This is a genomic window from Arthrobacter sp. ZGTC131 (assembly GCF_002929275.1).
In the GTDB taxonomy this organism is placed as follows: domain Bacteria; phylum Actinomycetota; class Actinomycetes; order Actinomycetales; family Micrococcaceae; genus Arthrobacter.
Window position 1 is genome coordinate 1 of sequence record NZ_PJIK01000020.1, and the last position, 53,599, is coordinate 53,599.

The 53,599-nt window shown below is 66.0% G+C and carries 61 protein-coding genes (1 of these 61 cut by a window edge); 25 read left to right on the forward strand and 36 right to left on the reverse strand.

Annotated features, from left to right (window positions below; genetic code table 11):
- Positions 1 to 173 precede the first annotated feature (173 nt).
- From CXQ90_RS19190 to CXQ90_RS19215, 6 genes are all read right to left on the reverse strand, one after another.
- A complete protein-coding gene (locus CXQ90_RS19190; protein WP_258064606.1) occupies positions 174 to 1,190 on the reverse strand; it encodes a sugar kinase in 1,017 nt (338 codons plus the stop codon).
- Positions 1,187 to 1,903 (reverse strand): bifunctional 4-hydroxy-2-oxoglutarate aldolase/2-dehydro-3-deoxy-phosphogluconate aldolase, encoded by a 717-nt coding sequence (locus tag CXQ90_RS19195; protein ID WP_258064607.1) that lies wholly within the window; start codon positions 1,901 to 1,903, stop codon positions 1,187 to 1,189. Before CXQ90_RS19195 ends, CXQ90_RS19190 begins: the two co-directional genes overlap by 4 nt.
- A gap of 11 nt (positions 1,904 to 1,914) precedes the next feature.
- Positions 1,915 to 3,063 carry a galactonate dehydratase gene (dgoD, locus tag CXQ90_RS19200; RefSeq protein ID WP_104140950.1) on the reverse strand — a complete coding sequence of 383 codons (1,149 nt, stop codon included), beginning with the start codon at positions 3,061 to 3,063 and terminating at the stop codon, positions 1,915 to 1,917.
- A gap of 4 nt (positions 3,064 to 3,067) precedes the next feature.
- Positions 3,068 to 3,949, reverse strand: coding sequence for a carbohydrate ABC transporter permease (locus tag CXQ90_RS19205; RefSeq protein WP_104140951.1), 882 nt, complete (start codon positions 3,947 to 3,949; stop codon positions 3,068 to 3,070).
- A complete protein-coding gene (locus CXQ90_RS19210; protein WP_258064608.1) occupies positions 3,946 to 4,884 on the reverse strand; it encodes a carbohydrate ABC transporter permease in 939 nt (312 codons plus the stop codon). Before CXQ90_RS19210 ends, CXQ90_RS19205 begins: the two co-directional genes overlap by 4 nt.
- A gap of 89 nt (positions 4,885 to 4,973) precedes the next feature.
- A complete protein-coding gene (locus tag CXQ90_RS19215; protein ID WP_104140953.1) occupies positions 4,974 to 6,254 on the reverse strand; it encodes an ABC transporter substrate-binding protein in 1,281 nt (426 codons plus the stop codon).
- A 133-nt stretch (positions 6,255 to 6,387) separates the two neighbouring features.
- Between CXQ90_RS19215 and CXQ90_RS19220 the strand changes: the two genes are divergently transcribed.
- Positions 6,388 to 7,137: a FadR/GntR family transcriptional regulator gene (locus CXQ90_RS19220; RefSeq protein WP_104140954.1), complete on the forward strand. Its 750-nt coding sequence runs from the start codon at positions 6,388 to 6,390 to the stop codon at positions 7,135 to 7,137.
- Between the two features lie 69 nt (positions 7,138 to 7,206).
- Here CXQ90_RS19220 and CXQ90_RS19225 read toward each other — a convergent pair whose 3' ends face one another.
- Both CXQ90_RS19225 and CXQ90_RS19230 read right to left on the reverse strand, forming a co-directional pair.
- Complete coding sequence (locus tag CXQ90_RS19225; RefSeq protein ID WP_104140955.1) at positions 7,207 to 8,238, reverse strand: aldo/keto reductase; 1,032 nt, start codon at positions 8,236 to 8,238, stop codon at positions 7,207 to 7,209.
- A 63-nt stretch (positions 8,239 to 8,301) separates the two neighbouring features.
- A complete protein-coding gene (locus CXQ90_RS19230; protein WP_104140956.1) occupies positions 8,302 to 9,174 on the reverse strand; it encodes an NAD(P)-dependent oxidoreductase in 873 nt (290 codons plus the stop codon).
- A gap of 382 nt (positions 9,175 to 9,556) precedes the next feature.
- Here CXQ90_RS19230 and CXQ90_RS19235 point away from each other — a divergent pair, with 382 nt between their 5' ends.
- The gene (locus CXQ90_RS19235) at positions 9,557 to 10,300 is read left to right on the forward strand and encodes a GAF and ANTAR domain-containing protein (RefSeq protein ID WP_104141003.1); all 744 of its coding nucleotides are present in this window, start codon (positions 9,557 to 9,559) and stop codon (positions 10,298 to 10,300) included.
- A 64-nt stretch (positions 10,301 to 10,364) separates the two neighbouring features.
- Here the strand turns inward: CXQ90_RS19235 and CXQ90_RS19240 are convergent, their stop codons facing one another.
- On the reverse strand, positions 10,365 to 10,874 hold the full coding sequence (locus CXQ90_RS19240) for an Hsp20/alpha crystallin family protein (protein ID WP_104140957.1): 510 nt from the start codon (positions 10,872 to 10,874) through the stop codon (positions 10,365 to 10,367).
- A 336-nt stretch (positions 10,875 to 11,210) separates the two neighbouring features.
- On the opposite strand from CXQ90_RS19240, the gene CXQ90_RS19245 reads away from it, so the two are divergent.
- The 3 genes from CXQ90_RS19245 (at position 11,211) to CXQ90_RS19255 (ending at position 12,853) form a co-directional block, all read left to right on the forward strand.
- Entirely contained in the window at positions 11,211 to 11,702 is a 492-nt protein-coding gene (locus CXQ90_RS19245; RefSeq protein WP_104140958.1) for a hypothetical protein, read from the forward strand.
- Positions 11,692 to 12,177, forward strand: coding sequence for a hypothetical protein (locus CXQ90_RS19250; protein WP_104140959.1), 486 nt, complete (start codon positions 11,692 to 11,694; stop codon positions 12,175 to 12,177). Before CXQ90_RS19245 ends, CXQ90_RS19250 begins: the two co-directional genes overlap by 11 nt.
- A 103-nt stretch (positions 12,178 to 12,280) precedes the next feature.
- Positions 12,281 to 12,853 carry a mucin-associated surface protein gene (locus CXQ90_RS19255; RefSeq protein ID WP_258064609.1) on the forward strand — a complete coding sequence of 191 codons (573 nt, stop codon included), beginning with the start codon at positions 12,281 to 12,283 and terminating at the stop codon, positions 12,851 to 12,853.
- Between the two features lie 33 nt (positions 12,854 to 12,886).
- On the opposite strand, the gene CXQ90_RS19260 is transcribed toward CXQ90_RS19255, so the two are convergent.
- The gene (locus CXQ90_RS19260) at positions 12,887 to 13,501 is read right to left on the reverse strand and encodes a TetR/AcrR family transcriptional regulator (protein ID WP_104140961.1); all 615 of its coding nucleotides are present in this window, start codon (positions 13,499 to 13,501) and stop codon (positions 12,887 to 12,889) included.
- Between the two features lie 142 nt (positions 13,502 to 13,643).
- Here CXQ90_RS19260 and CXQ90_RS19265 point away from each other — a divergent pair, with 142 nt between their 5' ends.
- The 3 genes from CXQ90_RS19265 (at position 13,644) to CXQ90_RS19275 (ending at position 15,286) form a co-directional block, all read left to right on the forward strand.
- Positions 13,644 to 13,880, forward strand: a complete 237-nt coding sequence (locus CXQ90_RS19265) for a hypothetical protein (protein ID WP_104140962.1) — start codon at positions 13,644 to 13,646, stop codon at positions 13,878 to 13,880.
- A 175-nt stretch (positions 13,881 to 14,055) separates the two neighbouring features.
- Entirely contained in the window at positions 14,056 to 14,559 is a 504-nt protein-coding gene (locus CXQ90_RS19270) for a sensor histidine kinase (protein WP_104140963.1), read from the forward strand.
- A gap of 61 nt (positions 14,560 to 14,620) precedes the next feature.
- Positions 14,621 to 15,286: a nucleoside/nucleotide kinase family protein gene (locus CXQ90_RS19275; RefSeq protein WP_104140964.1), complete on the forward strand. Its 666-nt coding sequence runs from the start codon at positions 14,621 to 14,623 to the stop codon at positions 15,284 to 15,286.
- A gap of 38 nt (positions 15,287 to 15,324) precedes the next feature.
- Here CXQ90_RS19275 and CXQ90_RS19280 read toward each other — a convergent pair whose 3' ends face one another.
- Both CXQ90_RS19280 and CXQ90_RS19285 read right to left on the reverse strand, forming a co-directional pair.
- Positions 15,325 to 15,570, reverse strand: coding sequence for a hypothetical protein (locus CXQ90_RS19280; protein WP_104140965.1), 246 nt, complete (start codon positions 15,568 to 15,570; stop codon positions 15,325 to 15,327).
- 153 nt (positions 15,571 to 15,723) lie between these two features.
- Positions 15,724 to 16,779 carry an LLM class flavin-dependent oxidoreductase gene (locus CXQ90_RS19285; RefSeq protein WP_104141004.1) on the reverse strand — a complete coding sequence of 352 codons (1,056 nt, stop codon included), beginning with the start codon at positions 16,777 to 16,779 and terminating at the stop codon, positions 15,724 to 15,726.
- Between the two features lie 350 nt (positions 16,780 to 17,129).
- Between CXQ90_RS19285 and CXQ90_RS19290 the strand changes: the two genes are divergently transcribed.
- The gene (locus CXQ90_RS19290) at positions 17,130 to 17,612 is read left to right on the forward strand and encodes a hypothetical protein (RefSeq protein WP_146068939.1); all 483 of its coding nucleotides are present in this window, start codon (positions 17,130 to 17,132) and stop codon (positions 17,610 to 17,612) included.
- A 119-nt stretch (positions 17,613 to 17,731) separates the two neighbouring features.
- Here the strand turns inward: CXQ90_RS19290 and CXQ90_RS19295 are convergent, their stop codons facing one another.
- The 5 genes from CXQ90_RS19295 to CXQ90_RS19315 form a co-directional block, all read right to left on the reverse strand.
- Positions 17,732 to 19,834, reverse strand: a complete 2,103-nt coding sequence (locus tag CXQ90_RS19295; protein WP_258064610.1) for an Ig-like domain-containing protein — start codon at positions 19,832 to 19,834, stop codon at positions 17,732 to 17,734.
- A 222-nt stretch (positions 19,835 to 20,056) separates the two neighbouring features.
- Positions 20,057 to 21,619: a multicopper oxidase family protein gene (locus tag CXQ90_RS19300; RefSeq protein WP_258064611.1), complete on the reverse strand. Its 1,563-nt coding sequence runs from the start codon at positions 21,617 to 21,619 to the stop codon at positions 20,057 to 20,059.
- Positions 21,620 to 22,026: 407 nt separating this feature from the next.
- The gene (locus tag CXQ90_RS19305) at positions 22,027 to 23,043 is read right to left on the reverse strand and encodes a magnesium and cobalt transport protein CorA (RefSeq protein ID WP_104140968.1); all 1,017 of its coding nucleotides are present in this window, start codon (positions 23,041 to 23,043) and stop codon (positions 22,027 to 22,029) included.
- A 294-nt stretch (positions 23,044 to 23,337) separates the two neighbouring features.
- Positions 23,338 to 23,724 (reverse strand): iron chaperone, encoded by a 387-nt coding sequence (locus CXQ90_RS19310; protein WP_258064613.1) that lies wholly within the window; start codon positions 23,722 to 23,724, stop codon positions 23,338 to 23,340.
- A 274-nt stretch (positions 23,725 to 23,998) separates the two neighbouring features.
- A complete protein-coding gene (locus CXQ90_RS19315) occupies positions 23,999 to 24,397 on the reverse strand; it encodes a cupin domain-containing protein (RefSeq protein ID WP_104140969.1) in 399 nt (132 codons plus the stop codon).
- Positions 24,398 to 24,739: 342 nt separating this feature from the next.
- Here CXQ90_RS19315 and CXQ90_RS19320 point away from each other — a divergent pair, with 342 nt between their 5' ends.
- Entirely contained in the window at positions 24,740 to 25,744 is a 1,005-nt protein-coding gene (locus CXQ90_RS19320) for a DUF6454 family protein (RefSeq protein ID WP_104140970.1), read from the forward strand.
- Here CXQ90_RS19320 and CXQ90_RS19325 read toward each other — a convergent pair.
- The 3 genes from CXQ90_RS19325 to CXQ90_RS19335 all read right to left on the reverse strand — a co-directional run bounded on the left by CXQ90_RS19325 (position 25,741) and on the right by CXQ90_RS19335 (position 28,399).
- The gene (locus CXQ90_RS19325; protein ID WP_104140971.1) at positions 25,741 to 26,814 is read right to left on the reverse strand and encodes a TRAP transporter substrate-binding protein; all 1,074 of its coding nucleotides are present in this window, start codon (positions 26,812 to 26,814) and stop codon (positions 25,741 to 25,743) included. The genes CXQ90_RS19320 and CXQ90_RS19325 overlap by 4 nt on opposite strands.
- A 147-nt stretch (positions 26,815 to 26,961) precedes the next feature.
- Positions 26,962 to 27,693, reverse strand: a complete 732-nt coding sequence (locus tag CXQ90_RS19330) for a glutamine amidotransferase (RefSeq protein ID WP_104140972.1) — start codon at positions 27,691 to 27,693, stop codon at positions 26,962 to 26,964.
- Positions 27,694 to 27,697: 4 nt separating this feature from the next.
- Positions 27,698 to 28,399, reverse strand: a complete 702-nt coding sequence (locus tag CXQ90_RS19335) for a FadR/GntR family transcriptional regulator (RefSeq protein WP_104140973.1) — start codon at positions 28,397 to 28,399, stop codon at positions 27,698 to 27,700.
- 133 nt (positions 28,400 to 28,532) lie between these two features.
- Here CXQ90_RS19335 and CXQ90_RS19340 point away from each other — a divergent pair, with 133 nt between their 5' ends.
- From CXQ90_RS19340 to CXQ90_RS19350, 3 genes are all read left to right on the forward strand, one after another.
- On the forward strand, positions 28,533 to 29,924 hold the full coding sequence (locus CXQ90_RS19340; RefSeq protein ID WP_104140974.1) for an SLC13 family permease: 1,392 nt from the start codon (positions 28,533 to 28,535) through the stop codon (positions 29,922 to 29,924).
- 103 nt (positions 29,925 to 30,027) lie between these two features.
- Positions 30,028 to 31,284: a CaiB/BaiF CoA-transferase family protein gene (locus CXQ90_RS19345; protein WP_104140975.1), complete on the forward strand. Its 1,257-nt coding sequence runs from the start codon at positions 30,028 to 30,030 to the stop codon at positions 31,282 to 31,284.
- Positions 31,285 to 31,286: 2 nt separating this feature from the next.
- A complete protein-coding gene (locus CXQ90_RS19350; RefSeq protein WP_104140976.1) occupies positions 31,287 to 32,822 on the forward strand; it encodes a carboxyl transferase domain-containing protein in 1,536 nt (511 codons plus the stop codon).
- Between the two features lie 62 nt (positions 32,823 to 32,884).
- Here CXQ90_RS19350 and CXQ90_RS19355 read toward each other — a convergent pair whose 3' ends face one another.
- On the reverse strand, positions 32,885 to 33,496 hold the full coding sequence (locus CXQ90_RS19355) for an NADPH-dependent FMN reductase (protein WP_104140977.1): 612 nt from the start codon (positions 33,494 to 33,496) through the stop codon (positions 32,885 to 32,887).
- Positions 33,497 to 33,712: 216 nt separating this feature from the next.
- Here CXQ90_RS19355 and CXQ90_RS22500 point away from each other — a divergent pair, with 216 nt between their 5' ends.
- Positions 33,713 to 33,856 (forward strand): hypothetical protein, encoded by a 144-nt coding sequence (locus CXQ90_RS22500; RefSeq protein WP_181038632.1) that lies wholly within the window; start codon positions 33,713 to 33,715, stop codon positions 33,854 to 33,856.
- A gap of 209 nt (positions 33,857 to 34,065) precedes the next feature.
- Positions 34,066 to 34,287 (forward strand): hypothetical protein, encoded by a 222-nt coding sequence (locus CXQ90_RS19360; protein WP_104140978.1) that lies wholly within the window; start codon positions 34,066 to 34,068, stop codon positions 34,285 to 34,287.
- A gap of 22 nt (positions 34,288 to 34,309) precedes the next feature.
- On the opposite strand, the gene CXQ90_RS19365 is transcribed toward CXQ90_RS19360, so the two are convergent.
- Positions 34,310 to 35,347, reverse strand: a complete 1,038-nt coding sequence (locus tag CXQ90_RS19365) for an LLM class flavin-dependent oxidoreductase (RefSeq protein WP_104140979.1) — start codon at positions 35,345 to 35,347, stop codon at positions 34,310 to 34,312.
- Between the two features lie 3 nt (positions 35,348 to 35,350).
- Positions 35,351 to 35,785 (reverse strand): helix-turn-helix domain-containing protein, encoded by a 435-nt coding sequence (locus CXQ90_RS19370; RefSeq protein WP_104140980.1) that lies wholly within the window; start codon positions 35,783 to 35,785, stop codon positions 35,351 to 35,353.
- Between the two features lie 178 nt (positions 35,786 to 35,963).
- On the opposite strand from CXQ90_RS19370, the gene CXQ90_RS19375 reads away from it, so the two are divergent.
- Positions 35,964 to 36,662: an FMN-dependent NADH-azoreductase gene (locus CXQ90_RS19375; RefSeq protein ID WP_258064615.1), complete on the forward strand. Its 699-nt coding sequence runs from the start codon at positions 35,964 to 35,966 to the stop codon at positions 36,660 to 36,662.
- Between the two features lie 158 nt (positions 36,663 to 36,820).
- On the opposite strand, the gene CXQ90_RS19380 is transcribed toward CXQ90_RS19375, so the two are convergent.
- Entirely contained in the window at positions 36,821 to 37,156 is a 336-nt protein-coding gene (locus tag CXQ90_RS19380) for a hypothetical protein (protein ID WP_104140982.1), read from the reverse strand.
- A 130-nt stretch (positions 37,157 to 37,286) separates the two neighbouring features.
- Between CXQ90_RS19380 and CXQ90_RS19385 the strand changes: the two genes are divergently transcribed.
- Positions 37,287 to 37,610, forward strand: a complete 324-nt coding sequence (locus CXQ90_RS19385) for a DUF6221 family protein (RefSeq protein ID WP_104140983.1) — start codon at positions 37,287 to 37,289, stop codon at positions 37,608 to 37,610.
- Positions 37,611 to 37,664: 54 nt separating this feature from the next.
- Here the strand turns inward: CXQ90_RS19385 and CXQ90_RS19390 are convergent, their stop codons facing one another.
- The 6 genes from CXQ90_RS19390 to CXQ90_RS19415 form a co-directional block, all read right to left on the reverse strand.
- On the reverse strand, positions 37,665 to 38,525 hold the full coding sequence (locus CXQ90_RS19390; protein WP_104140984.1) for an HNH endonuclease: 861 nt from the start codon (positions 38,523 to 38,525) through the stop codon (positions 37,665 to 37,667).
- Positions 38,526 to 38,581: 56 nt separating this feature from the next.
- Positions 38,582 to 39,184, reverse strand: a complete 603-nt coding sequence (locus CXQ90_RS19395; RefSeq protein WP_104140985.1) for a DUF1992 domain-containing protein — start codon at positions 39,182 to 39,184, stop codon at positions 38,582 to 38,584.
- 875 nt (positions 39,185 to 40,059) lie between these two features.
- Positions 40,060 to 40,320 (reverse strand): hypothetical protein, encoded by a 261-nt coding sequence (locus CXQ90_RS19400; protein WP_104140986.1) that lies wholly within the window; start codon positions 40,318 to 40,320, stop codon positions 40,060 to 40,062.
- A gap of 430 nt (positions 40,321 to 40,750) precedes the next feature.
- Positions 40,751 to 40,966: a hypothetical protein gene (locus CXQ90_RS19405; protein ID WP_104140987.1), complete on the reverse strand. Its 216-nt coding sequence runs from the start codon at positions 40,964 to 40,966 to the stop codon at positions 40,751 to 40,753.
- Between the two features lie 81 nt (positions 40,967 to 41,047).
- Complete coding sequence (locus tag CXQ90_RS19410) at positions 41,048 to 41,320, reverse strand: hypothetical protein (protein WP_104140988.1); 273 nt, start codon at positions 41,318 to 41,320, stop codon at positions 41,048 to 41,050.
- 4 nt (positions 41,321 to 41,324) lie between these two features.
- Complete coding sequence (locus CXQ90_RS19415) at positions 41,325 to 41,582, reverse strand: hypothetical protein (RefSeq protein ID WP_104140989.1); 258 nt, start codon at positions 41,580 to 41,582, stop codon at positions 41,325 to 41,327.
- A gap of 312 nt (positions 41,583 to 41,894) precedes the next feature.
- Between CXQ90_RS19415 and CXQ90_RS19420 the strand changes: the two genes are divergently transcribed.
- From CXQ90_RS19420 to CXQ90_RS19435, 4 genes are all read left to right on the forward strand, one after another.
- A complete protein-coding gene (locus tag CXQ90_RS19420) occupies positions 41,895 to 42,608 on the forward strand; it encodes a TetR/AcrR family transcriptional regulator C-terminal domain-containing protein (RefSeq protein WP_258064617.1) in 714 nt (237 codons plus the stop codon).
- Positions 42,609 to 42,630: 22 nt separating this feature from the next.
- Positions 42,631 to 42,861: a zinc-ribbon domain-containing protein gene (locus tag CXQ90_RS19425; protein ID WP_104140990.1), complete on the forward strand. Its 231-nt coding sequence runs from the start codon at positions 42,631 to 42,633 to the stop codon at positions 42,859 to 42,861.
- A gap of 174 nt (positions 42,862 to 43,035) precedes the next feature.
- Positions 43,036 to 44,061, forward strand: a complete 1,026-nt coding sequence (locus tag CXQ90_RS19430) for a matrixin family metalloprotease (RefSeq protein ID WP_258064618.1) — start codon at positions 43,036 to 43,038, stop codon at positions 44,059 to 44,061.
- A gap of 49 nt (positions 44,062 to 44,110) precedes the next feature.
- Complete coding sequence (locus CXQ90_RS19435; protein ID WP_104140991.1) at positions 44,111 to 45,373, forward strand: pyridoxal phosphate-dependent aminotransferase; 1,263 nt, start codon at positions 44,111 to 44,113, stop codon at positions 45,371 to 45,373.
- 28 nt (positions 45,374 to 45,401) lie between these two features.
- Here the strand turns inward: CXQ90_RS19435 and CXQ90_RS19440 are convergent, their stop codons facing one another.
- Together CXQ90_RS19440 and CXQ90_RS19445 are read right to left on the reverse strand one after the other, a co-directional pair.
- A complete protein-coding gene (locus CXQ90_RS19440) occupies positions 45,402 to 45,770 on the reverse strand; it encodes a hypothetical protein (RefSeq protein ID WP_258064619.1) in 369 nt (122 codons plus the stop codon).
- A 132-nt stretch (positions 45,771 to 45,902) separates the two neighbouring features.
- On the reverse strand, positions 45,903 to 46,589 hold the full coding sequence (locus CXQ90_RS19445) for a DUF2848 domain-containing protein (protein ID WP_104140993.1): 687 nt from the start codon (positions 46,587 to 46,589) through the stop codon (positions 45,903 to 45,905).
- 139 nt (positions 46,590 to 46,728) lie between these two features.
- Here CXQ90_RS19445 and CXQ90_RS19450 point away from each other — a divergent pair, with 139 nt between their 5' ends.
- A complete protein-coding gene (locus tag CXQ90_RS19450) occupies positions 46,729 to 48,120 on the forward strand; it encodes an MFS transporter (RefSeq protein ID WP_181038633.1) in 1,392 nt (463 codons plus the stop codon).
- 7 nt (positions 48,121 to 48,127) lie between these two features.
- Here CXQ90_RS19450 and CXQ90_RS19455 read toward each other — a convergent pair whose 3' ends face one another.
- Positions 48,128 to 48,784, reverse strand: a complete 657-nt coding sequence (locus tag CXQ90_RS19455) for a GntR family transcriptional regulator (protein WP_104140994.1) — start codon at positions 48,782 to 48,784, stop codon at positions 48,128 to 48,130.
- 32 nt (positions 48,785 to 48,816) lie between these two features.
- On the opposite strand from CXQ90_RS19455, the gene CXQ90_RS19460 reads away from it, so the two are divergent.
- Positions 48,817 to 49,611 (forward strand): carbon-nitrogen hydrolase family protein, encoded by a 795-nt coding sequence (locus CXQ90_RS19460; RefSeq protein WP_104140995.1) that lies wholly within the window; start codon positions 48,817 to 48,819, stop codon positions 49,609 to 49,611.
- An 8-nt stretch (positions 49,612 to 49,619) separates the two neighbouring features.
- On the opposite strand, the gene CXQ90_RS19465 is transcribed toward CXQ90_RS19460, so the two are convergent.
- The 3 genes from CXQ90_RS19465 to CXQ90_RS19475 all read right to left on the reverse strand — a co-directional run bounded on the left by CXQ90_RS19465 (position 49,620) and on the right by CXQ90_RS19475 (position 51,409).
- Positions 49,620 to 50,411 (reverse strand): ZIP family metal transporter, encoded by a 792-nt coding sequence (locus CXQ90_RS19465; protein WP_104140996.1) that lies wholly within the window; start codon positions 50,409 to 50,411, stop codon positions 49,620 to 49,622.
- A 154-nt stretch (positions 50,412 to 50,565) separates the two neighbouring features.
- Positions 50,566 to 51,063 (reverse strand): SRPBCC domain-containing protein, encoded by a 498-nt coding sequence (locus CXQ90_RS19470; protein WP_104140997.1) that lies wholly within the window; start codon positions 51,061 to 51,063, stop codon positions 50,566 to 50,568.
- A 13-nt stretch (positions 51,064 to 51,076) separates the two neighbouring features.
- Positions 51,077 to 51,409: a helix-turn-helix transcriptional regulator gene (locus CXQ90_RS19475; protein ID WP_104140998.1), complete on the reverse strand. Its 333-nt coding sequence runs from the start codon at positions 51,407 to 51,409 to the stop codon at positions 51,077 to 51,079.
- A gap of 190 nt (positions 51,410 to 51,599) precedes the next feature.
- On the opposite strand from CXQ90_RS19475, the gene CXQ90_RS19480 reads away from it, so the two are divergent.
- Positions 51,600 to 53,198, forward strand: coding sequence for a CdaR family transcriptional regulator (locus CXQ90_RS19480; RefSeq protein ID WP_104140999.1), 1,599 nt, complete (start codon positions 51,600 to 51,602; stop codon positions 53,196 to 53,198).
- Positions 53,195 to 53,599, forward strand: partial view of a glutaminase gene (locus tag CXQ90_RS19485; protein ID WP_104141000.1) — the 5' portion only. It continues 528 nt past the right edge of the window; only the first 405 of its 933 coding nucleotides appear in the window; its start codon is at positions 53,195 to 53,197; its stop codon lies off the right edge, out of view. The genes CXQ90_RS19480 and CXQ90_RS19485 overlap by 4 nt, the downstream gene beginning before the upstream one ends.

The following is a 53,599-nucleotide window of genomic DNA, read 5'->3' on the forward strand; positions in this document are numbered from 1 at the left end:
GTCACCCCGTCCTCGGTGGTGATCCGGAGGGTCACGAAGTTACGGGACGGGCTCGTCACGAACACTTCCGCAGCAATAATTTTCACAACAGGTCCAAGCTTTCTTTCGGTCGACAATGAACGTTTCCGGCCTCCCGGCCGGCACGGAAGCGTAGGGGCGCTCCCTGTGTGTGGCTAGCGCTGGGTGCTGCCGGCAACGTGGTTGCCCAACAGCGCGAGTTCCCCGGTGTGCGGGAGTCCTTCCCAGTCACCGGCTGTGCTGACGGCGAAGGCTCCCGCGAGGGCGCCGCGCCGCAGCCGCCCGGCGACGTCTTCGCCGTCGAGCAGCGCAGAGAGGTAGCCGGCGCTGAAGGCGTCACCGGCGCCGACGGTGTCGATACTGGTCACCGGCATGGCCGGCACGTCCCACCGTCCGTCGGCGGTGTAGGCGCCGGCGCCGGCGGCACCGCGCTTGACCACCACCTCCCGCACGCCCTGCGCCAGGAGTCGCTTCGCGAGAAGGGACTCGTCGGCATCGGAAAGGCCCGCGGCCGGATCCGCGCCAGGTTCCCTACCGAAGTCCGCCCCTGAGTCAAGAGTCGGAGGCGCCACGAGGTCCAGTTCGTCCTCCGAGGCAATGATGATCGTGGCGTGCAGGGCGATCGGGGCGAGGGCGGCGCGCGCCTCGTCCCGTGACCAGAGCTTGGCTCGGTAGTTGACGTCCAGCGAAACCAGCATGCCTTCTCCGACCGCCCGCTCGGCGGCGTACTCCACTGCCCGCCGCGCCTCGAGGCTCAAGGCGGCGGTGATTCCGGTCAGGTGGACCACCCTGGCGCCGCCCCGCAGCGCGGCGTCCACATCCGGAATGCTGAGCGTGGATCCGGCCGATCCCGAGCGGTAATAGTAAGCCCGGCTGACATCCGCGGTCCGCTGCTCTAGGAACATCACCCCGGTACTGCGCGACGCATCTTCGCGGTGATGCAGTCCGATTCCTTCGGAACGCAGCTGGCGCACGATGAACTGCCCGTGCGGGTCAGCTCCCACCACGCCGGCCCACGACACTCCGTGGCCGAGGCGGGCCACACCCACTGCGACGTTGGATTCGGCCCCGGCCACGTGCATCGACAGGCTGCCGCCGGCGGACAGCGGGCCGCCCGATCTCAGCGACACCATGGACTCTCCCAGGGTCAGGAGGTCGACGACGGCCGTCACCGGGAGCCTGCCTGAGCGGTCCGGCGGCCGAAACCGGCGGCCAGATCCACGAAACTGCGGGCACGCTCCCGCACCGGGGCCAGGTCCCCGCCCGAACCGGCGTCGCCGAACAGCGGACCGCCCAGACCGACGGCGATTGCGCCGGCTTCCCAGTAGCCCGCCGCTTCGTCGAGCCCCACGCCGCCCACTGCGATGAACGGGATGTCGGGAAACGGATCACGGAGCGCCTTGAGGTAGCGCGGTCCGCCGATGGAGGCCGGGAAGAGCTTGACGGCCGTGGCCCCGCGGTTCATTGCCTCATAGGCCTCGGTGGGGGTCAGCGCCCCGGCCAGGAGGGGAATGCCCCGCCGGGCCGACTCATCAATGGACTCCGCCAGCGCCGGCGTCACCAGGAACTGGCCGCCGGCTTCGGCGACGCGCTCCACGTGCTGCACGGTGAGGACGGTCCCGGCCCCGACGAAACAGCCTGCGGGCGCCGCCGCACGCACCTCGCGGATTGCCGCCAGGGCGCCGGGCGTGGTCAGGGCAATTTCAACGAACCGGAAGCCCTCCTCCATGGCGGCGAGGGCCGCCATCGCGGCCGCCGCGCCGTCCGTGCCGCGCACGATCGCCACCAGCCGGGTGTCCCTAATGCCGGCGAGCAGCAGCTCGGGGGTCAGGTTGTTCTCCATGTCAGGCTTCTCCTTCGTCGGGGCGATCAGGTCGGTGCTCACCACTCCGGTGCTCACCACTCGGCGAACGAGCCGTCGGGGTGCCGCCACACGGGTCCGCGCCACGCGTGTCCCTGCTTGTCCGCGGCACGGACCACCGCTTCGTCGATCTCGATGCCCAGGCCGGGCCCGGTCAGCCGCTCGATGTGCCCGTCCACGAACTTCAGGGGTGACTTGTCCACGACGTAGTCGAGCACTTCCGCGCCCCGGTTGTAGTGGATGCCGATGCTCTGTTCCTGGATGAGGAAGTTGGGCGTCGCGAAGCCAACCTGAAGGCAGGCGGCCAAAGCCAGCGGGCCGAGCGGACAATGCGGCGCCAGCTGGACCTCGTAGATCTCGGCCAGGGAGGCAATCTTGCGGACCTCGGTGATGCCGCCGGCGTGCGAGAGGTCAGGCTGTGCCACCGCGATTCCGGCCTGCAGCGCGGGCAGGAACTCCTGCCGGCTGTAAAGCCGCTCCCCGGTGGACACCGGCGTGGTGGTGGATGCGGTGAATTCGCGCAGCAGGTGCGTGTTTTCCGGAACCACGGGTTCCTCGAGGAAGAACGGCCGGTACGGTTCCAGGAGCGGCGCCACACGGCGTGCGTTGGCGAGGCTGAAGCGGCCGTGGAAGTCGACAGCCACGTCCCGGTGGTCCCCCAGGACTTCGCGGGCGGCGGCCACCCGGCGGACCACGCCGTCGAGCTCTGCCACCGAAGCCACCGGGCTCATCCGGCCGCTGGCGTTCATCTTCACCGCAGTGAGTCCGACTTCCAGCTGCGCGCTGATCTGGTCGGCCACCTCGTTGGGTTCGTCGCCGCCCACCCAGCCGTACATCCGGATCCGGTCGCGGACCGGGCCGCCGAGCAGCTGGTGGACCGGGGTGTTGAAGTGCTTTCCGGCGATGTCCCACAGCGCCTGGTCCAGCCCGGACACGGCGCTGGCCAGGATGGGGCCGCCGCGGTAAAAGGAGCCCTTGGTCATGACCTGCCAGTGGTCCTCGATCCGCAGGGCGTCCTGGCCGATCAGCAGCTCGGAGAGCTGGTCGACGGCGGTGCGCACGGTTTCACTGCGGCCTTCGCACGTCGCCTCGCCCCAGCCGACGATCCCGCTCTCGGTTTCGATCCGGACGAAGAGCCACCGCGGCGCGACGAGGAAGGTTTCAATCCTGCTGATGAGTGTCATGTACCTAGCCCTTCGTGGCGCCGGCGGTCATGCCGGACACGATGTATTTCTGTGTGAAGAGCGCGATGATCATGATCGGAATGGTCACCACGGTGGCGGCCGCCATCAGTCCGCCCCAGTCGATGCTGGCGTAGGAGACGAAATCGAAGATCGCGACCGGGAGGGTCTTCGTCTTCGAACCGGACAGGACCAGGGCGAACATGAAGTTGTTCCACGAGAAGATGAAGGACAGGATCCCGGCGGTGGCCATGCCGGCAACGGACAGCGGCAGGGTGATGCGGCGGAACGCGCCGATTGGCGTAAGCCCGTCCACCTGGGCCGATTCCTCGAGTTCCATCGGCAGGGAATCAAAGTAGCTCATCATGATGTACACGATCAGCGGCAGGGCGACGAACATGTGGCTGAGGATCAGCACCTCAAATCCGCCCACCATCTTCAGGTTGGAGAAGACGTAGTACCAGGGCACCAGCAGGGAGACGCCCGGGATGACGCGGGCCATCAGGACCACCAGTGCCGAGCGGTGCATGGTGAACCGGCTCATGGCGTAGGCGGCGGGGACGCCCAGGACCAGCGACAGGGCCGTGGACACGAAGGCCACCCAGAAGCTGTTGAAGATGAAGACGAAGTAGTTGTTGCGCTGCAGCACGTTGGCGTAGTTCTCGCCGGTGGGCGTGAACAGGAAGGACTTGCCGGCGTCGTAGATGTCCACATTGGTCTTGAAGGAGGCCATCAGCATCCAGAACAGCGGCGCGACGAGGAACAGCACCACAGCGATCAGGGCCACCACGCGGAACGTCTTGTAGGCCCGGCTGCGGAGCGGCTTCCTGCGGCGTGCCACGTGCGGGCGTTGCCGCACCGGTGCCTGGGGTTCAGTCAGGAGGGTCATTTGCTTACCGCTTTCTTGCGCATGGTCAGCAGCCACATGGAGCCAATGATGATCATGAAGAACAGGATCAACACGGCCGAGGACAGCCCGTACTGGTTGTAATCGAAGCTCAGTCCGTAGGCGTAGACGTTCAGGGTCTCCACTTCGTGGAAGGAGCCGCCGCCCTTGCCTTTGGTGGCGTAGAGGATGTCGAAGGTCTTCAGGGCGTCGATGCCGCGAAGCAGGATGGCCACGATGACCGTGGGCATCATGAGCGGCAGGGTGACGTAGAAGAAGCGCTGGAACGCGTTGGCGCCATCCATCCGGGCGGCCTCGTCCGGCTCGTCGGAGAGGGCGGTCAGGCCGGCCAGGAGGATGAGGACCACCATGGGGGTCCACTGCCAGACGTCCATGAAGATAGTGGTGGGCAGGGCGGAATCCTGCCCGGAGAGCCACGGCTGCGGCGGAATGCCCACGAGGCCCAGCAGCTGGTTGGCGAAGCCGATGTTCGGATCGAAGATCAGGCGCCACATCATGCCGACTGCCACGGGGGTGGCCACGAGCGGCAGCAGGATGGCAACCCGGACCCACTTTTCGCCGCGGAACGGACGCCACAGCAGCAGGGCGATGCCCATGCCGAGAATGATTTCGCAGGCGAGCGCCACGAGGGTGAAGGACATTGTGCGGCCCACGGCCGGCCAGAAGCGCTCGGTGTCGGTGAGGACCGTGAGGTAGTTCTCGAGGCCCACGAAGTCCGACGCCGCGCGCACCGACCCCTGGGAGTCGGTCAGGCTCAGGTACAGGGTCCAGGCAAGCGGAAAGATGATGAGGACGCCCACGAAGATCATGGCGGGCGCTGCGAACAGCCATTTCCGGTGGCGATTGGCCCAGGCGGAGAAATTCTCCTGGGCGTTAGCCGATCGTCCGGAAGTCCGGGCAGGGGTCAGTACAGACATGGTTCACCTAAGAAGTTGGGGGTGAAATCTTCAGCGGACGACGGCGGGACAACAGCCTGGCGGTTGTCCCGCCGTCGTGCTTTGGTTACTTACTTTTCGTCGTCCAGGAACTTCTGGAACGCGGCGTTGGCCGTGTCAGCTGCTGCTGCCGCGTCGGCGCCGGTGATGGAGGCGACGATCGGGCCGCCGACGATCTCGCGGGCCTTGCCCACGGTGAGGACCTGCGGGCGGTCGTGGCCCACTCCGTTTTCAGCGCTCACCGCGATGGCGGCGGCAAGATCCTTCGGGTAGGTGGAGGTTCCGGCAGGATCGGACCAGACCGAGGCGCGCGGCCCGGGGACGCCGGCCTTCTGTGCCTCCAGGGTGCGCTCCTTGCTGGTAGCCCACTTGATGAACTTCCACGCGTTGTCCTGGTTGGCCGAGGCTTCGTTGACCGCGAGGCCCCAGGAGGGGATGTTGTACGGCTTGGAACCGGCGGGGCCGGCCGGCAGCGGCGCGAAGCCCACGGTGTCAGCCACCTTGGACTTGGCCGGATCCGTGGCGTTCTTGTAGAGGGAATCGGCCTCGGTGTAGAAAGCGGCCTTGCCCTGGGTGAAGATTGCCATGGCCTCGGGCCAGCTCATGTCCGTGCTGACGTTCTTGGGGCCGTAGTTCTTGATGAGGCCGCCGTAGAAGGCGTAGGCCTTCTTGGCTTCGTCGCTGCCGACGGCGGACTTGCCGCTTTCGTCGGTGAAGTCGCCGCCGAAGCTGTACAGGAAACTGGAGAACTGGGTGACGGCCGCTGACTTGCCGGTGCGAGCAACGAACCCTGCGGTGTCAGCAGAGGACAGCTTCTTGGCAGCGGCCTCGAGCTCCTCCATGGTCTTGGGAACTTCGATGCCCGCGGCCTTCAGCAGGTCCTTGCGGTAGTAGAGCACTTCGCGTTCGGTGATGATGGGGACGCCCGTCACCTTGTCCTCGTACGAGGTGGCCTTGACGGGACCGTCCTGGTAGTCCTTCCAGTTCCAGTCGGCGTCTTCCGCTACTTTGCTGGTCAGGTCGGCGAGGTAGCCGTTGCGGGCAAACGCCTTGCCCTCCTGGAGCGGGCGGTACATCATGACGTCGATTTCGTCGCTGCCCGCGTTGAGCTTGACGTTGTACTGGTCGGAGAGCTGGTCTTCGCCCAGCTGCGTGAGCTCCACCTTCAGCCCGGTGGACTTTTCGAACTCCGGAATCGCTGCCTTGATGCCCTCGGTCCAGACGTGGTTGGCAAGCGTGACCCGGACGGTTTCCGAACCCTTGGACTCGCTGCTCCCCCCTCCGCAGGCGGTCAGACCCAGCGAGAGGGCCGCGGCGACGGCCGCATACTTCACTACTGAACGTCGCTTCATTACGACTCCTAAAATCATGGCCGGATTGTCCCCGGCCGCCCGCAAACGCATCTTTGCATCTGCTCCGGAAGCGATCATAGGTAAATAAAGCAGACTTAAACAACCCCTTGCGCCCCACCCGTATGATTTATTTATGAAATCTCCAAAGGCGGAGCACACTGCGAACCTGCACGCATCACTTCTGCATCGGCTCGGTCTTGCAATAGCGGACGGCACGCTGGCGCCGAACAGCATCCTCAGGCTCGACGAACTGGAAACCCAGCACAGCGTTTCCCGGTCCGTGGTGCGGGAAGCCGCGCGCGTGCTCTGCTCGATGGGGATGCTCGAGTCGCGGCGGCGCCTCGGAACGGTGGTCCAGGAAGAGGACTGCTGGAATCTCTACGATCCGCAGGTCATCCGCTGGCGCCTGGCGTCCTCCCGGCGGCTGGACCAGCTGCGGGCGCTGAACGAGCTGCGCGGCGCAATCGAACCGCAGGCTGCCCGGCTGGCCGCCAACCGGATTTCACTGGACGCCGGGAGCGATCTGGTCTCCCAGGCTGCGCGGCTCTGGGCTGCGGGCCAAGGAGGAAATCACGAGCAGTTCCTCCTCCTAGACATCGATTTCCACGCCGCCGTGCTCAAGGCCTCCGGCAACCCGATGTTCTCGCAGCTGCACAACCTGGTCACGGAAGTCCTCACCGGCCGCACCGAACATGGCCTGATGCCGCACCTGCCGCACCACGAAGCACTCCAGCTGCACGTGGACGTGGCCAGCGCCATCCAGCGGGGCGAAGCCGAGGCGGCCCACGCCGCGATGAGCCGGATCGTGGAGCAGTCCACGGAGGAAATGGGCGACATCTGGTCTAGGACCTACGAGGACACTTCCGCGCGAACGGACATTTAGGGCCCCCGCCCGGCGCCCGCGGGGGCGGCAGGAAAGGCCCCAAGTGTCCGTTCGCGCCGGGTGGGTGGCCTAGCGGCCGCCGGCGATCTTCCTGTTGCGCTGCTCCTGCGCCATCGGACCGTAGGGATAAACGCCGACGCGCGGCTGGCTCGCTTCGGTGAGCCGTTGCGTTTCTTCCGTGGTCAGTTCGAGGTCGGCCGCGGCCAGGTTGTCCGCAAGCTGCTCCCTGGTCCGCGCACCCAGGATGACCGACGTGACGGCCGGCCGGTCGGCGAGCCACGCCAGCGCAACCTGCGAGGCTGACACGCCGTGGTCCCCGGCGATCTTCTCGACGGCGCCGATCACCTGCCAGGTGCGGTCGTCGTCGTTCCTGGCCTGCCAGGCCTCCATGCCGCGCGTCGGGTTTTCACCCAGCCGGGTGGCTCCCGCCGGCGGCTCATCCCGCTTGTACTTCCCCGACAGCCAGCCGCCGCCCAGGGGCGACCACGGCAACAGCCCGATGCCCGCATCCAGCGACGCCGGCACGATCTCCGGCTCGATTTCGCGCACCAGCAGGCTGTACTGCGGCTGAAGCGTCACCGGCGGGGTCCAACCGTGCGCCTTCGCGAGGTGGACGGCCTTGGTCAGCTGCCAGCCCAGGAAGTTCGAGAAACCGTAGTAGGCGATCTTTCCGCTGCTGACGGCGTCGTTGAGGAAGCGCAGGGTCTCCTCGAGCGGGGTGACGGGGTCCCAGGAGTGCATTTGGTAGAGGTCAACCTGCTCCACGCCGAGCCGCCGCAGCGAATCGTCCAGGGACTTGGTGAGGTGGCGGCGGGAGGTGCCGAGATCGTTGGGACCCTTCCCCATCGGGAAGCGGCCCTTGGTGGCCAGGACCACCTGGTCCTTCGCTTCCGGCCGCTTGGCGAGCCAGCGGCCGATGATTTCCTCCGAGACGCCAGCGCTGTAAACGTCGGCCGTATCGATGAGGTTGCCGCCGGCCGCCACGTAATCATCCAGGATGGCGTGCGAAGTTTCCTCCGTGGCCTCGGCGCCGAAAGTCATGGTGCCCAGCGCGTAGTTGGACACGACGGCGCCGCTGTTGCCCAGGGTGCGGTACTGCATGGTTCTCCTCTGTCAGTGGGGTCGGTTCGTCGGTCAGTCTTGGTGTGGTCAGTCTTGGTGTGGTCAGTCTTCGGTGGGGGTGGTGCGGTTCGAGTGGTAGGTCCGCCAGCTGTGCTCAGGCGCAAATCCGAGGAGGCGCTTGGCCTTCTCGATGGAGAGCATGGTCTCGTGTTCCCCCAGTTCCCGGGTCACCTTGACGTTGGGGAACACCTCGGCGGCCAGGCTGGCGCTGGAGCGGCTCATCACGGTGTCCTCATTGGCAATGATGAAGGCCTCGAATCCCGGCGTGCCGTGCTCCAGGGCGCGCGCCACCGCCTGGGCACCGTCGCGTCCGTCAATGTAGCCCCAGAGGTTCCATTTGCGCAGCGTCGCGTCAGCGTCGAAGGAGGGGAAGTCCTCGTAGTCCCCGGCATCCATGACGTTGGAGAACCGCAGGCCGGTGATGCTGAGCTCAGGGTCCCAGCGCGTCATTTCGATCGCCATCTGTTCTTCCAGGTGTTTCACCAGGGAGTACGTGCTTTCCGGCCGCGCCGGATATTCCTCGTCCACCGGGATGTAGGGAGGGTCGACGTCGAACGGAAGTCCCAGCACCGTCTCACTGGAGGCGTACACGATTTTCTTGATGCCGGCCCGGCGGGCCGCCTGGAACACGTTGTATGTAGAGAGCATGTTGTTCTCGAACGTAGCGGCGTCCGGAACGATGCCCGGGGCCGGGATGGCGCCCAGGTGGACGATGGCGTCGAAACCCTCGTGCCTGTCGTCCAGGCCCAAAACGACATCTAGGACCTGGCCGTAGTTGCGCAGGTCCACGACCGCCAGTTGAGGGCTCCGCTCCCCTGCCCGGTCCAAATTGAGGACGGCGTGGCCGTCCTCAACCAGCCTGCGGACCACGTGGCGCCCAAGCTTTCCGCTCCCGCCGGTTACGGCAATCCTCATGGTGGTCTCCTCTGGTTGGTCTGGCGGCGTGCCTGAATCCAGCGCGCACGGTGGGCGGACCATGGCAGGCTCCGCCTGTCAACGTCCTTACCCAGCCTAGGGGCGGCGGTCCGGCCGCACACCCCTTTTGGCAGGCCCTCTCAGTCCTAGGAAAAACGGAGCCACCCGGGCGGCACGGGCCTCAAGCCAGCCATGTTCATTCTCCGGACTTGCTGTCATAATGCCCCCGAACAGGTGTATATAATTTCTCGGTACGGTTTAGCAGAAGGCCGTTGGATAGTTGTTCGATCCGGCGCTTGCTGCCGCTACCCGTCCCGGCTCCGGGCGATCTGCGCTGCGTCCGCCGGCTCGTCTTGACCTGAGCGAAACGGTACTGGGAATCGTGGCCAGCGAGTCGACCGCAAAATCTGAAGCCTCCATTGCAGGGCACCTGAACGAAACAGTGCTTGCCAGCGCTGATGTGGAGGAATTCCTCCACGAGCTTGCCCGGGTTTCCGCCCGCAGCCTGTCTGAACCAGGCGACGAAGTCCTCTGTGGAGTCACGCTGCTGCGGCACCGGAAGGCCGCCACAGTGGCCAGCAGCAGCCCCGCGGCCCAGGCCATGGACGAGATCCAATACGACTTCGGCGATGGCCCCTGCATGACGGCATCGCGGGAGCAGGTGACCGTCCACATCACCGACCTTGAAGAGAACGAACGCTGGCCACAATATTCGGACGAGGTCCTGGGCCACGGCGTCCGGTCCATCCTGGCCATTCCGTTTCAGCTCGAAGGCGATACGCGGGCTGCCCTGAATCTCTACTCCCACAGGCCGGGCCGCTTCGAGGGGCGGGTCTTGGAACTGGCCCAGGATTTTGTCAGCCAGACTTCGATGGCACTGCGCCTTGCTGTCCGCTTCGCCCACTACAGTGACGCCGCGGCGAACCTCAAAGCCACGCTGGAGACACGAACGGTGATCGACGTCGCCGTGGGAGTCATCATGGCACAGAACAGGTGCAGCCAGCGGGAGGCCTTCGAGCTGCTGAAGGCAGCATCCAGTACCCGCAACACCAAGCTGCGCAGCGTGGCAGCGGCAATCGTCGATTCCCTGGGCCAGGGGCCGGCGAAGACCCACTACGAGGGGTGACCACCCGCTGAGCGGGATTATTGCTGAGGAGGTTCAGTACGGGCCGGCTTTAGTACGGCCCTGCTCAGTACGGCCCGGGTGCCTGACCGGATGCCTGGCCGGGCGCCTGCTCTCCGGTTGCCTGCTGGCCGGGTGCCTGCTGGCCGGCCGCTCCGGCGAATTCCGATCCGCGGGAGACGCGGATCTTCCTTGATCCGGCGGCGGATTCCTCAGGCAGCGGCACTCGAACTTCGAGGATCCCGTCCGTGTAGGAAGCACGGATGTCCTCCTGGCTTACGGGAGCGGGAAGGCTCACCGTCCGGGAGAAGGTGCCGTAACGGAACTCAGAGCGGTAGCCCTCTTTGTCCTTTTGCTCGGACCGTTCCTCGCGCCGCACAGAGATCTGGAGCTGATTACCCGAGAGGGTAATGTCAACGTCCTCGTCAGGATCGATGCCCGGGACCTCGGCGTTGACCACCAGGAACCCGGCCTCACGGTATTCCTCCACGCGGAGCCACGTGTCCAGATCCCCTTCCAGGAGGCGCCGGAAAGGCTCCGGAAATTCGACGCCCGCGCGGCGAAAAATGTTGGTCATCGCTGTTACCTCCTGTTCGCATCCGGCCCCTTGTGGCCGATTCGCCCGGGGCCGGGGATGGTTTCCAACACCACCAAAACTACGCTCCCACCACCACGTTGTTAAGGCCGCAAATAGCCGTTCACAGCGCGGTTCCTACGGATTTCCCTATAAAAACCCCGGAAGTTTCTGGTGGAAACCCTGCCCAAGCGGGCTGCGGGGGCCTACCAGTCACATCGGCCCCCCATTACTCACCTCTCTCACCGGATCGAGGGGTTCGCCAGCCGAGGTTTTCACAGGAGACACACAGCATATTGGCGGAATGCAGTCACGCGAGCCATCTAGTAAGGAGCCCCGATGAAGAAGCTGTTACTCCTTGGTCTTCCGTTGGTTACACTCGCGGGGCTCAACGTCTGGAGCCAGGCGGTGGCGGAACCGGCCCACATCCGGGGCCCGGGCGTGGTAGTGCGGGAGGGAGCGGGCCCGGACCTGGCCGCGGACGTGCGGCAGGCCCAGACCCCGGCAGCCGCTCCCGCGAAGAGCAACGCCACGACCTTAACGACGGCTACGGTGAAGAACCCCGCCACGAACGCCGCGAAAACCGCTGTGAAGAACCCAACGGCGGCTCCTGCGCCGATCCCCGCCCCCCATCGAACAACCGCGCAAGCGCCACCGGCACCCGTGGACGCAGCATCCCCGGACCGGATCACGATGTTCGTGCCGGCAGCCCCGGCACTCGTCAGCAGTTCCGGCGCCTCGGAAGACGATGGCGGCTCCAGGGGCCGCGGGCGTGGCGGGAAGTCCGAAGACAGCCGCAGCGGTCACCACGGCGGCCGCGATGACCGCTAGATCCCAGGGACCGCAGGAGCCTCAACTCCAGACCGGCGCCCCGGCCCTCCGAGCACTCGCCCTTGACGGATTCGACGCTGCCGGGTTCGAGGCTGCCGGCTTCGACGCTGCCGGATTCCACGCCGATGCCTTCAAGAGCCCCTCCGCGCTCTTCGCTGCGCTTGGCGTCACCGAGAAGACGGTGATGCGCCACCAGGTGGCGGAAGTCATCCTCGATATTCTTGGGGCAACCGGCCCGGAGTCCGAGGTACGGCTGCGGCTGCTGCGCCACCTTGCCGCCCACCCGGGGTGCCCCGAACAGGCACTTCTTTGCCATCTCCGGGAGAACGCCCGGCTGCCGCTGTCAGCGGTGCCCGGGTCCACACCGGCAGAGACCTCCGGCCGGAACATGGACGCCACCGACGGCTGGGGCGCCGCCGGGCTGCCAGAGGAATGCGCCGGATTGCGGACAGATCTGTTTCGACTCCCCGAATGAAGATAAGTAAGCTTATGATCTATCGGATAGCCGTTGCAGGCCGGCGGCACAGGCACGAAGGCTTGCCAGACGTGCGAATGGATCGGTGGAGGTTGGAGGAAAGTTGGAGTTACTACGCGGCGCGGTAGGCCGGCGTCGGGGATTCGGCGCCATGGTTGTGGCCGGGTGCCTCGCCGCTGCCGCGCTGGCTGGCTGCGCGCCTTCAGCCCCGGATTTGGATTCCCAGACCGGCAAGGAACTGCAGGCGCAGGTCCTTGCCGTCAGCGCAGCGGCGGCAGCGTCGGACCCCGCCACCGGACTGCGGTCCCTCGACGAGCTAGTGGGGCACCTGACCGGCGCTGCGGCCAACGGCGAGGTGTCTTTCAAGCGCCATCAAAGCATCATGAAAGCGGTGGAGGCGGTGCGCGCCGATCTCCTTGCGGCCCAGGCAACAAAGGCTGCGGCAGCCAAAGCGGAGGCGGAGCGGGCGTCGGCTTCAGCCGCGAAAGCCGCAGCGGCCAAGGAGGCAGCGGCCAAAGCCGCCGCTGAGGCGTCAGCCGCACAAGCCGCCGTCGTTATTCAGGCACCGGTCACGGCACCTGAGGCTGCCGAGAGCAACGAATCTGCGGTGAGCAAGCAGCCCACCGGCGAAGGCCGGAACAAGGGTTCCAACAAGGGCAAGGGCAGCGGCCGGTAGGCCATGCGCTGCCGCCCGAACCCGCCCGTAACCCTAGTTCCGGTGGTGCTCGATCAGCCAACCGGCCATCTGCTGGGCGCGCTTGGAGGCCAGGAAATCCCCTTCCGCGGCCGAGATGATGGAGCCCTTCATCAAAATGTGCCAGGACCGGGCAAAGTCGTCGGTGCGCTGGAGGCCGGCTTCTTCGGCGAGCGCCTTGATGTGTCCGCGGATCCTGGCGAGGTAGCCGATGCTGGCTTCCCCGAGCGGATGCTCCGGCCCCATCTCAAGGAGGACATTGATGAACGTGCAGGCCTCGAAATCGTCGCGTTGGAACCAGTCCCCGAACACGTCAAAAACGGCCAGCAGCCGCTCCTCGGGCGTGGATCCGCGACGTCTGGCTTCGGAAACGATGAGGTCCACCGTCCACACCTGGTCGCGGACCGCCAGGAAGGCAAGAACCAGCGCATCCTTGGAGGGAAAGTGACGGTAGAACGTAGATTTGGCCACACCGGAGCGATCTATCAGCTCGTTGATCCCGACGTCGCGGACACCGCGGCGGGAGAACAGCTCGTAGGCAGTGGCCAGTATCCGGTCCACTGGTTCGCTATGGCCGGTCCGCACCTCATTAGGCAGCAAGGCGTCCCCGGTTGCATCAGGTGCACTCATTAGGGAATTAGTCTACCTTGGGACTGGCAGAGACAGACTTGTCTGTCCTATTGTTGCTATGAACAAGACGTCCGCAACTACGGGACAACCAGACCCGGCGTCGCTGGCGTTGCTGCAATGAAGCAGAGATGGGAGTACACCAATGGACGATGACGACATCCGCGCGGTGGAGGCAGCCGTGGCCACGCTGGAATCCGCCAGCGCAGAGCACGAACCTGCGGCAATTACCCTACAATCCGCGGTTGCGGCGGCCGTGACCCACGGCAAACCGATCCGCGACGTGGCCGCCGCGGCGCACATGACTGCGCTGGAAGTCCTGGACGCAGCCGACGCCGTTATGTACCCGCGCCAAGCACTTCAACCCTCGTCTGTGGCCTAGTAGTCCGCCGTGGTCCGGTCCGCCGGGTCGGCTTACGTGCGGGAACCTTGATCGGATCCTGAGGAAAAGCCGCGGTAAGCCTGATCCGCCCGCGCCACTCTTAAGTGCATCAGCCCGTGGAGGGAGCGATCCTCCGGGGAAAGCATGCAAGAGCAGCCAGGAAGCGGGGGAAGCCATGACCACGGCAGCAACTCTCGAAGCGGTCACCGACGCCGGCGGCGTCATCACTGATCCGCAGCCCGTGGACTTCCACCGTCTCGGGCTTGCCGGATGCATCGACAGGCTAACGGCACCGTTGCGCCGGCAGGGAATGTGCGTGCACTGGGAGACGCCCCACCACGGCCTCGAAATCTCGTCCAGCTGTGCCTCGCTGCTCTATCGGACCGCGCAGGAGGCCCTGAGCAACACGTTCAAGCACGCGCATGCCACCGATGTGACGGTCCGGCTCTCCGCTGTCTTCCACGGGATCCGCCTCACCGTAGCTGACAACGGCACCGGTTTCGCGAACGGCACCAGCCGGGCGGCGGAGCCGTCCGCCCAGGTGCGTGGCCGCGGTAGCGGCCATGGTGCCGGGCTCCACTCCATGTCCGTTGCGGTGGAGGAGGCCGGCGGGACAGTGGCCATCGACTCTGCGCCCGGAACTGGCACCGCGGTCACCGTCACCATTCCGCTGGACTGAAGTTCGCTGGACTGAACTTCCGCTGAACCAGACCACCCGCGCACTGGCCTAGGATGCTTCCATGACAGTGCGCGACCTCAGGACAATGGCGGTCCGGGCTTTCGAATCCCCCGACATTCAGCAGGCCATAGCCGGATTGCGCAGCAATCTGGCCGCCGGGCGCCGCATCCTGCTCGGTGTGGCGGGCGCGCCCGGCTCCGGAAAGTCCACGTTCGCGGCCTGCCTGGCGGAAGCCCTGGGTCCAGGATCGGCCCTTGTGGTCCCCATGGACGGATTTCATCTCGGGAACGCCATCATTGACGGCACGCCGCTGAAGCAGCGCAAGGGCGCTCCGGACACGTTCGACGTCGGTGGTTATGTCTCGCTGCTGCGGCGCCTCGCGCTGCGGGACGAGGAAGTTGTCTACGCGCCGGACTTCCGCCGCTCCATCGACGAGCCTGTGGCCGCCTCGATTGCCGTGCCGGCCGGGGTGCCGCTGATCATCACCGAGGGAAATTACCTGCTGGCCGACGGTCCCCAATGGCAGCAGGTGAGGTCACAGCTGGACGAAGTCTGGTTTGTTGACACTCCCCGGGAGCTTCGCCTGTCCCGGCTCGTGGAACGGCACATGCTCTTCGGCATGGACCGGCCCGCCGCCGAGGCATGGGCCTCGGGGTCCGACGAAGCCAATGCACGGCTCATCGAAGCCACCCGCCACCGGGCAGACCGGATCATTCGCTGGGGCTGAAGCCGGCCGCCTCGAAGCGCCCGCCCGGGGCGGCGTGCCTAGCGGTCCTCCGCGTCCCACATGCCGGAGTCTTCCGCGGCTTCTTCCGGTTTGTGGCTGGCGTCCGGGGCGCCGCTGCCCACATAGCTCGCCGGCACCGTGCCGCCGGCCTGGGTAAGCTGTTCCTCGCGGATGTTGTGCGCCGTGCCTGCCTCGGGCTTCGGTTGCCGGGCCTCGACGGCGTCCGGGTCGCCGGGGCCCCGAAGGTCACTGGGCTCTTCTCCGTTGCGGTTGCTGTCAGTCATGCCACTGCCTTTCACTCGGGAACGCCGTTCATCCGCTGGGCGGCTGCCGGCCTGCGCTGCAGGCTTACGCCTACCGTCGCTGCAATCAGCCCAGCCCGGTCTGTGGGCCGAGCCGCGCGAGCTCCAGTCTATGCACGCCCATAGCGTGCCAGGCTAGCCGTGCCGCACTTCGGGCCTGCCCGGCGCCGGTTCCCATCCGAGGGCCGGAGCGACGTACCGGGCGATGTTGCCCAGCAGTTTGGCGTTGTACTCCACTCCCAGCTGGTTGGGGACGGTGACCAGAACGGTGTCAGCGGCCTGCACAGCGGCGTCGGCGGCGAGGCCGGCGGCGACGGCGTCGGGTTCGCCGATGTAGCTCTTGCCGAAGCGAGCCAGGGCGCCGTCGAGGGCCCCCACCTGGTCCCGGCTCTCGCGCAGGGCGCTGAGCCCGAAGTACTGCCGGTCCTCGTCGTCGGTGAGGGGCAGGACGCTGCGGCTGACCGAAACCCGCGGATCATGGCTGTGGCCGGCTTCCTTCCAGGCCTCCCGGAACATCGCGATCTGCTCGGCCTGGAGTTGGTCGAACGGCACTCCGGTGTCCTCCGTCAGCAGGGTTGAGCTCATCAGGTTCATGCCCTGCTCTGCCGCCCAGACGGCGGTGCTTCGCGTTCCGGCACCCCACCAGATCCGCTGTTCCAGCCCCTCCGAGCGGGGCTGAATGGGCAGCAGGCCGGTGGCTCCGCCGGCGTACCGGGGATCGGCTTCCACGAGGCCGGCCCCCGCCACGGCCCGGCGGAACTCCTCGGCGTGCCGGCGGGCCATGTCCGCGTCCGTCTCCCCGTCGCGCGGCACGTGGCCGAACGCGGCCGCGCCGTTCCTGGCGGGCTCGGGTGAGCCCCGGCTGATTCCAAGCTGGAGCCTGCCGCCGCTGATGAGGTCCGTCGCGGCTGCTTCCTCGGCCATGTACAGCGGGTTCTCGTAGCGCATGTCCACCACCGCGGTGCCCATTTCAACCCGGCTGGTGCGTGCGGCGACGGCAGCGAGCAGCGGGAACGGCGAAGCCTGCTGGCGGGCAAAGTGGTGCACCCTGAAGAACGCACCGTCAATCCCGATCTCCTCGGCCGCCACGGCCAGATCAATGCCCTGCAGCAGCGCATCGCGCGCCGTCCTGGTGTGCGAACCCCGCACAGGGCCCCAGTGGCCGAAGGACAGGAAGCCAATACGTTTCATGCCGTCCACAACGCGCTTGGTGCCGCTGCCATTCCGGCGGTTCCGGCCGCCGTCGGCCGTCCTCCGCTGTACCGACGTCCTACAACCAAAATCGGTGGAAAAAATGGCTCCAAACCAGACCCGAGGCGTATGATAGTCACGTACCGGATCCAAGGACATGCCTTGAAAACGGATCCGGCGCCCAGCCCACCTGCTCATGCGGGTGGACGATCATAAGCGGACAGACGTGTGGTTGATAGGTCTCCACGCGCAACGTGATCGGCCGGCGCTGCCCAGCATACACAGATATGTGCATCGCTAGTCAGGAGAAACCTATGTTTAGCACTTCGCCAACTTGCCAGCGTCGCCCCTTGGCTGCCCGCCTCGCCTTGGTATCAGTGGCATCCCTGAGCCTCATTGGAGGTTCCGTTGCGGTGGCAGGACCGGCGTCAGCCGCGGCCTACGACTACAAAAAGGTCGAGTGCAATGTCAAAGCCAAGAAGGTAGATCACAAAGAATATGGCAGGTACTCGAAGAACAAGGCGGACGTAAAGTTCGAGTTCAAAGTCTGGTGCGACAAGAAAACCGATGTGAAGTTCGAGCATTGGATCTTCCAAAAGAAGAACAACGGTAAGTGGGAATTGATCAAGCACCGGCACGACAAGATCAAGGATGTCAAGTACGCAGACAAGCACACCAAGGCTGAGGTCAAGGACAAGGGCCGCAAGGGTGACAAGGAACATGTGTTCCATGTCGTCAAGATCAAGTACGAAGACAAGAACGGCAAGTACTCCCGCACGGTAACCAAGCATGACCACGCTGATGGCAAGGTCGATTTCGGCCGCGGCCACTGACAGTTTCGGCCCCTTCAGGCTGACTCGTCACACAATTAGCTGAACGGAGGCCGACGGCGGCGCGAAAGTGCCGCCGTCGGCCTCTGTCTGCGAAGGCCTGTTGTGCCCGGGAGAACCGGTCAGAGGGAACCGGTCGTGAAGGTCCAGCTGTAGGAAGTCAGGCCGTTTCCGGCGAGGTCGCGGATGGCAGCCGTGCCGCCGGTGACGGTCACGGTGTAGCTGGTCCGGGCGGCGAGCGTTGCGGAGGGGTTGAGGATCCACTGGTTGGTGGTTCCGTAGCGTGAAACGGTGGCGGCCACCTTCGCGCCGGTGGCTGTGGCCTTAAGCGTTACGGTGCCGGTGCCTGCGCCCTGGATGGCCTCGCTGAACGTCACCGCGACGTTGTTCGAACGCCTCACCAAGGACGCTCCCGGCCGCGGGGTCACGGCCGTGATGACCGGCGCCGGGCCGGTGGTGAACGTCCAGCTGGTGGTGGCCAGCGGGGTGCCTGCGGCGTCGCGGACGGCAGCAGCCCCGCCGATCAGGGTGGTCGTGTACTTGGTGTCGTTGGCGAGGGGAGACGCCGGATCCAGCGTTGCCGTCCGGGTGGCGGCGTTGTAGCTGACAGCAGCGGGGACCACCGCTCCGCTGGGGCTGTTCAGAACGAAAGTGCTGGTGCCCAGGCCCTGGACCGCACTGCTGAACGTCGCGGTGACGTTGCTTCCGGCTGCCACGCCGGTGGCGTTCGCGGCGGGCCCCCGGGCAGTCAGCGTGGGGGCCACGGCCGTGGTGAAGCTCCAGCCGGTGGTGACCAGCGGCGTACCGGCTGTGTCACGGATGGCTGCTGTCCCGCCTGTCAGAGTCGCGGTGTATTTCTGGGCTGCGGCCAGGAGGGACGCCGGTTTGAGCGTCGCGGTCCGCGTTGCGGCGTCGTACGTGACCGTGGCCGGGACCGTGGTGCCGGCGGCGTTCTTCAGGACGAGGGTGGAGCCGCTCACGCCCTGGACGTTTCTGCTGAACGTGGCTGTCACGCTGCCTGCCACAGCCGCACCGGCGGCATTGGCGGACGGGCTGTGGCCTGTCACCACCGGAGCCGTGAGGATTGCGGCGGACGGGTCCGAATACAGCAGGCGGTTCGGCGTGCCGGTGCCGGACGCGGTGACCGCGCCGGGGGTGGAAGCGGACACCATCTTGGACGCCACGGCGGCAGGGGTGAGCTCCGGCGACCTCGACAGCATTGCGGCAGCGGCGCCGGCCACATGCGGCGCCGCCATGGACGTTCCGCTCATCGAGGCCGTCGCCGTCGTCGAACCGGAGCCTGCGGACGTGATGCCCACGCCCGGAGCGTATAGGTCAACGCAGCGTCCGAAGTTGGAGAACGCGGCCTGCCTGTCCGAGGAGTCGCTCGCCGCGACAGTCAGGGCGTCCGGCACCCGGGCCGGGGAACTGTTGCAGGCGTCGCTGGCTGTGTTTCCGGCGGCGACCGCCACGGTGACGCCGTCGTTGACGAGGCCCTGCACGGCCGCATCGACCGTTGCGCTGGCGACGCTGCCGAGACTCAGGTTGGCAACGGCAGGCGTTCCGGCCTGATGCTGCGATGCCACCCACTCCAGGCCTGCAACCACGTCCGAGTTGAAGCCGGACCCGGCGCAGTCCAGGACGCGCACAGGGACGATGGTGGCCGCCTTGGCCACTCCGTAGGTCTTCCCGGCGATGGTGCCGGCGACGTGCGTGCCGTGGCCGTTGCAGTCGCCCGTTCCCAGGCCGTCCGCCACCGAAGTCCACCCTGCGGCAACGCGCCCGCCGAATTCCGTGTGCGCAGCCAGCACGCCGGAGTCGATCACGTATGCGCTCACCCCCGCACCCGAAGAGGCCGAGGTGAAGGAGCCGGACAGCGGCAGCGCACGCTGGTCGATGCGGTCCAGCCCCCACGGTGCGGGTTGCTGGGTCTCTGCTGTTGTCACCCGAGCATCGATCTCGACGGCGGCCACCTGCGCCGAGCGCCGCAGTTCCGCGGCCTGGGCTGGCGTCGCCGTCACCACGGCGCCGCGCAGCGCCTTGGAGAAGGTGCGTCCGACGGCGATTTTCCGGGACCGCAGGTTCCGCACCTCAGAGGGGACGTCGGTGCCGGCGGCGTACCGCACCAGGTACCGGGCGGTTGCGCCCGCGGGCGCCGCTAACTCGGAGTCCGTGGCGGCCGGCGATGCGGTGCCGGTGGCCACCCCGGCGTTGGTGACGGCCAAAGCGGTCAGCAGCAGCGCTGCCAGGGCAGGTTGGAGGGCAGGCAGATAACGAATTTTGGGGTTCCTTCGGGCGTGAGATGCGGTACGCGGAAGCCGGAATCTGGCTAGTTCCAGTGTATTTTCAGCCGTCACGGGCCGACCCCAAGCTGTCCCAAATCTTCGGCGAACCTTCGGCTCTTGGGGAAAAACCGGTGTAATCCTGCGCTTGGCGGCCCATTCATGTCAGGTCCCCGCGGCGAAACCCGGGCGGTAGACCGCGGGGAAGGCGCCCAGCGGCGTGGTGTCCGGCTTCGGCGGGTCCGAGGTAATGGGGTCGTTGTTCCGCAGGTCGCCGACCGAGAACTGCACCATCATGTCGTGGTCCTCGTGCACCAGATTGTGGCAGTGCATCATGTAGCGTCCCCCGGGCGAATCGGGGCCGGTGTCGAACTGCATGAGCAGCGTAACGGACTCGTTTTCCCCGGTGTAGAAGACATCCTTCGGGCCGGTCTCCCAGGCGAATGCCCTGCCCCCGTTCGTGTTCCGGGCAATGATCTTGGCGTCGATGAGGTGGATGTGCACGGGATGGAACCAGCCGCCGGATTCGTTGACGATGGTCCACTGTTCAACGCTGTTGCGCCGCGGGGTTGCAAAGCACCGGGTGAAGCCGGATCTTTCCACGTCCTCCCAGGTCTCTTCGTTGATGGTCCACTCGCCGCCCTGCCGTTTCACGCGCAGCACTCGCTTGGCCACGGCCATGGCCGGAGTCAGGTTCATCGTTGGGATGCTGCCACGGGAGGCGCCGGGGGTGCCGCCGTCGTCCAGCGTCACCGGGATTGAACTGATGGTGCCGGCGGAGGAGCCGGAATCCGCCACCACCTGAAACCGCATGATCTTGTTCGTATCAGGGAAGTCCAGGTTGTTCTTATTGGTCAGGTTCCGCAGGTCCACGGTCTGGCCGGCGCGGTATTTGCGGAAGTCAATGAGGACTTCATAGCGCTCGGCCGTTCCCTGGCGCCAGGAGGAGATGGCCTGGACCTTCGGCACCATGCCGCCGTCGGTGGCCACCACGTGCACCGGTTCCCCATTGGAGAGTGCCGGCCGGTAGGAGCGCGTGATGGAGGCGACGAGCACCCGGAAGCGGTAGATCCGGGGCTTGACCTTCATGACGGGCCAGGGCACGCCGTTCACCAGAATGATGTCGCCCCACAACCCGTCGTGGCCGTAGTCGTTGTAACCGAGCGAGCCGTCGGCCTTGAACAGCGCATCCGAAATGATCAGCGGAACATCGAACTCTCCCTGTGGCAGCTGCGCCCGCTCAAACCGGTCAGACAGCGGGTAAAGGCCCGCCAGGCCCGAGTACACGCCCTGAGCCGTGACGAGATGGTTGTGGTCGTGGTACCAGAGCGTCCGGGCGTTCTGCCAGTTCGGATAGTGGTAGTTCTTGAATTTTCCCGGGGCAGTGGAGTCATTGGCGTATCCGTCATACTGCGGCAACGACGCCGAACCGTGCAGGTGCGTAACGGTCTTGAAGGTTCCGGGGTGGAGCAGAGCCGTGGACGGGAGCGCGTTGCGGATCCGCACCTCCGCCCGCGTGCCCTGCGGGACACGGATGGTGGGGCCGGGAAAGATCCCGTTGTACCCGGCCACGGTGGTCGACAGGCCCGGCACGAACTGAGCCTGGCCCAGTTTCTGCGTGAGGGCAAAGCGCGCGAACGGCCGCGCCGGATCACCGCCGTCGAAGCCGGTCTGGTACGGCACCAGCTCCGGAGGGCGGCGGAAGAGCGCCCTGTAAGGAACCGGCATGTTTGCAGGCGCCAGCTGACTTCTGGTGATAAGCGAGCTGCCTGGCGCCGACTCATCACCGCTTGCCGCCACCCCTGACGCTGCTGCTGCCCCCACCAAACCCAGCCTGAGTAATTCCCTGCGAGACGTCATTGTCTTCTCCAGATTTCCGGTCATGTGGATAAAAAGGCAGGCCTGCGGCCGAAGGGCCGCAGGCCTGCCAATCCCCCGGAGAGCAGATCCCGAGGGCTAACCCGGACGCCTTTGTACCGCCTGCCCGGACTCGGAAATCTGTGCCACCGCCGCACTGAGGATGGAACATGCCTATCTTTCGCCGGTCGGCTTCAGAAAACCTTGGAGCTCGTGCCAGTTCGGCCGGCCGCCCACCCAAATTGGGCGTTGACCGCAGCGCCTCCGTGCCCGCCGAGCTAGATCCAGTTGTTGCGCTTGAAGGTGGCGTACAGGATCAGTCCCATGCCCGCCATGAGCCCCAGTGCCATGGGATAGCCGAAGATCCAGTCAAGTTCGGGCATGCTGCGGAAGTTCATGCCGTAGATCGTTCCGATGAGCGTTGGTGCGAACAGGATGGCCGCCCAGGACGAAATCCTTTTGACCTGCTCGCTCTGGGCAATGCTGGATTCGGTGAGGCGGCGCATTTCATCGTTCTGCCGTTGGGCCACGAGCGCCGCATTAACCGCGAGCGCATTCTGCAGCAGGGCCCGAAAGGATGCGATCCTGTCATTTAGCCGCAGGACGTGGTCCAGGACATCCCTGAGGTGGTCTTGCAACTCCTGGTCGGGATGGTGATCCGGAGTTCCCGCCATCAGCGACTGGAGGATGCCGGCGAGGGGCCCTGTGGCTCGCTGCACGGTGATGACCTGGCGGGAGAGCTCGTAGATCCGGCGGGATACCTCCGGGTCTGCGCCGAAGAGGCCGTCCTCAATTTCATCAATGTCGTTCTCGAGCCCGGCTGCCACGGGCTCATATTCGTCCACCACCTGATCGAGGATGGCGTACAGCACTGCATCGGGGCCAAGGGCGAGGAACTCCGGCTGGGACTCCATGCGCCGGCGGACCCTGGCCAGGTTCGGAGACTCGGCGTGGCGGACGGTAACCACGAAGTCGGGTCCAACGAAGACGTGGATCTCGCCGAACTCCACCTTTTCAACGTCGTCAAGATAACGGGCGGGGCGCAGCACCAGAAAGAGGGTGTCACCGTAGTGCTCGACTTTCGCCCGCTGATGCCCGGTCAGGGCATCCTCGACGGCCAGCGGGCTCAGGCTAAACTCGTCAGCCACGGAGCGAAGCTCCCGCGCATCCGGCCGGTAGAGCCCGATCCATGCCATCCCCTGGCGCTGCCGCAGCAGGAAGTACGTTTCCTCCAGGCCCTCCGGGTCCGCCGTCCGACGGCCCGCCACATACACCGCGTTGTCGACGATGGTCATGGCAGCGACTCCTTCATTGAAGCGGGCCTCCTGGCTGTGACGTTAGCCCTTCCCCGCCACTGTGCCAACACCTGCCGCACGCGCACCGCGGGAAGGCACTGCACCGGTATTTTGTCGGCGTGAAGCGCCGCCGTGCTGACTTTTGGCCTCGTGAGAGCGCAGTTATCCGTGCGCGCCAGGTGTCGCTCGAGTGCAGCTGGATGCCCGAGAAAGTGCCCGCTAAGGGATGGTCGTGTGGGACGAGTTACTCAGCTAGCCGACGGCGGAACGGTGCGGTGCGCCGAGGCGACTGGCTCAAACCCTGTCTGAAGGCAGCTGCTGTAACCGCCACGCGATTATCTCGCGGATGAGCTCGGTCGGGAGCGGGGCATCATGGCGCAGCTGGATAGCGTGCTCGGTGGTTCCATATGCGGCCAGCTCTGTCGAGAAATGCGCGATCGCGTCTGGAGTCGGATAGAACCCGATGTGGCGTTTTGTTCCGGTGAAGAAGAACAACGGCTCGGTGCCAAGTTTGAAGGTCGGCATACGCCAACTGATCGATTCCACCGCTTCATCGGGCACGGCCGACCGGATCAGTTCGTACACAGTCAGCAGTCGATGCCGTACATCAACGTCGTACCCGTCGATGTACTCGATGATCGAACTCGCTGTCATGGTGGTCTCCCTTTTCGCCGACGTCATGTTGCCGACGATCGCATCTTGAGCGATGGTGCACGCCCGATCATGTTAGCGGGTCAGTCGGGCGTTGCGACGTACATGGTGCCCCGAGGCGGACAGAGGGAAATCCGAGGGTGAACCTGCTGCGGTTCCTGTTCCTGGGCGAGGGCAAGATCGCACCGGTCACCCGGGAAGTGCTGCGCGAAGCCGAGCCCGGCCGTCACGGGGCGACCCTGGGTCCACAGGCTGACCGCTCCCGCCCTGGGCACGCCTCGGTGTGGGTCAGATCCCGGAGTGGTCAGATCTTGGCGTGCTGGCCGCGGCTGACGGGCCGTCCGAACGACGCCGCGCCCAGGAACTCCACGGCTACGAACGGCTCGGAACCCACCACCCATTCATTGTGGCCCGGCGGGATGGCGTACGTGTCGTTGGCGTGGATCGACGAGCGGACACCTTCCGGCGTTTCGACCTCCATCACCCCGGACACGCAGAAGCCGAGGTGGTTGTGCTGGCAGAACGGTGTCTTTTCGGTGGGTTTGGAGCACTCGGACCACCGCCAGCCGGGGGCAAGGATGAGCCGCGCAACGGAATAGTCGTTCACGCTGACAAGGTCCACTTCGGCCTTGTCCGGGTAACGCTTCTTGTCGGGGACATCGAAGGACTTGACGGCAAAGGCGGTGACGAAATTAGCGGTCATGGGACGGCACCTGGGGCTAGGGTGAGACCTGGAATCAAGACATGAGGGCGCTGGCGTGAACCAGCTTGAGGGAGTTTCGGGTTGCCGACCGAGGCCTGTGTGTGCGAACAATCTGCAATTGCGCCGCCGCCCCCTCAGCGCACGTGCGTACAACAGATCCATGTTGACGTAGTTCAACGTTAGCCCTCCTCTGTCCGAAGTCAATGGGCAAGAAAGGGCCGACGCCGCCGGAGCAGACACCCGCACAGGCAACTGCCCGGCCGCGTTAAGCCGCCCGTTGTTCCCGGTTCATGACGGGCCCGTACCGTCACACCGGTCCGCACCAACGAGAGGGCCATCCCCATGAAAACACTCCGCACCCGCAACGTGGCCAAAGCCGTCATCGCGGCGGCGATCGCAGCGACCGCCATCGGCGGCACCGCCGTCGCGCAGGCGTCCCAGGTCACCGGAAACGGTGACCACCACACGGCCGACACCGCCGTCACAGACGCGTTCACCGCCGTCGACCGCAACACGGCCTGGCAGCTGACCAGCAGGCTGAAGCTGGACTTCCCCACCTTCCACACCGAAGGCATCGCCTTCACGGAAGACCACATCTTCCTGTCCTCGGTGGAGATCATCGAGCCCACGGTGAAGTTCCCCAGCCCCCAGGGCGGCTATGACCGCACGGCCGGCAAGGGGAAGGGCCACCTGTTCGTCATGGACAAGGCGGGCAAGCTCCAGAAGGACATCGTCCTGGGCGAAGGCGACATGTATCACCCGGGCGGCATCGACTTCGACGGCACCAACGTCTGGGTCCCGGTGGCGCAGTACCGGCCCAACAGCAGCTCCATCGTTTACCGCGTGGACGCCAAGTCCCTGGACGTGCAGAAGCAGTTCGAAGTCAAGGACCACTTCGGCGGCATCGTCATGGACAAGCAGACCGGCCACCTCATCGGCAACACCTGGGGCTCGCGGCGGTTCGCCGAATGGACCCTGAAGGGCAAGGAGCTGAGCACCTGGCAGAACCCGGACCACTTCATCGATTACCAGGACTGCCAGTACGCGGCAAACTCCAAGATGCTGTGCGCAGGCGTTGCCGCCCTTCCGCAGACGCCCGCCGCGGGCGGTCCTTCCGCGAAGTACAATCTGGGCGGCGTCGCCCTGATCGACAGCCGGACGCACACCACGCTGCACAGCGTGCCGTTGCAGCAGTGGACTGCTAACGGCGGGGTGGCAACGCGCAATCCGTTCAAGATGACCGCCGACGGCAACCACCTGACCATGCGCGTCGCACCGGACAACGGCGGCGAGGGCACGGACACCGAGATTCTCACCTACGAGGCGACTGTGACGCCCGCCCGCTAGCCACCGGGCTTGCAGGGCCGGACGGCGGCAGCGGCAGGCTCGGACGACGCCAGGGCGCGGATCTTTGCGATCAGCGCCTTGGTTCCGGGATCCCGTTCCAACTGGGTGTAGACGGGTGCGGCGGCCGCCTTGAAGGCGGCGACCTCCGCATCCGTCGCCGTGACCACGGTTCCGCCGTCCCGGCAGAATCTGGCCGCGTCATCGGCGATGGCGGGCAGCGCTTCGTCCGCCCATCTCCGAGTGCCGGCAGCGGCGTCCTTGAGCCACTGCCTCTCCGCTTCGCCCAGATCCTTCAGGACCTTGGCGTTGACCACGAGGGAGTTGATCTTGGGGTAGAGGATCAGATTGCCGGTCGCGATCGAAGGCTCCGGCAAGTCCCCTGCCAAAGCGAAGGATGATTCCGCGGCCGCGACTGTTCCCGCTGCCAGTCCGTCAGGAAACTGTCCCCCCACGAGGTCATCGGGCGTTGCGCCCAGAGACTTCAATACGGCGTAGGTGGTATCGGATCGCGCCGCCCTAACAGTCTTCCCGGCGAAGTCGGAGGGCTTCAGCGCCGGTTTGCCGAAGGCAAAAAGCATTCGCGGGCTTTCGGGGAAGAGTGCCAGTCCTGTCACGCCGATCTTCTCAAGGCCAGCAAGGAGCTCGTCCGCGATTTCCGGGGCAGCGACCTTTTCCATGAGCGAATTGGACGTCACGAGGAACGGTGCGTGCAGCCCGGCGAATGCCGTGACACCCTCAGTGTCCCAGGCGCGCACCGGGACGACGGCCATGTCGAAATGGTTGGCCACCACCCCTCGTGCCACGGCCTGGTCCCAATCGTCCATGCCGTCACCGACAACCTTCCACACAGGCTCGATCAGGAGCTTGCCTCCGGAAAGTTCCTTGACCTGACGGGCGTATTCCTCGATCTGCGCCGCCGAGGGACGGCCGGGTTCGTCATCTGTTGCGACGGTAAGGGTTTTGGTTTGTTCGGCCGCTCCGGAGGTGGGGGCCGGCGGGGCGCTGCACCCCGATGCAACCAGGAGCGCAAGAACGCAGCCCGCCGCTGCCAGAGGTCCGGAATTTCTCATAGTCTCGCGCCTTCCGGACGATTGACCTGGCAGCGCGTGGCGCGCGTACCCGCACCGTACTCCCAGGCGTGCGGCCGGGCAATAGCCTTGGCAAACGGAAGCGGACGACGACGGGACGCACCCGCCGTCGTCCCTTCCCGTTCGGGGCTACTTGCCGTAGACCTTCACGAAGTTCCGCAGGATCTTCATCGGCTCAGTCGCGGTGAAGGTCCGGGCTGCCGCCATCAGTTCTTCGGCAGATTCGGGCGGGAAGTATCCTGCGTGGCGGTAGATGTCGATCCTGGTCACCAGCCCTTCCGCGTCGAGTTCAGGATGGAACTGGGTGGCATACAGGTTCTTCTTGATCCGGAACATGTGCACCGGGCACGCGGCCGAGCTGGCGAGCAGTACCGCGTGCGGCGGGAGCACCGTGCACGCCTCCTTGTGGCCCGTGAACGCAGTGAACTCAGCGGGCATGCCCGCCAGCAGCGGGTCCTCCAGGCCTTCCGGGCTCAGGCTGATGGTTACCCCGCCCAGCTGTTCCCCGTAGGTCCGGTCGATGACCGCCCCCTGGTGCAATCCCAGCGTTCCCACGCCGTAGCAGGCACCCAGGAAGGGGAAGTCGGCCGAAACAATCCGGTCCAGCAGCTTGGACAATTCGCCTTCCACCCGGTGCTGGGTTTCGGTCTTCGTTTCGGGTGGATCGCTGGATGTGAAAGGGCTGCCGCCCACGATCACCCCGGAGTAGTCGTCCAGCTCCAGGGCCGGCAGCGGGGCCTGTTCCATCCGGATCCATCTCAGCTGGCTCGGGTCCAGCCCGCCGTAGCGCAGGTAGGCGTCGTACTCTTCTTCCGCGGCGGTGTCCTCGGCCCGCGACGCGAGCAACAGAAACGGCTTCATGCGCTTACTTCAGTAGTGCGACGTCGGAGACAAGGGTGATGTGATCCAGCATGGCCGCCGCCGCGGCCACTGAGTCCTGCGCCCTGATCGCGTCGGCGATCTTGCGGTGCGAGGCCAGCGACTGCTCCGGCCGGCCCGGCTGGCCGAGCGACTCGAGTCGGGTTTCCAGGATCATCCCGGCGATGAACGACATGAGCTGGGCCAGCACCGCCGAGTGCGCGGCTGCGGTGACGGCCTGATGGAACAGTTCGTCGCCGTGCGCTCCCTTGGCGCCGGAGGCCACTTCTTCGGCCATCGCGTCGAGCGCCTTATCGATCGCCTTCATGTCGGCCTCGGTCCGCCTTTCGGCGGCCAGTTCCGCCAGCTTGACCTCCAGGGTGCTGCGGGCTTCGACAATCTCGGGAAGCCGGCTGCTGTGCTCGCGCAGGCCCTTGATCACGGACGGAACGTTGGGCCGGTAGACCAGCACCGCTCCGGTCCCGTGCTGGACGTCGATGACGCCGAGGACCTCCAGGGCAACCAGCGCCTGGGCCAGCGTGGCCCGCGAGACGCCCAGCCGTTCGGCCAGGTCCCGCTCGGCGGGCAAGGTGTCGCCCGGGCCCAGCTGCGCGGACTCGATGAAGTCCATGAGCTGCTCCACCAGCTGCTCATACAGGCGTGGCCGCGCGACGCGGGAAATCTGCTGAGTTGCTGTCTTCTTGGTCATGGGAGTCCTTCCGGCGACGTCCTCCGCCCTAGCTTAGCGGAGAACTATTGACAAAGTCACCTAGTGTCTAGGAGGCTAGGCCAGTGAGCCAGTAATCCACATCACACCAATCTCTCAATCCGGAGGAACGAAGATGTCCGCTCCCGTCCTGTCCATCATCATCCTGGCGGTGATGTTCCTGCTGGCCACGGTGCTGCCCCTCAACATGGGCGCCTTGGCTTTCGTGGGAGCTTTCCTGCTGGGCTCCGTGGTCCTCGGCATGTCCACCAACGACATCCTGGCCAACTTCCCCGGCGGCCTGTTCCTGACGATCGTCGGTGTCACCTACCTCTTCGCCATCGCGCAGAACAACGGAACCATAGACCTGCTGGTCCGCGGCGCCGTGCGGCTTGTGGGCAGCAAAGTGGCCCTCATCCCCTGGGTCATGTTCGCCATCACGGCAGTCATCACCGCAGTCGGTGCGTTGTCTCCCGCCGCCGTCGCCATCATCGCGCCGATCGCGCTGAGCTTCGCCGCCAAGCACAAGATCAATCCGCTGATGATGGGCATGATGGTCATCCACGGCGCCCAGGCCGGCGGCTTCTCCCCCATCGCCGTCTACGGCGTCACGGTCAACGGCATCATCGCCAAGACCGAACTCGAGGCCAGCCCGGTGGCCATCTTCCTGGCCAGCTTCATCTTCAACCTCGCCATCGCCGCGGTGCTCTTCGTGGTCCTCGGCGGCAGCAAGCTGCTCAGCACGAAGACCGGCCGGCTGGTGGCACAGGCTGCGGAGTCACGGATGTCCGTCAGCGTCGGCGCCCGGGCAGCCGGCGTCACCCTCCAGGGCTCCGGTTCCGACATTTCCTCGTCCGGCGTCTCTGCAAAAGGGACTTCCGGCTCCGCCCCGGCCGGCGCACCGCAGGAAGCTTCGAACGGCGCCCGCGCCAATATTGCCCAGCTCATCACCATCCTGGGCCTGATCGCCCTCGCCGTCATTTCGCTGGGCTTCAAGGTGGACGTCGGATTCGTCTCCATCACCATCGCCATCATCCTGGCCCTCGTGTCCCCGGCTGCCCAGAAGGGCGCCGTCAACAAGATCAGCTGGTCCACCGTCCTGCTCATCTGCGGCATGCTCACCTTCGTGGGCGTCCTCGAGGAAGCGGGCACCATCAAGTTCGTTTCCGACGGCGTGGCCCACCTCGGTATGCCGCTCGTCGCCGCCCTGCTGATCTGCTACATCGGCGCCGTCGTGTCCGCCTTCGCCTCCTCCACGGCCATCCTCGCGGCCCTCATCCCGCTCGCGGTCCCGTTCCTGGCCACCGGCGAAATCGGCGCCGTGGGGGTGACCGCGGCCCTGGCCGTCGCCTCCACGATCGTCGACGTTTCACCGTTCTCCACCAACGGCGCTCTGGTCCTGGCCAATGCCCCGGAGGACATGGACAAGGACAAGTTCTACAAGCAGATCCTGGCCTACAGCGGCATAGTCGTCGCCGCCGGGCCGGCCATCGCCTGGCTGGTCATGGTGGTGCCGGGCTGGATGTAGCCGCCCTCCGCACCGTCGCCGCAAAACCCACCGCACGGCAGACGCCCGACCAGCCAGACCTGGTTCAGCAGGAACGTGCCCAGCAAGAAAAGGAACAGCCTTCATGAGCACTGAATCCACACCCCAGGCCGAAGGCCCGCTCTCGGGCTACCTCGTGGTGGACTTGAGCCGCGCCCTCGCCGGCCCGCACGCCGGAATGATGCTGGCGGACCTCGGCGCCCGGGTCATCAAGGTCGAGAACCCGGGCATCGGGGACGACACCCGCGGCTGGGGTCCCCCGTTCGTCGGCCCCGAGGACGATCCCCAGGCCACGTACTTCCTGTCCTGCAACCGCAACAAAGAGTCCATCGCCCTGGACCTGAAGAGCGACGACGGGCGGACAGTCCTGCGCGAACTCCTGGAACGCGCGGACGTGGTGATCGAGAACTTCCGCACCGGCGTGCTGGACCGGCTCGGGTTCTCGGCCGCCGACATGCATGCGCTGAACCCCGCGCTGGTGGTCCTGTCCATCACCGGCTTCGGCCACGACGGCCCGGAATCGCGGCGCAGCGGCTACGACCAGATCCTCCAGGGCGAAGCCGGGCTGATGTCCCTCACCGGTTCCGGGCCCGACGACCCCCAGCGCGTGGGAGTGCCCATTGCCGACCTTCTGTCCGGGATGTACGGGGCATTCGGCACGCTGGCGGCCCTGCTGCAGCGCGAGCGGACCGGGCATGGGCAGATCGTCCGAACTTCCCTGCTCGCGGCGCTGATCGGCGTCCATGCCTTCCAGGGCACGCGGGCCACCGTCGCCGGCGAGACCCCGAAGGCCCAGGGCAACCACCACCCATCCATCGCGCCTTACGGGCTGTTCCATTGCCGGCAGGGCCGGGTGCAGATCAGCGTGGGCAGCGAAAAACTGTGGGCCACCTTTGCCTCAGCATTCGGGATCGACACCACCAGGCCCGAATTCGCCAGCAACGCTGACCGCGTCCGAAACCGGGAAAAGGTCATCGAAGAGGTCGAACGGGTCTTCTCCGACTTCGAGGCCGAACCGCTGCTCGCCAAGCTGAACGAGGCCGGAATCCCGGCCGGCAAGGTGCGGACGCTGGACGAGGTCTATGCATGGGAGCAGGTCCACTCCCAGGGCCTGGTGATCGACGTGGAGCACAAGATCCTCGGGAACGTCAGCCTGCCGGGGCCGCCCTTGCGGTTCTTCAGCCCCGCCGACACCGCCGAGACAACCCTCAAGACGCACACGGCGCCGCCGCTGCTGGACCAGGACGGAGAACAGATCCGGCAGTGGCTCGGCCTGGTCCCTGCCGACGCGTCCGGCAGCGCCCCAGGCACCGGTGCAGGCACCGGTTCGGGAGGCCACTGAGCATGCTGACCCAGCAGAAAGTCCGCCACCTGGACGCCGCCGAACTCATCGCCGCCGTGCTTGATCCGGGTTCCTACCGGAGCTGGGACGCACCGGTCACGGACCCTGACCCGGGCCCCGAGTACCGGCAGGAACTTGCCGCCGCCCGGGCAAAGACCGGCGTTGACGAATCCGTCCTCACCGGTGAAGGCCTCATCCGCGGCCGGCGCGTGGCCGTCATCGTCAGCGAGTTCCGTTTCCTCGCCGGCTCCATCGGGCTTGCTGCAGCGGAACGCATCGTGAACGCCGTCGAACGCGCCACCCGGGAAGGCCTTCCCCTGCTGGCGGGCCCGGCGTCGGGCGGCACCCGCATGCAGGAAGGGACCATCGCCTTCCTCTCCATGGTCAAGATCAGCGCCGCCGTAAGGGCACACCGGCAGGCCGGGCTGCCGTACCTGGTCTACCTGCGGCACCCCACCACCGGTGGAGTGATGGCGTCGTGGGGATCGCTCGGGCACATCACCGTTGCCGAGCCCGGCGCCCTGCTCGGCTTCCTGGGTCCCCGCGTCTACGAGGCCCTCTACGGCACCCCGTTTCCGGAAAACGTGCAGGTGGCCGAGAACCTCTTCGACAAGGGGCTCATCGACGCCGTGGTGCCGCCTTGGCAGCTGTCCGACGTCGTCGACCGCGCCCTGAGCATTTTGGTTACCGGCCCGCACCCGCGCGTCGCACCGCCGCGCACCCTCGCCGTGAAGCCGTCCGACGCCGGAGCCTGGGCTTCGATCGAAATCTCACGGAACCCGCGCCGCCCGGACCTGCGCCAACTGCTGGCCTACGGCGCCCGCGATGTCCTCCCGCTTAACGGCACCGGCCAGGGCGAAAAGGACCCCGGCCTGCTGCTGGCGCTGGCGCGCTTCGGCCAGAAGTCCTGCGTGGTGATCGGCCACACCCGGCCGCGCCCGTCACAGCAGACGGCCATGGGGCCGGCGTCCCTCCGCGAGGCGCGCCGCGGCATGCGGCTGGCGGAGGAGCTAGGGCTGCCGCTGCTGACGGTCATCGACACGGGCGGAGCGGCGCTATCCAGGGAAGCGGAGGAAGGCGGGCTGGCCGGCGAGATCGCCAGGTCCCTGCACGATCTGATCGGCCTCAACTCACCCACCGTATCCGTGCTGCTGGGGCAGGGAGCAGGCGGCGGGGCACTGGCCCTGCTGCCGGCCGACCGGACCATCGCGGCCCAGCACGCCTGGCTCTCCCCGCTGCCACCCGAAGGCGCCAGCGCCATCGTGCACCGGAGCACCGACTTTGCCCCTGCCATGTCCGAAGCGCAGGGCGTCAACGTGGAGTCGCTGTACTCCCACGGCATGGTGGAACACATCGTGGACGAACGCCCCGATGCCGCCCTGGAGGGGAGAGCCTTCTGCCAGCGCATGGGACAGGCGATCGAGTACGAACTTGCCGCACTGGCCTCGGCGGGGGCGGCGGAACTGCTGCCGCAGCGGATCGAGAAGTACCGCAGCCTCGGCCGACTCGTTGCGGAAGCCGCTGGCACGGCCGGCTGAAGCTCCGCGGGGACGCAGCTGGCTTCATCGACGCCGGCCGGTGACCATCAAGGGCCGGGACCCTAGCGGGAAAGCTTTTCGGCGTCCGGCTTGGGGTCGCCGATGTGGCCCGGCGCGTTGGCTGCCAAAACCCGTTCCACGAAGGCGCCGTATTCCTCCATGTAATGGCGCAGGAAGTCCGCGGTGCCCCCGTCGGTGACCGTTCCGTCGTCGGCGAATACGGCAGGGTTGAACTTCACGTAGGCTTCCGGGGCGTTGAGCTGGGGCGCGTCGAGGAAGCTCAGCACGGCACGCATGGAGGACTGCATCACGGCCGTGCCGATGCTGCCTGGCGAGGCGCCGATGATTCCGGTCGGCTTGCGGGCAAACGAATTGGTGCCCCAGGGGCGTGATCCCCAGTCGATGGCATTCTTCAGCGCTCCCGGAATGGACCGGTTGTACTCAGGGGACACGAAAAGGATGCCGTCGGAGCCTTCAATGGCGTTCTTCAGGGCGCGTCCCTCCGGTGGGAAGTCGGCGTCGTAGTCGTAGCTGTAGAGCGGCAGATCCTTGATGGGGATCTCCGTGAACTCCAGATCGTCCGGGGCGAGCCTGATAAGGGCGTTGGCGAGCGTGCGGTTGATGGAGCCGCTGGCCAGGCTCCCGACGAAGTAGCCGATCTTGTACGTAGCCATGAGGTTGATCCTTCCCAACAGCCGGCGCGAACCGGCTGGCCGACGATGCTTGAGGCGGTGCCTTATGCAGTGCTTGAGGGGGTGCACCACACAGTCCAGCACACAACAACTTGCACGGCCATAGCGGCTGGAATGTTCTTGACACTCCCCAAAAGCAGGCGCTAGATGAACATTAGGTGATGGCCAACAGCACACAACGGCGGCAGAGGAGCGGTCATGAATGATTACCCATCGGTGCAGCGCATCCACAGCGAGGCCCCGGCCGAAGGGGATGAAACGGCCGACCCCACCGACATCCGCGTCCACTCCCAGGAGCCCGCCGAAGGCGCCGACATCACCGATGACACAGGCGGCAAATAAGCACCGCACCAACGGTGCCCCGGCCAGCACAGGTGACCGGGTGAGGACTGGCGATGGCGTCACGTCGACGGTTTGCTGGGCTGACCGTGCGTCCGGATCTAACATGGCCGTAACCCGCAGTTAATCCCGCGGGGCGAAACTGGAGTTTCAGGTCCAAACGACTGGCCTTTTTGCTACGGGGGCAGCCACTCGATGAGGAGTAACAAGGCATGAACAGTCACGAAAACGGCACCTCCGAATCCTTCCACCCGCAGCCGCACAGCGGCGAACGGCCCGACCTGAGGAGCCTGCACGTCCGCGAAGATGTGGCGCGCACAGGACGCTGCGGAAACGTTCATCTGGCCACCGGACGCACGTGCATCCTGCCCGAGCGCCACCAGGGGTCCTGTGATTTTGTCGGCCCGGACGACGCCAAAGGCCTGTTGCCTTAGCGCCGTGGCTTAGCGCCGCAAGTTAGCGCGCGGTGACGCCGATTTCCTTGTTCACCGCCGGCATGATCTCGGTGGCCAGCAGCTCGATGGAGCGTGCTGTTTCAGCGAAGGGGAGGCCGCCCAACCCGATCTGGGCCAGGTACCGGCTGGTGCCGAGGTTCTCGTGGATAAGCAGGAGCTTCTCGGTGACCTGCTGAGGGCTGCCCACGAGGAGTCCGCCGCCGGGCTCGGTCCAGTCGTCGAAAGTCGACCGCGGGAAGTGGTCCACCGGGCGGGGCATGTTCTGTTCGAAATAGGCCCGGTAGTGGGGGTAGAAGGTGTCCCGCGCCTGCTGTGAGGTGGGCGCCACGTAAAAGTGCCCGCCGGCCCCTACCGGCAGGACGGCGGAATCGTGCCCGGCGTCGGCGGCGCTCTGTCGGTAGAGTTCCACGAGCCGGCGGAACCTGGCCGGGCCGGAGAGCAGGGCAACGAACAGCGGCAGCCCGAGGCGCCCCGCCCGCGCAAAGCTCGCCGGCGTGCCGCCCACGCCCACCCAGACGGGGAGCTTGTCCTGGACCGGACGGGGCGCAATGTCCATTCCGGGAATGCTCTGCGTAAGGTTTCCCTGCCAGTTCACCACCGCGGCGTCCCTCAGTTCCAGCAGTAGCTGCAGCTTTTCGTCAAAGAGGGCGTCATAGTCGTCCAGCCCGTGGCCGAACAACGGATACGACTCCACGAAGGCGCCGCGGCCGGCGATGATCTCGGCCCGGCCGTCGGAGATCAGGTCCAGGGTGGCGAACTGCTCAAAGAGACGCACCGGGTCCTGCGTGGAGAGCACGGTGACCGCGGTGCCGAGCCGCAGGTTCGTGGTTTCCCGGGCGATGGCCGCGAGGACGATCTCCGGGGCGGACAGGGCAAAGTCGCGGCGGTGGTGCTCCCCCAGGCCGAGGAAACTGAGGCCTGCCTGGTCAGCCAGCTTGGCCAGCTCGATGACTTCCTTCAGGCGCTGCTGCGGGGACAGCGCCGCGCCGGTGGTGATGTTGCGGGAGAGCTCGCCAAAGGTGAAGATGCCAAAGTCCATGTTTTATTGAACATTCAAGTACTTGGTTTCATTCCGTGATCCCGGGGCGCGGCGGTCGTAGTCCATCCGGGCGCTTGCAACGCCGTCCATGTTTTCCTCGGCCCAGCCCTTTAGACCGTGGACCACGACCAAGAGGGAGTGCCCCAGGGGCGTCAGCTCGTAGTCGGTCCGGACCGGAACGGAAACGGTCACGAGCCGCGAAACCAGGCCGTCGCGCTGCAGCGAGCGCAGCGTGGATGTCAGCATCTTCTGGCTGGCGCCGGGAATCCGGCGCCGCAGTTCGCTGTGCCGCAGCGGTCCGTCCGCCACGGCAAGCATCACCAGCGTGACCCACTTGCTACTGATTGCCTCTAGGAGCTGGCGCGCCGGGCATTGCCCGAGTCCGCCGTTGTAAGCCTGCTGCGCCTCCTGGCGCTTCTGGTCCGCCGTGAGTGTCATGCCCCAACTTCCTCTCATGCGCCTGCTCTGCGGCTCCAGCGTATCCAAGTGAAGCAGGGAACTTCCACGTGCCTTAGGCAGGTCAAAGTGCGTTCTTACGCACCGCCACCGGGTCCGCAAGGATCAACCGTGGGCGGCCGCGGCCGCCCACTGCATGCCGAACAAGCGATCCGGACGCATGAGCAGCGTCCCCGAAAGGACCATGATGCCCACCATCCTTCACGTCAACGCCTCCCCGCGCGGCGCCGCAAGCGATTCTTTGCGGCTGGCCCGCCACTTCCTTGCCGCCGTCCAAGCCGCCGGAGATGACGAGTTTGAGGTCGAGACGCTGAACCTGTTCGATGCCGGCACCCTCCCCGAGTTCGGCCACACCGCGGCCGCCGCCAAGATGGCGGTCTTCTCCGGCCAGGCCCAGACGGCAGAGCAGATCCGGGCCTGGGAGGACGCCCGCGCGGTATTTGACCAGTTCGCCGCCGCGGACGCGTACGTCTTCAACATCCCCATGTGGAACGCCGGCGTGCCCCATGCGCTCAAGCATTGGATCGACATCGTCACGCAGCCGGGCTGGAGCTTCGGCTTCGATCCCGCCGCCGGCTACTTCGGCCTCCTCGGGGGGAAGCGGGCCGTGGCCATCCACACCAGCGGCGTGTACGCGCCGGGCGTCCCCGCCGCCTTCGGCTCCGATTTCAGCAGCACGTTTTTCGCCGACTGGCTGGATTTCGTGGGCATCACGGACGCCACTCATGTGCGGTTTGCTCCCACCGTAGTGAACGGCGACGTCGCCCGCGCCCGCCGCGCGGCCGAGTCCGAGCTGAGCGCGCACGCCGGCGGCTTCGCCGCCGTGCTCGGTGCCCGGGAAGCGGTCAGCGCCGGCTAGCTCCAGCTCATCGGCGGAGACGGCGCGACGGCGCACGGCGGGAAGCGGGCGGGACTCCCGTGCGCCGTACGAATTGGCGGCCAGCGTCTAGCCACCGGCCTGACACTTGGCCGCCTGCCTCGTCGTCGAGGACGACAGCGTGCCTTCGCGTGCGGTGTTCAGGGTGCTATCTCGCCGGCCACTTCAGACGCTGGCCTGACGATCCATCGTTCCCCGTCCTGTTCATAGCTGATCACCACTGACGCGTTGGTGCCACTGGCAGCGTCCATAGCCAGCAGCAGCGCGTCCTCCATCCGCCTAGCGTGCTCAAGCCTTTCCCTAGTGGTGCCCACGAGGTCGCTATTGTCGATCAGGATGGAGGCTCTCCCGTCCGCGACGACTTTGAGTGAATATCCCTGATCGTCATGGACGGATCCGCGGGAGGTTGCAATTTCCGTGACCCTGTCCGCACGAACCAGGCTTTGGCTGATCGTGCGGATCCACACGTCACCCATCGGACCCTCCTTCGCTCACCGCCGATCCAGGAATCATCCCTCACAGCAAACGGTAGCCCTCCGGGAACTCCTTGTGACCCCCCAAAGATGCTCCGGGAGAACTCCGTATCAGTGGGCGTACAGTCAGTTTGTGGACATTGTGGAATTCCTGTCCGACCGCATCGCGGAAGACGAGGCGGTGGCCCGCAAACTCCTGGAGGACCGGACGACGTCCGAAGCGGGCAAGTGGTACGAACGCCGCCTGCTGCTGGAATGCGAGGCCAAGAGAAGGCTCATCGGCATCATCGAAGCGGCCCGGCAGACCGCCTTGGCATCTCTCATCAGCGACCCGTTCGGCGAGGACACGCACTGGATTCCGGGCGCCTTGGAGTGGACCGGGCTGTCCCTGAACGCCCTGGCGCTGCCGTATTCCGATCATCCGGACTTTGAACAGGACTGGCTATGGTCGCCGTGACCGAACAACCACCGTCGCTGTAAGCGGACAACCACCGGCCCCGTGACCGGGCAGTCATCTGCTCTCCAGGATGCGCTGGGCGGCCGCCTGTGCCTCCAGTTCCTGCTGGGACAGGACCGCGCCGGCAATGTGTCCGGCCCCTGACATCATGGCCCTGAGCTCCGCAGGGGTGTAGGGCACGGGCCTGCGGTGCGCCATGTAGTGGCAGTTCGGGCACAGCGGGACGAGGTCGCCGATGGGGTCCAGCTCGTAGCCGGGCCCCAGCTGGGAGGCGGGAGTCAGGTGATGGACGTGGATGAAACCCTCCCCTTCGGGACCGTAGACGGCTTCGAAGGAGAATCCGCAGGCAGCGCAGGACGTGCCGTGGTGCGCTAGGCAGATCCGGCGGGCCTGGGGGCTGCGCTCATACCGGTTCATGCCCACCCGGGTCAAGGCATCCTGCGGTGCCGTCCCGGGCACGGGAAGGATCGGATCGATCCCGTCCGGCGGCAGGTGCTCCGCCCAGATGGCGCGGACAGCCCGCTCCTCTTCCTCCGGGATCCGCCGCCCGGGCGCCCTGATGGTATTCCACCCCGACAGCGGCGCCCTGGCCGTGAGAACGTCGACGGGGATCTGGTCACCGAGCGGAAGCAGCGCGTCAAAGTCCACATCGACGAACGTGCCGGATGCGGCGCCCTCCACGTCACGGGCGGGCCGGTAAGGGGCGGAAGCTGTCACACCGTGGCCAATCAGTCCGCTGCCTGCCTGCCCCACCAGGAACAACCAGGCATCCGCACCGGGCATGACTTTGGAACTGTTAAGGATTCGCCACGGTCGCCGATGGACCCCGGCCGCCGCGAGCTCATCGACCACCCTCGAATACTCCGGCCATGTCGTACCGGCGCCCGGGTTCCAGCCGAGCAATACAGCCACCATGTCTTTATCGTGCCACCTGAGGGGCGGTTCCGGAGCGTCTGTTCAAAAGCGTCGGTTTAGGAGGACCCGCTCCACAGGCGGCGCCACCACGGGCGCTTGGCCTCCGCCTCCGGTTCCGGCGGCGCGGCGGCTGCCTTGGCTGCCCGCCGCTCCTTCCAGTGCTGCACTTCGGCGTCGGCGTCGCGGGTTTTGGTGATCACGGGCGGCCCGCCCTGGAGCTGGCGCCGCGCGTCAATCACCCGGGCGTTGAACTCCGCCACGATGTCGCGCACCTGCTTTTCCGAGTACTGGGCATCGAGCCTGGCATCGAGCTCGGCGTCCTCGGTGCGCAGGAGTATCGCCTTCGGGCCGAGGCCGGTGAGGTGTTCGCGCTGGATCAGGCCTTTGACCCACCAGTCGGGGTCGTAGCCCTCCCCCAGCCCCGGAATTGGTTTGCCGGCGTACTTCAGGTTGTCGAACTTCCCCTGCGCCATGGCGTCCCGGATCAGATATTCAACCCTGGCTGCGTCATCGATCTTCTTGCGCTTCTGCCGGTCTTCCTCTTCAGCTGCGGCAAGCTCTGCATCCTCGCGGGCCGACCCGCCGGAGGCCCGCACAGCGCGGAGTTCGGCGCCCCGTTCCATCCGCCGTTTGAACTCGCCGGCCTCCCCGCCGCTCATCGTCCACCGCCGCCCTTGCCAACCTGGATCCATCAACCTGACTTCCAGTATTCCGGCGAGGGCCTCGCTCTTCAACGGCAGCGGCACATGGCGCGCCACCGGACTGCCTGCCCCGAACGGGACATAAGAGTACGACTGCGGACGCCTCCCGCCGTCGTACTCTTTCGTTCGCTTACATGGGGTCGGGCCAGTTGCCGATGACCGCGCGGACCGGGACGGCCGCGCCGCGGTCATGGCCGTCGGCACCGGGACGGGCCGGGTCCTCAGCATCGGGCGTGGCCGGGCTGGCTGGCCCAGGCGTCGCTGGCTCGGCAGGGCGAGGCGCGACCGCGACGGGCGGCGTGTGCATGGGTTCAGAGGTAGCTGGACGCTCAGACCTCGGAAGATTCATCGGTACCCTCGCGTATCGTAGGCCACTTCAAGCCGGGCTGTGGGACATGTGAACGATGTCCGTGCCGCCACTCGACCGGGCTGGTGCAGCAGTGCTCCCGGCCGGCTCAAGTGGCGGCGTCGATCATCGTAATGCCGGAGAAGCCGACGCGGATCGGCCGCTCCGACAGCGACCGTGGTGGCCGTCCCAGCCCAGCTGATGCAGGCACTTCGTGCATATGCCGGCACTTGCAACCACCCAATGCAACAACAGTATGGCTACCGGCCGGCAGAAGCATCCGTACCAATTACCCGAATTTCTCCCATGGCGGCTACTTGGCCACTCGGGACCGGCGCGGCGAGGCCCGCGGGCCGTCGTCCCCTGGCGCAACGTCCGAACTATCTGGGCCGGAGAGGCAGTTGGGGCGCCACGCACCATCTGAACGCAAGAGGACGACGGCGGAAAGTTCCCGCTGTCGTCCTCTTCAGGCTTGGTCGTCCCGGTGTCAGCTGGCGCTGACGTAGCTTCCTTCGGTTTCGTCGTGGCGCCCGGCCGGGAGCGTGACGTAGCGTCCCTGGACGCGGTTGCCGTTACCGCGGGTGCCGCCGGGAGTGCTGATGTAGCTGCCTTCGGTGCGCTCGGAATCACGGGTGCCGGTCGGCGTAACACGGCTGCTCGGCGTCACGTAGCTGCCGCCCCGGGGCGCCCTCAGGACGCTTGTGGTTTCAGCACTGCGGATGGTGGTTCGTTCAGTCTGCAAAGTCATGCTTTGTTCTCCTCGTTAGGCAATTGGTGCCGCGGATGGCTGGTGGTCGGTGGTCAGGGGCAGGTGGTCCAAGGCAGGTGCCCGGGCAGGCGGGGCATGGATCAGCGGACCCCGAGCATGGGACGGCTGTAGGCATGGGGCCGCTGCGACGACGCAGTCGATGTCTGTGATTCCGTGCAACACGCGTGGAGGATGGCGGGGGTTGTAACCCACCGGGCGCTCAAGGAGGGGCCGCCGTAGCGAGATTGGTGCACTCGGCCAGGCCGGCAGAAGCGGAAAGGATTCCGCGGATTGCCCGGGTTGAACCCGGCAGCTCGCTATTGAGCTGGCATGACTAAAACTATAGCCGCTATTCCGACTAACTCAAAATAACCGGTTCCCGGTTCGACGACGGCGGGCGGTCCCGCCGTCGTCCTCCGGAACGGTCACCTCACATGTTTTCCGTGCGGGACTCTCCGGCCGGCACCGTTTCAGGTTCCTCGCTGCGCTCCAGGACCTGCCACACAATCACCGATCCGGTGACGGCGGCAGCGAGAATACCGAGGACCAGCCACGCAATCCTGGAGGCCCGCCCGCCGGACCGGAGGCGCTTCTCCGCGCGGCTCAATGCCTCCCGAGCGTGAACCTTGTTCGCAGCCCTGTTCATTCCTGTCTCCACCTTCCGCGATTCTGTCTTTGGCCAACCTAAGGGCCACTGAAAATACCCAAATAATAACCGGACGGCAGGCTAATTCGGAGCCGACGCCAAATGCCCTGCGTCGTCATGCTCGGCTGAGGGGGACAGGATTGCGGCGACGAAGGCCACGGTGGTGGCCAGGACACGGGAGCCTCCGCACTTTGCGCAGTTGAAGGCGACGGCCAGGGTTTCCAAGCGGCGGTTCATGACGGCGACGGAATCGACAAGGAGGTGCCGGTCCGTGTCGCAGGCTGCGCACCACGGACGGCTCCCCCGGGGCTGGTGAGAGCCCCGGGGGAGGTAGGTGCTGGTCACGGTGCTCAACGGGTCAGACCACACCCGGATAGCTCGCCAGGATGTAATCCGCTGCGGCGGGCCCCTTCATGCGGAGCCCGTTGTGACCGGGACGGATCCGCTTCTTCCTCATGGCTGCCCAAAAGGCGCCCTCCGGACGGGGTGCAGCCTGGTGCAGGAAACACCAGCTCGTATAGAGGCCGTAGAGACAGTCCCGGCCCAGGGCTGAGTCGGGCCGGTCGCTGGAGGTGGTCGCTTCTTCAAGGAATTGGTCGAACTGGGAATTTGCCATGGGTGGCCCTTTTCCGCGGGTGCGTTCTTGTGCCGCCATTTGGCTACAGCAGCTGAAGCCTCAGTGCCGTGCACGAAGCACTGAAGCGGGTCACCCGGATGTTTGGAACTCTGCGTACGGGCGGTCTAAGTGCGCAGCCACGGGCCTCTCCCCGAGGAAATGTGCGGCTGGCGGCCGCGGTGTTCCTTCTGGGGAAAGCCTGAGCATAGACGCTTGTCTACGGTGTAGACGTTACGCGTAGACTAGTTAGGAAGCAAGCTTCTTTTCCGCTTGGGAAACGAGCCGCCATGCGAGCAGATCAGGATGGAACCCGTGCCGCCCCCCAACAATCAGAGCACTGTACCGGCCCCGGACAAAACGAGGCTGAGCCGTGAACTCGTGCTGTCCACCGCGCTGGCCCTCGTGGACTCCGAAGGGCTCGAGGCGCTGACCATGCGCCGGCTGGGGCAGGAGCTGAACCGGGATCCGATGAGTCTGTACCGCTACGCGGCCAACCGCGCTGCGCTGCTCGACGGCGTCACCGAGCTGGTCCTGAATGAGCTTGCCATCTTTCCGCAAGACCCGGACTGGCAGTCACAGCTCCGGCAGATCGCCCACGATCTGCGCCTCTTGGCGCTCCGGCATCCGAATGTGGTGCCGCTGCTGGTCACCCGTCCGCTGTCCACGCCCCTGGGGCTCCGCCCGCTGGGGACGTTGCGCCCGCTTGAGCAGATTCTTTCCCTGCTGATCGACGCCGGATTTGAACCTGCCGACGCACTACACGTTTACCGTGCGTACTACGGGTTCCTGTATGGCCACATCCTCAATGAGCTGCAGGAATACATCGTGGACCCGGAAGAAAACGAAGCCCTGCTCCGCCTCGGCCTGCACCGGCTGCCGCCCAAGGAGTTTCCTCGCCTCCGCGCCCTCGGGCCGGTGCTCGCGGACTACGACGGTGCCGCCGAACTGGACCAGGGCATCAGCATCCTGCTGTCAGGCCTCGCAGCCCCCCTCGCACGTGCGGGAACGTCAACGAAGCCCCTATAAGGCACCCTCGAAAGGCACACCAATGCTTCTACTCTTCGGATTCAAGACCACACAGCACGCCCTGCCGGGACGTGCGGGAACATGCCAGTACTGCAGGTCGTTCGTTCATCACCATCTCGAGGAACGCGCTACGAAATTCACGCTGTTCTTCATTCCGCTTTTCACCACGTCCAGGTCATACCGGATCACCTGCACGAACTGCGGGCAGACGTCCAAGATCACCGCGCGCCAGAAAAACGCGCTGGCCCGCTAGGGGCCGGGCCGCCGGGTCCCCTCGGGTCAGCCGCGGGTCAGGCGATGTCAACGGCTGCTGGGACGACGGCGGGGATTTCAACGGCAACGGACAGCGGCGGGATGACACCGCCGCCGTCCGTTTATGCTGGGGTGGTCCATCGCTCATGATGGCGTAGCAAGCAGGGGGACACTGTTGCGTTCGACTTCTCATTGGCAGGACGATCCGTCGTCAGACCGTTCGCATCTGACGGGCGACGGCCTGCCGCCGGGAGTCCGCCGCTCAGCCAGCGGGCGCGTTCCGCAGTGGGCCATTGATGAGGCGCTGGGGACGACGCAGGACCCGGCTGCGTGGCGTCCGGGGCCCGCCTTTCCCGGGCAGCACCCAAGGCAGTCCTCTCCGCCGCCCTGGAATCCACGGCCGGGCGGGAAGAGTCATGGCACGAAGTGGGCCATCGCTGCGGGCATTGCCCTGGTTGCCGGCCTGTCCTCCGTTCCCTCGGTATTCGAACGCTTTGTGCTCCCGGCCGTACTGCCGTATCTTCCCGGGGCCCCCGTGCCGCCGCCCGGGTTCGAGGCAGCGGATACCCCGCTGGGGCAGGCGCCAGGCGGCACCGGATCCAGCGCGTATGCGCTGCAGGAATCACCCGACCCCGGCCAGCCGTTCGCCGCATACGACCCCTGCCGGCCGGTGCACTACGTGGTCCGGCCCGATAACGCGCCGCCGGGAGCCGACCAACTGGTGGAGCAGGCGGTCGCCAAGGTTTCGGCGGCCACTGGACTGCGTTTTGTTTACGACGGCTACACCTCGGAGGCTCCCGCCGAGGAACGCGAAAGCTATCAGCCGGACCGCTACGGCAAGAGGTGGGCGCCGGTCCTGATCGCTTGGTCCACGCCCGAGGAGAGCCCGCGTCTGGCCGGGGACGTGGATGGCCTGGGCGGCAGCGCGTACGCGTACACCACCGGGCGCCCCTACGTCCTTGTGGCCGGGCAGGTGGAGCTGGACGCTCCCGATCTGGCGGAGGTGCTGCAGTGGCCGGAAGGATCCCGCTACGCGCGTGCCGTCATCATGCATGAACTCGCCCATGTGGTGGGACTTGACCACGTGGACGATCCGACCCAGCTGATGAACCCTGAGGGCACCGACGTCACGGAATTCGCCGCCGGCGACCTCGCAGGCCTGTCCCGGCTGGGCGGCGGCCAGTGCGTCCCGGAGCTGTGACCGAACCGCTCACGTTGTTTCGGGCAGTGCAGCTATGAAAATATGCCTCATGCGTCCCATGCAGAATTCCAGCCGTTTGCAAGATGTCCGGTACGACCTCCGGGGCCCGGTGCAGCATGCGGCGAAGAAACTGGAGGCGGAGGGCCACAGCATCCTACGCATGAACCTCGGGGATCCGGCGCCGTTCGGGCTGCACGCCCCCGAGTCCATCGTGGTGGACATGATCCACCATCTGCGCGAGGCGCAGGGGTACAGCGACTCCAAGGGCATCTTCTCCGCCCGGACCGCCATCTCGCAGTACTACCAGACCAAGGGCCTGATGCAGATCGGCGTCGAGGACATCTTCATCGGCAACGGGGTCAGCGAGCTGATCTCCATGACGCTTCAGGCCTTCCTGGAAAACGGCGACGAGGTCCTGATCCCCTCGCCCGACTACCCGCTCTGGACGGCTGCCACGGTGCTCAGCGGCGGCGAAGCCGTGCACTACGCCTGCGACGAGCAGAACAACTGGTGGCCGGACCTGGCCGACGTCGAGGCGAAGGTCACCGACCGCACCCGGGCCATCGTCATCATCAATCCGAACAACCCGACCGGGGCCGTGTATCCGCGCCACATCCTGGCAGGGTTCGTCGAAATCGCCCGGCGGCACGATCTGGTGCTGTTCTCCGACGAGATTTACGAAAAGATCACGTTTGAGGACGCCGTCCACATCCACACCGCGTCAGTGGCCGGGGACCTGCCGGTGCTGACCTTCTCCGGCCTGTCCAAGGCCTACCGGATGCCCGGCTACCGCGCCGGCTGGGTGGCCGTCACCGGGCAGCGCTCCGCCACGGCATCGTACCGGGAATCGCTCGAACTGCTGGCCTCGCTCCGGCTCTGCCCGAATGTCCCGGCGCAGCACGCCATCCAGACGTCCCTGGGCGGCTACCAAAGCATTGAGGACCTGATCAGGCCCGGCGGCCGGCTCCGCGAGCAGCGCGACCTTGCGTTGCGCCTGCTCAATGACATTCCGGGAATCACCTGCGTGCCCGCCGCCGGAGCGATGTACCTGTTCCCGCGGATGGATCCTGAGATGTATCCGTTCACGGACGATGAGCAGTTCGTCCTTGACCTGCTGCAGGAGCAGAAGATCCTGGTCTCGCACGGCTCAGCTTTCCACTGGCCCTCCCCCGACCACTTCCGGTTCGTCATCCTGCCGCACGTGGACGAAATCCGGGAGGCGGTGCGGCGCATCGCGGCGTTCCTCGCCGCCTACCGTGCCAAGGCTGACCGCATCCGTGGGGCCCGGCCCGCCCAGGTCCTGCCGGAGTAAGCGCCCGCACTGGCGCGAGAAAGCCCGCTTACTCGCTGCTCGAGCTGGGCACTGGCCACTTCCAGCGGCCGTCGGGCATGGTCTTGCCGATCACCTGGGCGAACAGCAGGTCGCTGGTGCCCGCCGGGTTTCCGCCCGCCGCCACGTATTCAGCCTTAACCTTCGCTCCGCGGCGTTTCATGGATCTCAGGAACCACCAGACGAACAGGGCTGCGCCCAGCGCGGAAAACCCCACCAGCGCATAGGGGTCGTCTACACCTGCGAAGACCAGGGCGACGAACGTGATCACAACGCCGAAGGCGCCGCAGACGGCCGCCAGCAGCACGATGCCCAACCGGAGCTCCCAGTTCGGCGGCCGCCGGTCAATGTCGTAGAGGTAGTCATCCAGGTTCTTCACAGAGTCCTTCCTATCAGAAAAGGGCATCCCGCAGGGGTCGCACCCCGTCCGGCTGTCCGATCGCGACAGGCAAGGCGGACGACGGCGGGAACCTCCCGCCGTCGTCCGTTTCCGCTGGTCTCAGCGCGTGAATCAGCCGATCGGCTCGGGCATCTGCTCCACCACATACTGGGTATCCACCGACGCGCCGGTCACCGGATCCGTCATCTCCACCTTCCAGCTGCGGGCAAACTGGTTCACGCCGTGGGTCATGGCCACGGTGCCGGAAATGAGAACGGTTCCGGGTGAGTTCAGCCCGCGTTCCGTGAGCACGTCCAGCCAGTAGTCCGGCGTCAGCAGGGCTGCCAGCGAACTGTCCTGGATCAGGGTGTCCGGGGTGTCCCCCTCCCCCACCCAGCCCCTCAGGGTGATCTGGTCCAGGTGGTCCCGCACGTCATCGAGGCGCCAGGCCTTGCGCCCCAGAACGTCCGGGCTGGCGTTCTTGCTCCAGGCAACGCCGTGGACCTCGAGCTCGCGGTCCGTGTGGTCGCACGCGACGGTGAGCAGAACGCCGTCGTCCGTGATCGCTATGGCCCACTCGGCCTCGCCGGAGGTCCGTCCGTGCTGCACGCTCACTTCCCTAACCTGCTGGGCCAGATAGGGGGACACTGGATACAGGGCCGGCGTGGTGGTGGGACCGGGAACACCTAGTTCAGCCAGTTCGGCAATGTGGGCTTGCACTTCCTCCTGCTCCCGCCCTGCGTAGCCTGCGTTCAGAAGGTGCCTTACCTGTACATCCTTGGTGCTGCCGTCGGGAAGTTCGAAGCTCAGAGTCGTCATGGTGGATCCATCCTTTGCTGCTGAAATTTTACAAACCAGAAACCGGAAACGGTCGCCAATGTACAACCAGTATGCGTAATGTATACATTTAACGCCAGCGTGACAGGCGTCACCTCAAAATCTCGTGGAGGACAACACCATGGCAAACGTCCCAGTTCCGGCCTCCGGCACCACGCCGAGTCCGCACAAGCCGATTCACCCCAAGGGCCTCTACAAGGCCTTTGCCGCCAGCCTTACCGGCACCGCGCTCGAGTGGTACGACTTCGCCGTCTACTCGGCGGCGGCCGCCGTCGTCTTTCCCATCGTCTTCTTCCCGGCGTCCGACCCCCTGACCGGCACCATCCTGGCCTTCTCCACCTACGCGGTGGGCTACGTTTCCCGCCCGGTGGGCGGCATCATCTTCGGCAGGCTCGGGGACCGCATCGGCCGCAAGAAGGTCCTGGTGACGACCCTGATGATCATCGGCGTGGCCACCGTGCTGATCGGTGTGCTGCCCGGTTACGAGAGCATCGGCATCACCGCCCCCGTCATCCTCGTCCTGCTGCGGTTCGCCCAGGGCGTGGGCGTGGGCGGCGAATGGGGCGGCGCCGTCCTCCTCTCCAGCGAATACGGCGATCCCCACCGGCGCGGCTTCTGGGCTTCCGCGGCCCAGGTGGGCCCGCCCGCAGGCAACCTGATGGCAAACGGCGCCCTGGCGGTCCTCACGCTCGCACTGACCGAGGAACAGTTCCTCTCCTTCGGCTGGCGCATCGCCTTCCTGGTGTCGGCCCTGCTGGTCGCATTCGGCCTCTGGATCCGGCTGAGGCTCGAGGACACTCCCGTTTTCAAGGCAATCCAGGCGCACGGCGAGCAGCCCCACGCTCCGATCCACGAGGTCTTCCGCAAAGAACTCCGCCCGTTGATCGCCGCCATCCTGTGCCGCGTGGGCCCGGATGTGCTGTACGCGCTGTTTACCGTCTTCACACTCACCTACGGCATTCAGGTCCTGGGCTACGAACGCAACCAGGTGCTCACCGCCGTTCTGGTCGGCTCCGCATTCCAGCTCGTCATGATCCCGCTGGCGGGCGCCGTCTCCGACCGCTTCAACCGCCGTCTGGTGTACGGCGTCGGCGCCGTGGTGGGTGCAGTCTGGACGTTCATCTTCTTCGGCATCCTGGGCGGAAACAACCAGCCAATGCTCATCATCGGCATCGTCCTGGGCCTGATGGCCCACTCCTTCATGTACGGCCCCCAGGCCGCCTTCATCGTGGAGCAGTTCTCCCCGCGGCTCCGCTCCACCGGAAGCTCGCTGGCCTACACCTTCGCCGGCGTGATCGGCGGCGCCATCGCCCCGCTCATGTTCACGCTGCTGCTGTCCCAGTACGGCACCTGGATTCCGGTGGCCATCTATGTTGCCGTGGCCGCGGCCGTCACCGTCGTGGGACTGGCGCTCGGCCGGGACAACGACACCGTGGAGGACCTGGACTACCGGCTGCTGCTGGAAGGAACCGGGGCGGCACCCCAGCAGGCCGGCGCCGGGGAAGCCAAATAGACCGTGTTCAGGTGCGGAGCAGGATGTCGCGGGTAACGGCCAGATGATGGTCGATGGCCTTCTGCGCCTCCGCTGCGTCGCCGGACACCAGGGCATCGAGGATGTCCTGGTGTTCGGCGCACACCTGCTCGCGCCGGCCGCCGGCACGGAACAGCGCGGAGACGCCCACCAGGATCTGCCGCACGTGGAGCTTGCTGTAGGTGCGGGAAATAAGTTCGTTTCCGGCGGCATCGACGAGCTGCTGGTGGAAGAGCGTGTCCAGGCGGATGAACTCCCGCGCGGCCTCCGGGCTGAGGTTGTCCGGAAGCCTGGATTGCTGGTCCAGGGTTTCCTGCATCGTCTCGGCCGGCACCCTGCGCTGCTCGATGACCAGACGCGCGGCATGGCTTTCAAGGACGCCGCGCAGTTCCATGAGCTCCGACATTTCCCGGCCCGTTACCGGGGGAACATAGGCTCCGCGCTGGGGAATCAGTTCCACCAGGCCGTCGGAGACCAGAAGCAGGAGGGCCTCCCGGACGGGAGTGCGCGAGACCCCGATTTCCGCGGCGAGTTCCTGCTCGTTGAGGAACCGGCCCTGCCTCTCAGGGTCGATCAGGATGTTTTCGCGCAGGTACGCGTAGGCCTTCTCGCGGCCGGACGCGGCCGTCCCCGACATTTTTCGCATACATTATGTATACAACAAACTGGAGTAATTTCATGCGTCTTGCAGTGGCCCAAATCATCAGCAGCGCCGATCTGGCGGGCAATCTCGAGCTCATCCGAGACTACGCCACGCGCGCCAAAGCCGCCGGGGCCGAGCTGGTGGTGTTCCCGGAAGCGGCGATGCGCGCGTTCGGCAACACTCTCGCCGACGTCGCCGAACCCCTGGACGGCCCGTGGGCCACTGCGGTCCGCGGCATTGCCAACGAACTCCGCATCGCCATCGTGGCAGGCATGTTCACCCCCGGGGAGGGCGGACGCGTGCGCAACACCCTGCTGGTGACCGGCCCGGGGATCGACACCTCCTACGACAAGATCCACCTCTTCGATGCCTTCGGTTTCGCCGAGTCCGATTCGGTGGACGCCGGAACGTCGCCCGTGACCTTCGAACTGAACGGCACGGTCATCGGCCTCGCCACGTGTTACGACGTGCGCTTCCCCGCGCTCTTTACGGCCAATGCCCGGGCGGGCGCCCAGATCAACATTGTCTGCGCGTCCTGGGGCGCGGGTGAGGGAAAGGCCGACCAGTGGGACCTGCTGGTCCGCGCCCGCGCCGTGGACAGCACCACGTTCGTGGTGGCCTGCGGACAGGCCGATCCCGCCAGCGTCGGCCTTCCGCCCGCCGGCTCCGCCCCCACCGGCATCGGCCACAGCGCCGTGGTGTCCCCGCTCGGCTCCCCCGTCGTTGCACTGGGCCGCGAACCCGAGCTGGCGGTGATCGACATTGACCCGGCCGTCATCACGGAAGTCCGCGGAAAACTGCCGGTGCTGGCGAACGCCAGGAGTTTCTGAAACATCCCTCAGGCGAGGGAGAGCACAAACGAGAGTACGAAGCCGGCGGCCGTGCTGATTGCCACGGCCGGCCCGCCGTGCTCGTACGCCTCGGGCATCAGGGTATCCGCGAGGGAGGCAATCACCGCTCCCGCTGCGAACGCCAACGGCAACGATATGGTCTCCGGATCGGCCCCGGACAGCGGGCCCGCGCCCAGCACCACAGCGGCAACGAGCACCACGGCGCACGCTGTCCAGAGGCCCATGATGGCTCCGGCGGACCTGCCCTGGCTTCGCATGGAGGACGCACCCACCAACGCCTCCGGAAAGTTCGACACGAAGATCGCCGCCAGGAGCGCCAGCCCGCCGGTCCCCTCACCGAGCGAAACACCCAGGGCGATGTTCTCCGGCACGCCATCAAGCGTCACCGCCGCCAGCAGCGCCATCCCGGCCGCACCTCGGGTTGACACAGCACTCGGCGCCTTCTCAGCAGCGGCGGCGTCGGTATCCAGCTTGGCGCTGCCCTGGAATTCGTCCGCAGGAGTGGCCTGGGATCCGGGCTGCGCCCAGCGGTCAAGCAACGCGCTCAGCGCAGTGAACACGACGGCGCCGGCAAGCAAGCCCAGCGCCGCGAGAACTATCCCGCCGCGCTGGTACGCGTCCTCGAACAGCTCAAAGCTCAGTGCGGTGATAAGGGCCCCTGCTGCGAAGGACAAGAGGATCGCCAGCAATCGCTTCGGCAGCTGAAAACGGACACCAACAAGTGCGCCCACGATCAGGGCGCTGGAAGCCACCACGCCGAAAAGCAGGGACATCGCCACACGGTCAGTATAGGAGCACCCCTTCTGTAGGGGGAGGGGCCCGCGCGCGGACGGCTAAACAGCCTAAGACACGCGAGAGAACGACGGCGGGAATGTCCCGCCGTCGTTCTCTTGCGTTGCGCATTCCTTCCGAGTGCTGTGAATCAGCAGGCGGTCAGGCGCGGGAGTGCTCGGCCAGGAGGGCGTCGATCTGGCCGGCTGCCTCCTTCATGCCGTCTTCCATGCCCATGTCGATCATCTTGCCCATCTGCTCCTCGGACTCGAACGTGGACAGAACGGTCATCCGGGTGCGGCCGCCGAGGTCTTCCAGCGTGACGGTCGCATGCGTGGTGCCCATGGCCTCGACCGGAGCGCCGTCGTCGTCCGCGAATCCGTCGTCAAACTCGAGCCGGCGCGGAGCCTCGATGGCCGTAATGCGCCACCAGCCGCCGGCCTTCTCGCCCTCGGGGCCGGTCATGTAGTAGCTGGCCTCTCCGCCGGGGGTGAATTCGTGCTTGACGAACGTGGCCGGCCAGGTGGGCGGGCCCCACCAGCGCTCAAGCTGCCGCGGGTCTTCCCAGATCTGCCAGACCCGCTCGACGTCGGCGTCGAACTCGGCCACGAGGGTGAAGCTAAGTGCCTCGGTGCTCTTTGTGGAACTGATAACCGTCATTGCCGGACCCTTCCTATTCTTCAGCGAGGATGTCTGCGATCCGCTCGGCGCGCTGCCGCCAGATCGCCTCGTACTCATCAAGCAGTCGTCGGGCTTTCTGCAGGCCTTCATGGTTGCCCCGCACGATCTGCTCCCTTCCGCGCCTTTCCTTGCTTACCAGGGAAGCGCGCTCCAACACCGCCACGTGTTTCTGAACGGCGGCAAAACTCATGGCGTAGAGGGACGCGAGGCCGGACACCGAATACTCGCCCACCGCCACCCGGCGCATGATGTCCCGCCGGGTGGTATCCGCGAACGCCTGGAAGAGGCGGTCGAGTTCGGCATCGCTAAACTGATCTACAACCATTTGGTTGTAGGATATTCCCGCAGCGGATTAGTGTCAATCCCCATTGGTGCGACCCGGACCGCATTGGTTCCGGGACCGAAAACACATCGCCGGATTTAGGCTGGGATCCATATTTTCCGAAGTTTGCTGTGGATAGCATTGGGTGACCGGACAGAGCCGTCCGGAAGGGTATCAACGCCGAAGGAAGCCCATGGCCGCAGCTACAGTGGACGACATCCTGTCGGATCTCCCCCTGGGTTTCGCCAGCCTCATCCTCCGGCCGTCCCGCGCGGTATCACCAATTGAACGTTTTCTGATCGTTGACGCCGACGACGAGACTTCCGACGGCGGGGCCGCGTTTGTCCTGCTCATCGGGGTCCGCGGACGCTCCGCTCTGCCGGCGCTGCGGCGCCTTCTGAAAAACCCTCCGCTGGTGCTGGCCGTCAAGGGCGGCCCCGGGGAACTGGGGGAAGCCGAAGAGCTGCTCCGGGCTGCCGGAACCGGCCTCCTTCTGGTGGATCCGGCTGCGGACTGGGACCGGCTGCTGTCCATCGCCAAGGACCGGATCCAGCCACGCAGTTACCAGAGCGAGGTGCTGACGCTGCTGGAAGAAGACCTGTTCGCCATTGCCCAGACGACGGCCCGCCTGACGTCGAGCCACGTGGTGATCGAGGATGCCGCCAACAAGGTCCTGGCCTACTCCACAGTGTCGAATGACATCGACGAGCTGCGTAAGGCGTCAATTCTGGCCCGACGCGGTCCGCGCAAATACGAGCTGCTTCTCAAGGATCTTGGCGCCTACCGCGAACTGCACCGGACGCGCCTGCCGGTCAGGGTTCCGGCCAGGCCACAGGACGGTCTGCGGGAGCGGGTCGCCATCAGCATGTTCGCCGGCGACCGCATCATGGGGTACATCTGGCTCCAGGAAACCGGGGACGGGTTCAGCGCGGACGTTGATTATGTCCTGACCGGATCAGCCGCGCGAGCCTCCGCGGAGCTGATCCGCTACCGCAACCAGCAGTCGGTGCACATGCGCGAGGACCGGATTGTCCGTATTCTTTCGGGCCCGGAAGAAGCCGCGGCCAGCGCCCACAGCGAGAAAATCCCCGCGGACCGCCCAACGGCGCTGATCCTGATCGGAATGTCAGCCGCTGAAGCGCAGGCGGACGATGCAGCCCTCAAACACGGGGAACTCGCCAACCTTGCGTCCATCCATGCCGCGGCCTACAAACCGTCAGCCATCGTGGGGCAGTTCAACGGCGACACCGCCGTGATCGTCCCGGCGCTCCAGTCCGCCAACGCCGAAGCCGGGCTTCGGAGCCTTGCCGAGGCCATCGTCAGGGACGCCGAGAGACTTCTGGGCATCAGCCCGTTCGGGGCAGTGGGGCCGATCGCCCCTGATCTGTTGTCCATTCATTCGGTGACCTCCAAAACGGAAGCCCTGCTCGGCTGCATGCGTCGGTCCGGGAACTCTTCTGTGGCCACCGTGGACGACTTTGAGGTTGAGATCCTCTTCCACGATGCAGTGGAGAACTTCACAGCCTCGGCCTTTCGCCATCGCAGCCTCTGGGCCCTTCTACGGGACGATAGCGAGTTGGCCGAAACCCTCCGTGCGTATTTCGACGCGTCTCTGGATGTGGCCGAATGCGCCCAGCGGATGAAGCTGCACAAGAACACCGTCTACTACCGGATCAGCAAGGTCAGCAGGGTCACCGGCCTGAACTTTAGCAATCCCCGCCATTCATTGGTCGCGCTGCTTCATATTCAGGAGTGGGCCGGCAAGCATAAGGAGCACCTGGGCAAGAAATGATGACAGCACTCGATTCGCCGCCTCTTAACCTGGTCCTGGATGACATCGTCCGCAGCCACCGGCCGCAGAGTGAAGCAGGATCAGTTCCCGCCAGCATCCCCCACCTGTCATCGCCGGCCTTCAACCGTTTCGGGATTGCGGTCGCCACCACATCCGGGGACGTGTTCAGTTCCGGCGACGCAGATCTTCCATTCTCGATCCAGAGCATCTCGAAGGTCTTCACCTTGGCCATGGCACTCAGCGCCGGTGAACCCAGTGCGCTCTGGTCCCGCGTACTTCGCGAGCCGTCAGGGACATCCTTCAACTCCTTGGTGCAGCTTGAAGTGGAGCACGGGATCCCCCGGAACCCGTTCATTAACTCGGGCGCCCTGGTGGTGACCGACCATCTGATGGAGAAGTCT

Coding starts and splice junctions, on each gene's coding strand:
- CXQ90_RS19330 (WP_104140972.1), bottom strand. CDS start 27,693: ATGAAGCCGTTTCTGTTGCTCGCGTCGCGGGCCGAGGACACCGCCGCG.
- CXQ90_RS19245 (WP_104140958.1), top strand. CDS start 11,211: ATGAAGAAGCTGTTACTCCTTGGTCTTCCGTTGGTTACACTCGCGGGG.
- CXQ90_RS19205 (WP_104140951.1), bottom strand. CDS start 3,949: ATGACCCTCCTGACTGAACCCCAGGCACCGGTGCGGCAACGCCCGCAC.
- CXQ90_RS19370 (WP_104140980.1), bottom strand. CDS start 35,785: ATGACACTCACGGCGGACCAGAAGCGCCAGGAGGCGCAGCAGGCTTAC.
- CXQ90_RS19325 (WP_104140971.1), bottom strand. CDS start 26,814: ATGAGAAATTCCGGACCTCTGGCAGCGGCGGGCTGCGTTCTTGCGCTC.
- CXQ90_RS19310 (WP_258064613.1), bottom strand. CDS start 23,724: ATGACGTCGGCGAAAAGGGAGACCACCATGACAGCGAGTTCGATCATC.
- CXQ90_RS19445 (WP_104140993.1), bottom strand. CDS start 46,589: ATGACGACTCTGAGCTTCGAACTTCCCGACGGCAGCACCAAGGATGTA.
- CXQ90_RS19220 (WP_104140954.1), top strand. CDS start 6,388: ATGAAATCTCCAAAGGCGGAGCACACTGCGAACCTGCACGCATCACTT.
- CXQ90_RS19215 (WP_104140953.1), bottom strand. CDS start 6,254: ATGAAGCGACGTTCAGTAGTGAAGTATGCGGCCGTCGCCGCGGCCCTC.
- CXQ90_RS19345 (WP_104140975.1), top strand. CDS start 30,028: ATGAGCACTGAATCCACACCCCAGGCCGAAGGCCCGCTCTCGGGCTAC.
- CXQ90_RS19400 (WP_104140986.1), bottom strand. CDS start 40,320: ATGACTTTGCAGACTGAACGAACCACCATCCGCAGTGCTGAAACCACA.
- CXQ90_RS19260 (WP_104140961.1), bottom strand. CDS start 13,501: ATGAGTGCACCTGATGCAACCGGGGACGCCTTGCTGCCTAATGAGGTG.
- CXQ90_RS22500 (WP_181038632.1), top strand. CDS start 33,713: ATGAATGATTACCCATCGGTGCAGCGCATCCACAGCGAGGCCCCGGCC.
- CXQ90_RS19425 (WP_104140990.1), top strand. CDS start 42,631: ATGCTTCTACTCTTCGGATTCAAGACCACACAGCACGCCCTGCCGGGA.
- CXQ90_RS19270 (WP_104140963.1), top strand. CDS start 14,056: ATGACCACGGCAGCAACTCTCGAAGCGGTCACCGACGCCGGCGGCGTC.
- dgoD (WP_104140950.1), bottom strand. CDS start 3,063: ATGACACTCATCAGCAGGATTGAAACCTTCCTCGTCGCGCCGCGGTGG.
- CXQ90_RS19305 (WP_104140968.1), bottom strand. CDS start 23,043: ATGACCATCGTCGACAACGCGGTGTATGTGGCGGGCCGTCGGACGGCG.
- CXQ90_RS19470 (WP_104140997.1), bottom strand. CDS start 51,063: ATGACGGTTATCAGTTCCACAAAGAGCACCGAGGCACTTAGCTTCACC.
- CXQ90_RS19380 (WP_104140982.1), bottom strand. CDS start 37,156: ATGGGTGACGTGTGGATCCGCACGATCAGCCAAAGCCTGGTTCGTGCG.
- CXQ90_RS19350 (WP_104140976.1), top strand. CDS start 31,287: ATGCTGACCCAGCAGAAAGTCCGCCACCTGGACGCCGCCGAACTCATC.
- CXQ90_RS19320 (WP_104140970.1), top strand. CDS start 24,740: ATGAAAACACTCCGCACCCGCAACGTGGCCAAAGCCGTCATCGCGGCG.
- CXQ90_RS19250 (WP_104140959.1), top strand. CDS start 11,692: ATGACCGCTAGATCCCAGGGACCGCAGGAGCCTCAACTCCAGACCGGC.
- CXQ90_RS19365 (WP_104140979.1), bottom strand. CDS start 35,347: ATGGACTTTGGCATCTTCACCTTTGGCGAGCTCTCCCGCAACATCACC.
- CXQ90_RS19475 (WP_104140998.1), bottom strand. CDS start 51,409: ATGGTTGTAGATCAGTTTAGCGATGCCGAACTCGACCGCCTCTTCCAG.
- CXQ90_RS19265 (WP_104140962.1), top strand. CDS start 13,644: ATGGACGATGACGACATCCGCGCGGTGGAGGCAGCCGTGGCCACGCTG.
- CXQ90_RS19415 (WP_104140989.1), bottom strand. CDS start 41,582: ATGGCAAATTCCCAGTTCGACCAATTCCTTGAAGAAGCGACCACCTCC.
- CXQ90_RS19210 (WP_258064608.1), bottom strand. CDS start 4,884: ATGTCTGTACTGACCCCTGCCCGGACTTCCGGACGATCGGCTAACGCC.
- CXQ90_RS19335 (WP_104140973.1), bottom strand. CDS start 28,399: ATGACCAAGAAGACAGCAACTCAGCAGATTTCCCGCGTCGCGCGGCCA.
- CXQ90_RS19240 (WP_104140957.1), bottom strand. CDS start 10,874: ATGACCAACATTTTTCGCCGCGCGGGCGTCGAATTTCCGGAGCCTTTC.
- CXQ90_RS19230 (WP_104140956.1), bottom strand. CDS start 9,174: ATGAGGATTGCCGTAACCGGCGGGAGCGGAAAGCTTGGGCGCCACGTG.
- CXQ90_RS19450 (WP_181038633.1), top strand. CDS start 46,729: ATGGCAAACGTCCCAGTTCCGGCCTCCGGCACCACGCCGAGTCCGCAC.
- CXQ90_RS19435 (WP_104140991.1), top strand. CDS start 44,111: ATGCGTCCCATGCAGAATTCCAGCCGTTTGCAAGATGTCCGGTACGAC.
- CXQ90_RS19225 (WP_104140955.1), bottom strand. CDS start 8,238: ATGCAGTACCGCACCCTGGGCAACAGCGGCGCCGTCGTGTCCAACTAC.
- CXQ90_RS19315 (WP_104140969.1), bottom strand. CDS start 24,397: ATGACCGCTAATTTCGTCACCGCCTTTGCCGTCAAGTCCTTCGATGTC.
- CXQ90_RS19375 (WP_258064615.1), top strand. CDS start 35,964: ATGAGCAGCGTCCCCGAAAGGACCATGATGCCCACCATCCTTCACGTC.
- CXQ90_RS19480 (WP_104140999.1), top strand. CDS start 51,600: ATGGCCGCAGCTACAGTGGACGACATCCTGTCGGATCTCCCCCTGGGT.
- CXQ90_RS19395 (WP_104140985.1), bottom strand. CDS start 39,184: ATGAGCGGCGGGGAGGCCGGCGAGTTCAAACGGCGGATGGAACGGGGC.
- CXQ90_RS19280 (WP_104140965.1), bottom strand. CDS start 15,570: ATGACTGACAGCAACCGCAACGGAGAAGAGCCCAGTGACCTTCGGGGC.
- CXQ90_RS19460 (WP_104140995.1), top strand. CDS start 48,817: ATGCGTCTTGCAGTGGCCCAAATCATCAGCAGCGCCGATCTGGCGGGC.
- CXQ90_RS19300 (WP_258064611.1), bottom strand. CDS start 21,619: ATGCCGGTTCCTTACAGGGCGCTCTTCCGCCGCCCTCCGGAGCTGGTG.
- CXQ90_RS19275 (WP_104140964.1), top strand. CDS start 14,621: ATGACAGTGCGCGACCTCAGGACAATGGCGGTCCGGGCTTTCGAATCC.
- CXQ90_RS19360 (WP_104140978.1), top strand. CDS start 34,066: ATGAACAGTCACGAAAACGGCACCTCCGAATCCTTCCACCCGCAGCCG.
- CXQ90_RS19405 (WP_104140987.1), bottom strand. CDS start 40,966: ATGAACAGGGCTGCGAACAAGGTTCACGCTCGGGAGGCATTGAGCCGC.
- CXQ90_RS19455 (WP_104140994.1), bottom strand. CDS start 48,784: ATGCGAAAAATGTCGGGGACGGCCGCGTCCGGCCGCGAGAAGGCCTAC.
- CXQ90_RS19390 (WP_104140984.1), bottom strand. CDS start 38,525: ATGGTGGCTGTATTGCTCGGCTGGAACCCGGGCGCCGGTACGACATGG.
- CXQ90_RS19340 (WP_104140974.1), top strand. CDS start 28,533: ATGTCCGCTCCCGTCCTGTCCATCATCATCCTGGCGGTGATGTTCCTG.
- CXQ90_RS19285 (WP_104141004.1), bottom strand. CDS start 16,779: ATGAAACGTATTGGCTTCCTGTCCTTCGGCCACTGGGGCCCTGTGCGG.
- CXQ90_RS19355 (WP_104140977.1), bottom strand. CDS start 33,496: ATGGCTACGTACAAGATCGGCTACTTCGTCGGGAGCCTGGCCAGCGGC.